Here is a 55668-nt window from a genome sequence, read left to right as displayed (position 1 = left end):
ATATTTTGCGTCACAAGGATCACCTGTCCGGGCCAGTCGCGCTCCAGTCGCGCCAGCGCGTCATGTGCAGCGTTGGGCTGGGCGGCCATCGCATTGGCTCGGCGCATGTTGTAAAAATGATGGACCTTTTCGGGGTTTCGGAAAAATCCTTCAGGGGTTGCCACCTCTTCGAGGTCATATTGCGACCAGACCCCGTCCTTGTCGCGAAACGTACCAAGGCCGCTTTCGGCCGAGATGCCGGCCCCCGTGAGGATGACGATCTTCTTCATGCGTGGCTCCTTGCGCCTCGACAGACCTCGCTGCCGGGCTCCCCCAGAAAGGCGCTGCGCGCGCGGGGCGTCAAGGGCTTCTACGTCGCGGTCACTCCTTATCGGTTGACGCGTCGCGACCGCGCGTTCAGGCAAGGCCCATGACCAGAAAACGAACGCCCCGCATTCTCTTCGTCTGCCTTGGAAACATTTGCCGATCCCCCACGGCCGAAGGTGTGGCGCGGGTGCAGGCGGAGAAGGCCGGCATCGATGTCGTCGTTGACGGAGCGGGGACGGGGGCCTGGCATATCGGCGAGCCGCCCGACCGGCGAATGCAAGCCGCCGCGCGCGCGGCCGGGTATGATCTCTCTGCGCTTCGGGCGCGTCGGAGCGTTCCGGCGGATTTCGAACGGTTCGACCTGATCATCGCCATGGACGAAGAGAATCGCCGGGAACTCGAACAGATCCGACCCGCTGGAAACGATACACCGGTGCGCCTGTTGCTCCCTTATGGAAGTTCCGGGCGCCGCGATGTGCCGGACCCCTATTACGAGGGGGGCTTTGACGCCGTACTCCGGATGATCGAGGAGGCCACGGAGGCCCTGCTTGACGAGGTGGCGGGGGGACTGGCGACGTGATCGCAGGGTCGGCACAACGGCATGAGGGCGGCACGCATGTGATGCGGCCACCCGGTCCCGTTTCGCCCCGTGTCAGGCGCGGCCAGCGGTCAGATTACTGACAGATGTTGCCGGCGCTCTTGCCGAACGCCTTGTATTTTTTCCAGAAAACTTCATGAGATTCGCGATCGGACTGCCGCATCTCTTGAGCCCGGTGCGGGTCCTTGAAAAGTTTTGCCGCCATGCGCTGCTCGCTGCGGGTCAACATCTGGTCGGCAACGCGTTGGATGCAGCCGCAAAGCGGCTTGGAAGCCGCGCGACGGTTGGATTTCATACAGGCGCGTTCAATGGTCGAACCGGCATCCGCCGGCACTGTGCTCGCAATGCTCATCGGGAGCGCGAGGGCCAGGACCAGGGCGGTATTGGTCAGGAATTTCATCAGCTCTGCCTCAGTTGAATGCGCCGAACCATCTTGGCGCGGTTCCGGCGCGAATGGAACAGTCTTGCCAGAAATGGAGACATTTTTCAACTATCCTGACACCGCTCGTGCGGGGCGACCGATCTTGTTCTGGCGATGTCACGCCAGCGATGGTTCGGTCGGCGCGGTTATTCCCGGCCACGAGTTCCAATCCGAGTGTGATCGAGGCCGCCCGGTCGCGTTCAGATCAGGAGAGCTTGCCGGCGACGATATAGGAAATGGGGATCGCGGCGGCGAAACCCATGGTGGCGGCAATGACGATAGGCGTCTGCGTGTCAAAGCCTGCGACCAGCGCGGCGACGATCAGGATCCCGGCGACAGAGGCGCCGATAACCACAAACAGAAGAAGAGCGAGGCGGAACATTTGGGTCTCCGGTTTACCTGAAAGCTCCGGAAGCTGTATTTTGAATGCGCCTTATGGTCCTTGACTTGAATCAAGCCGCTTGCCCAATGGGGAGGCGCCACCGGTTCGGCGGCGCCAGCCTGTCTCAGTAGGAGAATCCCTTGCCCTGCTCGATGGCGGAGCGCAGGGCGAATTCCGGCCAGGAGCTGCGCCCGCCCCGGCGCCGGATCTCTGTCAACTGCGCGCTTGCCTCGGGGAGCAAACCCATCTCGACGAATGCCTGACCCATATAGGAGCGCACCAGGAGGTTGTCTGGATTGATCTGCAGGGCGGCTTGGTAGTAGGTCATGCCGGCTTCCACGTCGCCGCTCTTGCGGGCGATGAAGCCGCGATAGGTGTAAACCCGATCGTCCTGCTGGTCGGACATGGCGTCAAGCGCGGCGAGGGCGTGACGATACTGGCCGGCATAGGCGAATTCGCGCACCGCGTCGTAGCGGTCATCATCATCGAGCCGGGAATCCTTGGGGGCGACGCATTTTCCGCTCTTGTCGTCGAAAACCATACCGCCCTTGCAGGTTTTTGTGGTGTCCGTTGGGGTGGGTGGGGACGAGCTGTCCGAGCCTGCGGCCAGTGCCGAGAGCGGCAGGGCGAAGGCAAGGGCCGAAGCGGCAAGAATAAGTCGCATGGATATCTCCTGTTCAAACGCGTGACAGGAGTATGGCCGCTTTACAGGGGATTCGTCTTTCACCCGTCTTCACGGAATCGTGAGGACAGGGCGGCGGGCCGCCCTGTCCCGTGTCGGTGAGGCTGGATCAGCCGACGACGTTGTAGCCACGCTGGCGCATGCAGTTGCGAACAATGGTCTCTTTGTTGGACTGCTGTTGCAGGGCGCCTGCGGCAACACCTGCGGCGGCGCCAACGAGGGCGGCATCGCGAACATTGGTGCCCTTGTTGTTGAAGACGGCGGTACTGCCGCCGACAACAGCGGCGCCGGTGGCAGCGGTCGCGGCGGTGTTGCTGTCGAATGCGCCTTGCTGCGAGGCGAGGGCCTGGCACTGGGCGAGATCGTTGGAATAGTTCGGGCCAACGGCGCCGTCGATGACCGGCTGGTAATTGGCACCGGTGGTCGCGCAGGCGGCGGTGACGCCGGCGAGGGCGATGGCAGAAATTGTCTTGGCGAGGCGCATTGCAGGCCCTTTCGTGAACAGGAAATCTTTTTTCGGCAGGCCATTCGGGAGCGGCCCTGCGACATTTGTAGCGCAGAACCTTCCGCTGGAACAACAACTTCCCGGGCAAGGCGGACAGATTGGCCGTAAGCCGCCGCGATTTGGTTCCGGCGGAGACCCGACGGGCGAAACTGTCCAACCTTGGGCCGAAACATGACGAAGCAGATCGGGTCGCCGCGCCGTCACGCGGCGAACTCGGCGCGGATCTCCTTGCAGATGTCACCCTTCGGAAAGCCGGGAACCGCTTCCTAGACCGGGTTGAGAAACTGCTCGACTCCGTTCGTGGCACTGTCTGTGGTGTTTGCACGGCACCGCATGCCGGCCCGGATGGATCTTCTGCGGTACTCCCGCATGTCGACTGGTGGGCACGGACGTAAAAGCGTTCATGTTGCGCGTCTTCGACCCTTCGTCGTGAGGGATCTGGCGCGCGACAGTGCAAGGCGTATCGAGCGGGGGTGACGTCGGGGCGACAAATGCCCCGACGTTTAGTTGTCCATTTTCAACGCGTTGATAAAGGCCTGCTGCGGAATCTCGACCTTGCCGAACTGGCGCATCTTCTTCTTGCCGGCCTTCTGCTTTTCCAGCAGTTTCTTCTTCCGGGTTGCGTCCCCGCCATAACACTTTGCCGTCACGTCCTTGCGCATCGCCGAGAGCGTCTCGCGGGCGATGACCCGGCCGCCAATCGCAGCCTGGATCGGAATCTTGAACATGTGGCGCGGGATCAGCTCCTTGAGCTTCTCGCACATTGCCCGCCCGCGCATCTCCGCCCGATCGCGATGGACCATCATCGAGAGCGCGTCGACCGGCTCTTCGTTCACCAGCACGGACATCTTGACGAGATTGTCTGTCCGGTAGCCGGCAAGCGTGTAGTCGAAGCTGGCATAGCCCTTGGTGACCGACTTCAGGCGGTCGTGGAAGTCGAAGACCACCTCGTTGAGGGGCAGGTCGTAGACCACCATCGCACGGGTGCCAGCATAGGTCAGGTTTTCCTGGATCCCGCGACGGTCCTGGCAGAGTTTGAGCACGTCGCCGAGATACTCGTCCGGCACCATGATCGTTGCCTTGATGCGCGGCTCGTCGATGTGGTCGATGGTGGCGGGATCGGGCATGTCAGCGGGGTTGTGCAGCTCGATCTGGGAGCCGTCCCGCATGTGGATCTGGTAGATCACCGACGGTGCGGTGGTGATCAGATCGATGTCATATTCGCGCTCGATCCGGTCCCGGATCACTTCGAGGTGCAGCAGTCCGAGGAAGCCGCAGCGGAAGCCGAAGCCGAGCGCGGCGGAGGTTTCCATCTCGTAGGTGAAGGAGGCGTCGTTCAGCGCCAGTTTCTCGATCGCGGTGCGCAGGTCCTCGAATTCGGCATTGTCGACCGGGAAGAGGCCGCAGAACACCACTGGCTGGCTCGGTTTGAAGCCGGGCAGGGCGGTTTCGCAGGGTCGCTTCTGATGGGTGATCGTGTCGCCGACGCGTGTATCGCGGACCTGTTTGATCGAGGCGGTGAGGATGCCGATTTCGCCAGGGCCGAGCTCGGGGATGTCCTGCATCTTGGGGCGCAGCACGGCGAGCTTGTCGACGCCGTATTTGGCGCCGGTCTGCATCATCAGGATCTGGTCACCCTTGCGAATAACACCGTCCATGACCCGGATCATCACGACGACGCCGAGATAGGGGTCGTACCAGCTGTCCACCAGCATCGCCTTGAGCGGTGCGTCCCGGTCGCCGGTGGGAGCGGGCAGGCGGGTGACGATGGCTTCCAGCACGTCCGGGATGCCGACGCCGGTCTTCGCGGAGATCAGGCAAGCATCATGGGCGTCGATGCCAATGACATCCTCGATCTGGGTGGCGATGCGGTCCGGCTCGGAGGCGGGCAGGTCGATCTTGTTGAGGACCGTGACGATCTCGTGATCGGCCTCGATGGCGGTATAGACATTGGCCAGCGTCTGCGCCTCGACGCCTTGGGTGGCATCGACTACCAGGAGCGAGCCTTCGACCGCACGCATCGAGCGGGAGACCTCATAGGCGAAATCGACATGGCCCGGGGTGTCGATCAGGTTGAGGATATAGGTCTCCCCATCCTTGGCCGGATATTCGATCCGGACCGAGTTGGCCTTGATGGTGATGCCGCGTTCGCGCTCGATATCCATCGAGTCGAGGAGTTGCTCCTGCATGTCCCTCTCGGCCACCGTGCCGGTCAGCTGGATGAGCCGGTCGGCAAGGGTCGATTTGCCGTGGTCGATATGGGCGACGATGGAGAAGTTGCGGATGTGATCAAGATCGGTCATGGCGCGGATATGAGGGGGATTCCCTCAAGCGTCAATGGGGCTCAGGCATCGTTGGCGCCCAGAATGCGGCCATTGGCGCTCGGGAGGCCGGAAAGGCCCCGATCGTGTCCCCTTCAGTCGCCCGCGCGCAGGAAAGTCAGCTCAATGACAGGGCGCCACTGCGGTTCACCGACGGCGCGCAGGGTTTGGTGCAGCGAAAAGCTCCGCGGCAAGTCGAACGAGAAGGTGATCTCGGAGTCAAAGAGCCGATCATCGACGGAGATCGGTCGATCGGTCGCCAGAAAGGCCTCGTCCGGGCCGATCTCGCCCCGAAACTGTACGATCTGTTCTGTTGCCTCCGACCAGATCCCTGCCCGGATTGTCTGGTCCGGTCCCTGTTCGAATCGCATCGATACACGGGACGCGCCGCCAGCGATGGCGCATTTGCCGGTCACGTCCGAGCGATCTCCGGCGGGATTGGGCGTGATGCGCAGATTGCAACGCCCCGGCTCCGGATCGGCTTCGGTTCTGGCCGCGATCACCCCGTCGCCGACCCAGTTTCCGGAGAGGGAAAACAGATCATCGGTCTCGCCAAGGGCCGCCTCCGCGGACATGCAGAGAAGGACCGCCATCAGGCGCTGGAGAAGGGGGAATCGTCGCGACATCGCGCGACCCTATAGACCAGCGTGCGAGGTGGCACCACAGGAGGATCCTTGTGTTGGCAGCTTCCGCAGCGTTCCGGCCTTGTCGGGCCGGAGGCTTGTCGCGGCGACGCACCCGGCCGGCCTTCCCGAGAGATCTGGCCGATTGTGGAGGAAAAGTGCAGGCCCACAGGGAAGAACGAACTCGGGGCCCTTGGTCGCAAGAAGGAAGGGCCTGGCGAAGAGCGTGGTTGTGCGTCCTGTGGGCGAAAAAATAATGTTTTATAACAGTTAGTTGGATTGACTTCTGCTGTGGCAAAGTGATTTGCGGTGCCGCTACCTATTCGCTCCACACTTGAACTGCAGACTGCTTCTCGAAATGAGAGGACTCGGTCTGTGGACCGGTCCGGTCGGCCAGAAGGACCCCGAATTGACCCTCCAGGACACCAGTTTCATCAATCATGCAGGAGCGGCATTGCAACCGGTTCGCCGTCATGGATGGGCAGAAGGCTGTTGGATCGATTCCGTGACCGGTCAGATGTGGAGCGGTGAGACCACTGGCGCCGGCATGGACTGGTTCGCGGCTCTTGATTGGGTTTTTCTCCGGAACGCGGCACGCCTTCACGGTTTCTCCGACTGGCGGTTGCCAAATGCCCGCGAGATCGCGGCCTATGCCGACCATTTTCCCGGAGAGCCGGGCCGAGATCTTCCGCGTATTCGCACGGATTGCCGCGCCGGCAACGAGATGGTGCGATGCGCGGATCCAGAATTGCTCCGAAGCACCACCACTCACGTTCGTCCTTTCCGTCCCGATCCGACCCACTGGGACCTTCCCGGTTTGGTATCGGCGGAACAGCTTCGGAGCTCTGACGGGGGGGATGGCGACTCCTGTGCCTGCATCGCTGTCTCCTCCACCCTTTTCGACGTTTTCAGCCAGCTGCATCCGCAGGCGGAGCGTCTCTATGATCATGTCCCGATGGTGCGTGATCTGACCGGGTGACGGCGGGTGGCCCTGCGGTCGCTGGTGGGCAGAACACTGGAAACAAGCGTGGCGTCCGCATGCGGGCGCTGCGTTTGTTTGTCTATTTAAATATTTGATAAAAAACAAAAAAATAGACATCCTCACGGTATGTTAAACCTTCTGCCCGATCGTCCGGTTGTTCATGAAACGCCTGAAAGGACCATCAAGATGAACATGTCTATGTCTTCGGTCTCCATGACCGGAATGAGCGCCATGCAGAGCCGTGGCGCGCCACCTCCCCCTCCGCCGCCCTCGGATGAAACCGGCCAGACCGACACGCTGAGCCAGTTCGATCTCGACGAGGATGGCAGCCTCTCGACCTCCGAAATCTCGGAAAGCCCGCTCTCGGAGGATAACTGGTCCAGCGTCGACACTGACGGGAACGGGAGCCTGTCCGAAACGGAACTGACCGCGCATCGCGACTCCATGGCTGAGGCCAGCCAGATGGGCGGCAAGGGGGGACCTGGTGGTCGCGGTGGACCGCCGATGGGAGGCGGCATGATTTCCGAGGTTGACACCACGTCGCTCTTCGAAGGGTTGGTCTCCGACGCGGAGGACACCACGGAGACCGGCAGCCTCTCGGCGAGTTCCAGCGCCGAAGAGCTCTATTCCGAGATGCAATCGCTTCTCGGCGTTCTCGCGTGATAGGCCGGGACGAAAGGGGCCGTCTTGCACCACGGCCCTGTTCGACCCGACAGGAGGAAGGCGTCCCCCGGCGCCTTCCTTTCTGCGTTTCAGGGGAGGGGCACCCCGGTGGTTTCAGATGCTTTGATAGAGTTGATGCGCCGTGAAGGCGGATTCGTAAAAGGCGGCCTTGAGGGAGCGGGCCAGTGCGGAGGTCGGTTCGGTGAAGGGGACCGGGAGGGCGGATTCCGGCGCGCCGGTCAGGAACTCGGCCAGGGCTTGTCCAAAGATCGTTCCGGTGGTGATGCCGCGGCCGTTATAACAGGTGGGGGCGAAGAGGCCTTCGTCGAGACGGTGGATGCGGAATATGTGATCCGCGGTCAGCGCGATATCGCCATGCCAGGCGCTCTCGAAGCGAAATTCGCCGAGCTCTGGATACAAGCGTTTCAGCATATGTCTGCCCCAGCGATGTGACAGCCCTCGCGTGCCGCCGCGCACGGAGCCCATAGCGCCAATGATGAGACGGCCACTTGCGTCCCGTCGCAGCGCGGCCATGACGGGGGCCGTGGTCCACAGGCCCTGCCCTTCGGGCAGGATGTGTGCGGCCCTGTCGCCCAGCGGCTCGGTTGCGAGCTGGAAGAAACGAATTGGCACATACGCCTCGCGCAGGCCGGGCCAGAGCGTATCCGAATAGGCATTGGTGCAGAGCGCGACATGGCGGGCGGTCAGCGTGCCGTTCGGGGTCACGAGTTTCCAGCGCCCGTTCTCTCGCGCAAGATGCGCGACGCGGGCGCCAGTGGCGAGTCTTGCGCCAGCGGCCAGTGCGGCGCGGGCCAGCCCGCGCGTATAGCCCATCGGGTCGATCGTGCCGGCGCGGCGGTCGCGGAGCCCGCCATGGAAGGCGGATGTGCCCGTCAGCTCGGCGGTCTCTGCCGCCGAAAGCAGGTCGACCGGCGCGCCCAGCCTGTGCCAGGCCTCCGCGCGCGCCTCCAACTCCTTGAGACCGCGCGGGGAATGGGCGGCGTGGATCGTGCCGCTCCGTGTCGGCTCGCAACGAATCGCGTGTTTCTCGATCAGGGCGAATACGTCGTCCGGGGCGCGACCCATCCTTTCGACAAGGGCTGTGCCGGCTGTTTGCCCGAGACTGTCGCAGACCTCCTGAGGGGGCAGCCAGAGGCCGGCATTGACCAGCCCGACATTGCGTCCCGAGCCGCCAAACCCAATGCTCTCGGCCTCCAGAACATGGCAGTCCAGCCCCTTTTCGGCGCCGTGAAGCGCGGTGGAGAGCCCAGAGTACCCGCCCCCGACGATGGCCAGATCGCAGGTCGCGTCGCCGTCCATCGGGTTGGTCAGCGCGGGCTCCATGCTCGTTTCATCCCACAGGGAAACCGGTGGTCTTGTCATCTCGGCACTGCTCCTGTTCGTCCGGATCCCGGCGGCGGCCAGGGTCGGTCGCGGCAAAGCTTGCTGCAAGGGGGCAATGAGGTCAATTTGGTCGGGACAGGATGATCAGAATTGAGGCGGTAAGAAAATGGCCAGGGTGACGACGGGCGTGAAGGAGATGGTGGCGCGAGCGCGGGCGCGGATAGAGGAGGTCGAGACCGTGGATGCGATCGCCATGATCGATGACCCCGATGTGGTGGTCGTGGACCTGCGGGATGTGCGCGAGCGGCAGCGGTCGGGGTTCATACCGGGAAGCTTCCACTGCCCGCGCGGGATGCTGGAATTCTGGGTCGACCCGGACAGCCCTTATTTCAAGGAGGTCTTCGGGCAGGACAAGACGTTTCTCTTCCATTGCGCGTCCGGCTGGCGCTCGGCCCTCTCGGTGCTGACGTTGAAGGAGATGGGCTTCGAGGCGGCGCATCTGCGCGAAGGGTTCTCGACCTGGGAAGCGCAGGGCGGCCCTGTCGCGTTTTCGGACGAACGGGCCTGAGCCGGGGCCGGTCAGGCGCTGATCGAAGCGCAAGGGGGGAGCCGGGCGTCCCCTCGGCGACAGGTGCCTGCGGCACAAATCGCCTTTGGGGCCGGGCGCGCCTTCGGCGCGTGGTGCTTGCCTCGACGGGCAGGGCGACCTACATCGGGACGGGTTCCAGCGGAGGCGGCCGACATGACGGGCAAGCGAATTCTTCTGATCATTGGCGGCGGCATCGCCGCATTCAAATCGCTTGATCTCATCCGGCGGTTGCGCGAGCGCGGGCATTCGGTCACGCCCGTCCTGACGCCGGCTGCGGAACAATTCGTTACACCCCTGAGTGCTTCCGCGCTGGCCGCGCAGAAGGTCTATCGAGACCTGTTCGATCTGACGGATGAGGCGGAGATGGGGCATATCGAGCTCAGCCGCGCGGCGGACCTTGTCGTGGTCGCCCCGGCAACGGCCGACCTGATGGCAAAGATGGCCAATGGCCACGCCAATGATCTGGCCTCGACGCTGCTCATGGCAACCGACAAGAGCGTCCTGATCGCGCCGTCGATGAATGTGCGCATGTGGGAGCATCCGGCGACACGCCGCAATCTTGCGTGCCTGACAGGCGATGGCGTGTTGTCCGTCGGGCCAAACGAGGGGCCGATGGCTTGCGGAGAGTTCGGGTTCGGGCGGATGGCCGAGGTGCCGGAGATTGTCGCCGCCATCGAGGCGGCACTGTCGGACGGGCCGCTCAAAGGAAGGCATGTCGTGGTCACCTCCGGGCCGACCCATGAGCCGATCGACCCGGTGCGCTATATCGCCAACCGCTCCAGCGGGGGGCAGGGCACCGCGATTGCGCAGGCGTTGCTGTCGCTTGGTGCGCGGGTGACCTTCGTGACCGGCCCGGCCAGCGTCGCGTCGCCGCAAGGGTGCGAACTTCGGCCGGTCGAGACGGCGCGGGACATGCGGGACGCGGTCCGGGCGGCGCTGCCGGCGGATGCGGCGGTCTTTGCGGCGGCCGTTGCGGATTGGCATGTCACCAATGCCGCCGACCGCAAGATGAAGAAAGACGGTTCCGGGCATGTCCCGGCGTTGGAGTTTGCCGAGAACCCGGACATTCTGGCGGAGGTCTCCCGAATGGAGGCGGGTCGGCCCGGACTTGTGGTCGGTTTTGCCGCCGAGACCGACAATGTCATCGCACATGCGACGGCCAAGCGGGCGCGCAAGGGCTGTGACTGGATCCTGGCCAATGATGTTTCCGAGGGAACGGGGATCATGGGCGGCACCGAGAATGAGGTCACGCTGATCTCCGAGGCAGGGGCCGAACCCTGGCCGCGCCTCGGCAAGGGGGAGGTTGCGCAGCGGCTCGCGGAGCGAATCGCGGACGCGCTGTTGTCGCCGAAGTGACGCGGTCTCGCACGGCTATTTGAGCCCGGTCGAGCCGAAGCCGCCAGCGCCGCGCCCGGTCTCGGAAAGCTCCGAGACCTCGACACTTGGAAAGCGCCGGACATCGGCGATCACGGCTTGGGCAATGCGGTCGCCATGCTGGATCGCGAATGAGTCGTTTCCAAGAAAATAGAGGCCGATCATGACCACGCCGCGGTAATCCTCATCGACCGTGCCGGGGCTGTTGGGCAGGATGAAGCCGTGTTTCAGCGCCAGCCCGGAGCGGGGGCGGATCTGCATCTCAGTGCCCGGGGGCAGCTCGACATGGAAGCCGGTCGAAATCATCTTCAACTGGCCGTGGGAAAACTCGACAGGGCCATCGGGCAGATAGGCCCGCAGGTCCATCCCCGCCGCGCCGGGCGTGGCATAGGCGGGCAGGGGCAGGTCGTCATTGCCCGCGACTCGTTTGAACCGGATTTCCGTCATCGCTCTCTGCCTCTTTCGAACTGCTCTGGTTGCAAACTCTTGCGCGGGACATCGCGGGCATCAAGCCCTGAAAGAACGATGGGCAATCGGCGCCTGAGGGTTATTCGGTCCGCCAAGCGGGAGTCCCCGCCTCTGATGCCAGCCGTGCAAGCTCCTGCAGGGACAGGCTTTCCGGCCTGCCGGGGTCCGCGCAGAGGAAGGTGGATTTCTCCGGGCTTCCCTTGGCCGCCCAGTCGGGCTCCATCCATCGCAGCCAGAACTTGCCCGGCTCCCATCGGGGAAGCTCGCAGAGTTGGAACGCATCGGGGCCGAAGGGCCGCCGCATGTGCCACCATCGCAAGCCGATTGACTCGGGCAGGCGGAATTCCAGGGCCAGGCGCTGACAGCGGTCGATCTGTTCCATGGATATGTGGATGGGTCCGGATGTGACATGGCTCGCGTCCGGCGTTGGCGTCAGCCCCCTCTCGTCCAGCCTGTACGGGCAGATATCCGCAGCCTCCTGCTCGCCGCCAGCCTCTCTCAGGACGAATTTGGGCGTCCCACCGCCGGAGAGATGAGAGGGGACAAACCGGGCAAATCGCTCCGTGTTCCTTTGGCCCGCAGCCAGGGCAACGCCAATGATCACGGGATCGGCGAATAGCGCCCGGGCCTTTTCCGCCACCGCGCGGGCGAGATGGGCGCGCATGGTCTCGTCCTGCGCGAAGCTCTCGATCAAGGCTTTCGTTTGCAGCTCTTCCACCGTCAGGGCCTTGTCCGTGCCTGCGTGTTGCAGCGTCGGTTGGCGGCGCAGGAAGGCTGCGACGGGAGCAAGTGGAGACGCCCAGGAATGACGCGCAAGGAACCGGTCGTCGAGCGCGCGCAGATCTTCCGATATGCCGCCGGTGAATCCGGTCTGCCGCGCGGCCTCCTCGGGGTTCAGGGCGATCCAACGGCCAGCGGCCTCCGCGATCGCGGCAAATACGCCTGTCCGGCGAAACGCAATAGCTCGGTCGCGTCGGCCAGAACCGGCGCGGCCTGCACGCCGAGATTGCTGACAAACTGGCTGTGACCGCCATTCAGCACCTGGCCGAGATAGCTGTTGAAGGAGGCGGCAGCCCGAATTGGCATCGGCAGGAGTTCCGCGGACAGCCCCCAGCGGTTGGTCAGGAAGCGGCGGAGATCTGTCAGATCGTCCAGAAGATCGTAATCATACTCTTCGATACCGCCCTTCAGCGCGCTTTGGGTCACGAAAATCTGCATCGCAATTTGTCCTGATCAATTGGATGAGCGGTTTCTGCGCGCCGTTGCGGGCCGTTTTGGGGCACCGCGATCCGCGACCTGTCATTGCGACAAAAAAGAGACCGCCCGCCGCGGTGAGCGGCGGGCGGTTGGATCTTTTCAGAGCTGTCGCGCGCTTCAGTTGCCGGCGATCAGACCCATGCTTTCCAGCTTCAGCAGGACCTGCTGGGCGCAGTAATCGACATCGACTGTCTCGGTGTCGAGGCTCAGCTCAGGGTTCACCGGCACGTCATAGGGGTCGGAGATGCCGGTGAATTCCTTGATCTTGCCTTCGCGGGCCAGCTTGTAGAGACCCTTGCGGTCGCGGCGCTCGCATTCCTCGATGGAGGTGGCGACATGGATTTCGACGAAGGCGCCGAACTGCTCGATTTCCTCACGCACCGCGCGGCGCGTCGTGGCATAGGGTGCGATGGGCGCACAGATGGCGATGCCGCCATTCTTGGTGATCTCGGAGGCGACATAGCCAATTCGACGGATGTTGAGGTCGCGGTGCTCCTTGGAGAAGCCCAGCTCGCTCGACAGGTTCTTGCGCACGATATCGCCGTCCAGCAGCGTCGTCGGACGGCCGCCCATCTCCATCAGCTTGACCATCATCGCGTTGGCGATGGTCGACTTGCCGGAGCCGGAGAAACCGGTGAAGAAGACGGTGAAGCCCTGCTTGGACCGCGGCGGCTTGGTGCGGCGCAGTTCCTTGACGACATCCGGGAAGGAGAACCAGTCCGGGATCTCCAGCCCCTCGGCCAGGCGGCGGCGCAGCTCGGTGCCGGAGATGTTGAGGATGGTGACGTTGTCCTTGTCCTCGATCTCGTCGATCGGCTCGTATTGGGCGCGCTCCTGCACATAGACCATGTGTTTGAACGGCACCATTTCGATGCCCATTTCCTCCTCATGGGCGCGGAACATCTCCTGCGCGTCATAGGGGCCGTAGAAGTCTTCGCCAGCCGAGTTGGAGCCCGGGCCGGCATGGTCACGGCCGACGATGAAATGGGTCACACCGTGGTTCTTGCGGATCAGCCCGTGCCAGACGGCCTCGCGCGGGCCGGCCATGCGCATGGCCAGCGGCAGCAGGCTCATCGTGGTGGTCGCGGCCGGGTACTTGTCCAGAACGGCCTCGTAGCAGCGCACGCGGGTGAAGTGGTCCACATCGCCCGGCTTCGTCATGCCGACAACGGGGTGGATCAGCAGGTTGGCCTGGCATTCCTTGGCGGCGCGGAAGGTCAGCTCCTGGTGGGCGCGGTGCAGCGGGTTGCGCGTCTGGAAGGCGACGATCTTGCGCCAGCCGAGCTTGCGGAAATAGGCGCGCAGCTCGTTGGGCGTGTCGCGGCGGGCGCGGAAATCGTAGTGGACCGGCTGCTGGATGCCGGTGATCGGGCCGCCGAGATAGACCGGGCCAGCCACGTTATGCAGGTAGTTCACGGCCGGGTGGGCATCGTCATCGGCGCCAAAGACCTTCTCGGCTTCGCGCGACTTGTTCGGGGTCCAGCTATCGGTGACCGACATGATGGCGAGGATCACGCCTTCCTGGTCGCGCAGGGCGATGTCCTGGCCCGGTTCGATATTGCCGGCAAACGCTTCGGAGACGTCCAGCGTGATCGGCATCGGCCAGAGCGAGCCATCGGCGAGACGCATGTTCTCGACGACGCCGTCATAGTCCTCCTCGGAGAGGAAGCCCTTGAGCGGGTTGAAGCCGCCATTCATCAGCAGTTCGAGGTCGCAGATCTGGCGCGGGGTCAGATCCCAGGAGGCGAGATCCGCCGCCTCGACCTTCAGCTTGAGCGCGCTCTCGTGCGACACGTAGAGTTCGGGAATGGGAGCGTGGCTGTTCTGCATATGCTTGGTCCTGTGCTGGAAGGGGTTGAGACCGCTGGATGTGCCGGTCAGTTCCGCGTGCAGAGCGTCATACTCTGCGAATTTGCGTGAGAGGAAACGGTCGCGCAGGTGCAGCTGCTCGGCTGCTCCCCGCGCGGTGATGGAATAGGCGAAGCGCTGCCGTTTGTCGGGACCGTTGCGTTCGGTGACTTTCACGAGTCCGGCCTGCGTTGCCGCGCGCAGCTGTGCGTTCAACCGGCCCAGCGAGATGCCGAGCGCCTGAGCCGTGCTGCGCTGCGAGGCATCCGGCGCCAGGTCGAGCTGGCGCAGCATCCGGAAGAGCAGGTCCTCTTCCTCTGGCGTAGGGGCGTTTTCAAGCGCAGGCTGCATTGACGACTCAGTATGTGTTCACGCGTGAACACATTGCACATCCAACGCCGCCGGGAAAGAAAAAAAGCCCTCGGACTGATCCTGTGGAGCCGTTCCCGACGCGAGTGGGCGCATTTTGGACCGGGATGGGGCGCACCGGAGGTTGCGGCCAGTCAAATCATCAGAGGGCGAGGCGTTGTCGGGCACGGTCCGATCATATGCGTCGGACAGGCGCCGGTTGTCGCACCAAGGCCGGGAGGGATGGGCAAACCCGGTCGGTTTGCCCATACAGGGCCCAGAATCTTTACAAATCTGGACAAGTAGGCGGTGCCATTCACCGCCCTCGCCGCGAGGCCGTCCGATATCCCGAGGAGACGACACATGGGAACTCTCAAAGGCAAGAAAGCCTTCATCACCGGCGCCGAGCAGGGCATTGGCTATCACACGGCGAAAAGCCTGATCGAAGCCGGATGTGATATCTATATTCACTATTTCAGCGGGTCCGAAGGGCCGGAGAAACTGGTGGAACTGGCCAAATCCCTCGGGCAGCGGGCCGCTTTCGGCAAGGCGGACCTCACCAGCAAGGACGAAGCGACGCAATGTGTTGCCGATGGCGTCGAGTTCCTCGGCGGCATGGATGTGCTGGTCAACAATGTTGGCGGCATCATCGGCCGGAAATGGCTCGGCGAGATCGAGGAGGATTTCTGGCGGACCGTGATCGACGTCAACATGACGACCATGCTCCACGTCACCCAAGCCGCGCTGCCGCATCTGAAGGCGGCCGAGGACGGCGCGAGCATCGTCAACCTGGCCTCGCTTGCCGGGCGGTCGGGCGGACATTCCGGCTCGCTGGCCTATTCCATGACCAAGGGCGCGGTCCTGACATGGACCCGGTCGCTCGCCGCCGAACTGGGCGAATTCGGCATCCGGGCCAATGCGGTCGCTCCCGGCCTCATCCTCGGTACGCGGTTCCACAACCAGCACACCACGAAGGAATCCGCCGATGCGACGGTCAAGGGCATCCCGCTCGGCCGGGCCGGCACCTCGGAAGACGTTGCCCGCACCATCACCTTCCTCGCCTCCGAATATGACGGTTTCATCTCCGGCGCGACGATCGACGTGAATGGCGGCATCTATCGCATGTAAACAGGCCGGCAGGTGGCGTCTGAGGGCGCCCCTGCCTTGGAGGGCACATGATCAAGTCTGACGTGATTCACCCGCAACTTCTGGCCGCGCTGGCCAAGGCCGGGCACAAGACGCAGCTGCTGATTTCGGATGCGAATTACGCGTTCGTCACCAACGCGCCGCCGGGCGTCGAAATCGTCTACCTGAATTTCGTTCCGGGAATGATTCCGAGCGCCGATATCCTCGAAGGCGTCTGCAAGCTCATCAATGTCGAAAAAGCGACGATGATGGCCTGGCCGGAGGATTTCGACAACTCGGCGCATCGGGACTATGTCGGGATCCTGCCGGCGGAGACGCCGATGGAATTCGTCGAGCGCGGGGCGTTCTATGCGGCGGCAAAATCGCCCGACACGCTGTTGGTGATCGCCAGCGGCGAGATGCGGAGATTCGCCAATATCCTGCTGACGGTCGGGCCGGTTTTTCCCGCCACAGGCAGGGCCTGACGCAGCAACGCGTGATTTCAAAACGGCCCCCGAATCGCAGATCCGGGGGCCGCTTTCAGTTACTCCTGTTCGGCGAGGAAGCGTTCAGCCTCCAGGGCGGCCATGCAGCCCATGCCAGCAGATGTCACCGCCTGGCGATAGAGATGGTCGGTCAGGTCGCCCGCGGCGAAGACGCCGGGGATGGAGGTCGCGGTGGAATCAGGTTTGGTCACAACGTAGCCGCCCATATGGGTTTCGAGCTGGTCCTTCACCAGCTCCGACGCCGGTGCGTGGCCGATCGCGACAAAGACGCCGGCCGCGGGGATGGTGCGCGACTCGCCGGTCTTGACGTTCTTGACTCGGAGCCCTTCGACGCTGAGCGGGTTTTCGGAGCCGACGATCTCCTCCGGCGTCGTGTCCCAGGCGATCTCGACCTTGTCGTTCTTGAACAGGCGGTCCTGCAGGATCTTCTCGGAGCGCAGGGCGTCGCGGCGGTGCACCAGCGTCACCTTGGAGGCGAAATTGGTCAGGAACAGCGCTTCCTCGACAGCCGTATTGCCGCCGCCGATCACGATCACCTCCTTGCCGCGATAAAAGAACCCGTCGCAGGTCGCGCAGGCCGAGACGCCGAAGCCCTGGAACTTCTCTTCTCCCGGCATCCCGATCCACTTCGCCTGGGCGCCCGTCGCCAGGATCACGGCGTCGGCCGTATAGGTCGTGCCGCCATCGCCAATCGCCGTGAAGGGGCGCTTCGACAGGTCGATGGAGTTGATGTGATCGCCGATGATCTCGGTTCCGACAGCGCGGGCATGCGCTTCCATCTGCACCATCAGGTCGGGACCCTGCACCTCCGTGTGGCCCGGCCAGTTCTCGACCTCGGTGGTGATGGTCAGCTGTCCGCCAGGCTGGATGCCTTGCACGAGGATTGGTTCCAGCATGGCGCGGCTGGCATAGACGCCGGCCGTGTAGCCTGCCGGCCCGGAGCCGACGATGAGGACCTTGGTGTGGCGGGTGCCGGACATTGGAAACTCCCATACGAAAAAATGCGTGCCGTGGCGGCGTCCGGTCCGATATAGGCAGGCTTCGCCGCAACCGGAAGCCCCAGTCGTGCAACCTGAGGCGACAAGCTATGCAACTAGAACAAACCGGACAAATGTTGCGCGAAAGCGAAACAATGTTGCGTCCTTTGCTTCGGATCGCTAAAGTTTGCGAAATTCAGGAGGGCTGTATGCCGGGTTCCAAACTTGATCCGATCGACCGACATATCCTGGCAGAGCTCCAGGCCGACGGTCGCATGACCAATGTCGAGCTTGCCCGGCGGGTCGGCATTTCCGCGCCACCCTGCCTGCGGCGCGTGCGCACGCTGGAGGAAACGGGCTTCATTCGGGGCTATCACGCCGATGTCGACCCGCGCGAGCTGGGGTTCGAGGTGCAGGTCTTCGCCATGGTCGGCCTGTCGAGTCAGGCCGAGGCTGATCTTTCTGCTTTCGAAGGGAAATGCCGGGAATGGCCGCTCGTGCGTGAATGCCACATGCTCAACGGCGAAATCGATTTCATCCTGAAATGCGTTTCGCCGGACCTGTCGACTTTCCAGACCTTCCTGACAGAGCAGCTTACCGCGGCGGACAATGTCGCCAGCGTGAAGACTTCGCTTGTCATTCGCGGCGCCAAGAACGAGCCGGCTGTGCCCTTCGAGGTGCTGGAGGAACGCCTGGGCCGTACACCCTGAGCCGTAGGCGTGTGCCGGGGCGGCACAGCCGCCGAAAGTGCAACCGTTCTCTGCGGTTTCATGGATGCTAATCAGCCGCCATGCCTGCGTCAGCCGACGGGGACGAGCGGGCGCTGGCGCGGCGACCCTTGGCCTCGATTCCGTGCCCATCCGGATTTCGATCGAATGTAGGCTGGCGGCTCTCGTCAACAGGTCAGCTGTCAATGAAAGACCAGCTCCGGCCCCCGAAGCGTTGACGCTTTTTCCCGGACAAGGTTGATCCGGGGCGCGGCCGGACAGCCTTTCCCTTGATCTCAATCTCCGCTGATCGCTGCCCGCCCGGTCCACGCCGCGCAGCGGCGCCACCGCCGCTCGGGCCCCGCCCGGCGGCACGCTCCCCTCCCCAAGACGCAACGGTTGAAGATTTCCCGCCCGCCAGCGCTTGCCCCCCCGGCGACCCCGCTCTAAAGCGGAAGACAGACAAAGAGGCCTCTTCATGCGCATTCTCATCACAAATGACGACGGTATCAACGCGACCGGGCTGGATGTGCTCCTTGGCATAGCGCAGGAGGTGGCCGGCCCGGATGGGGAAGTCTGGACCGTGGCCCCTGCCTTCGAGCAATCCGGCGTCGGTCATTGCATCAGCTATACCCACCCGACGATGATCGCGAAGATGGGCGAGCGCCGCTTCGCAGCGGAGGGCAGCCCGGCCGATTGCGTCATGGCCGGGATCCATGACGTGATGAAGGACTGCCGGCCGGATCTCGTCCTGTCGGGCGTCAATCGCGGCAACAATTCCGGCGAGAACACGCTCTATTCCGGCACGATCGGCGGCGCCATGGAAGCCGCCCTGCAAGGCCTGCCCGCGATCGCTTTGTCGCAATTCTACGGGCCGGGCAATGTCGGCCGGAACGACGAATACGAGGCCGCGACGGTCCACGGAGCGGCCCTCGTGCGCGACCTGCTGGAGAAGGGAGACTGGTCCGACCGGGCCGGCTATCGCATCTTCTACTCGATCAATTTCCCGGCGCTCCCGGCCGCCGAGGTCAAGGGGCGCGCCGTCTGCGCCCAGGGCTTCCGTCCCGGCACGCGTTTTTCGGTCCAGCCGACCCGCGCCCCCAACGGTCGGCGCTTCCTCTGGGTCCAGGGCGGTCCCCAGGACATTGCCACCGGCCCCGGCACCGATGTGCAGGCCAATATCGACGGTTATATCTCGGTGACGCCAATGCGCGCCGACCTGACCGCGCATGACGCGCTCGACGCGCTGAGGGCCGCGATTGCATGAGCTGGACTCCCGAACAGAAGATGCGCCTGCTCTTCGCGCTCCGTTCCAAGGGCGTGACCGACAAGGCGGTGCTCACGGCGATGGAGAAGGTCGACCGGGGTCTCTTCGTGCAGGGGATCTTCGCCGACCGTGCCTACGAGGACACGCCGCTGCCGATCATCTGCGGCCAGACCATCTCCCAGCCCTCCGTTGTCGCGCTGATGACCCAGGCGCTGGATGTCGGTCCGCGCGACAAGGTGCTCGAACTGGGAACCGGCTCCGGCTACCAGGCCGCGATCCTTTCGCAGCTCGCCCGCCGGGTCTACACGGTTGATCGCTTTCGGCGTCTCGTCGCCCAGGCGCAGGACGTCTTCGACGAGCTTGGCCTGACCAATATCATCACCTTCACCGCCGATGGCAGCCATGGCCTGCCCGATCATGCCCCCTTCGACCGTATCATCGTGACCGCAGCCGCCGAAGACCCGCCGGGCCCACTCTTGGCGCAACTGAGGATCGGCGGTATCATGGTCCTGCCCGTGGGCCAGTCGGATGCGGTCCAGAGCCTGATCAAGGTCAGGCGAACCGAGACGGGGTTCGAATATGACGAACTGCTTCAGGTTCGTTTCGTACCGCTTCTGGAAGGGCTCGGGCGAGAGTAGAGAGTAGAGGCGGCGGGCGGGTGGCCCGTCGGAAATCCCGGGATGCTCCGAAAAGAGGGCCCCGCGAGCGAGGAATGAGAGCAGATGCGCCCTATCCTGACCTTTTGTGCGAGCCTTGGTCTTCTGGCTGCCTGTGACACGACAGGCCTTGATCTCGACATGCGCGATGTCGGCCGTGGTTTCGACACGACAGCCGCCGTGCAGTCCCAGACGGCCGCACGCCCCGAGCCAGACAGCCGCGGCGTGATTTCCTATCCGAATTACCAGGTCGCGATTGCCCGCCAGGGCGATACCGTGACCACCGTGGCCGAGCGGCTCGGCCTGCCGCCGGCGGAGATGGCGCGCTATAACGGTATCCCGCCCGCGGCGCAGCTCAACGCGGGCGAGGTGCTTGCCCTGCCCAGCCGCGTGCCCGAGGCAGCCGGCAGCGCGCTGACATCCCCTGGCTCCGTCGATATCGAGACGCTTGCAGGCGATGCCATCAACCGGGCTGGCGGGTCGGCCGCAGGCGCCAATGCGTTGTCCCAAACCGGGGCCGAACCGGTTCGCCACAAGGTCGAGGCCGGTGAAACCGCCTATTCCATCGCCCGCCTCTACGGTGTCTCGGCGCGCTCCATCGGCGAGTGGAACGGGCTTGGCCCGGATCTTGGCGTGCGCCAGGGGCAATATCTGATGATCCCGGTCGTGGTCGCGGCGCCCGCCGCGGTCGAGACCGCCACCAACACCACCGAGCCCGGCGTTGGCAGCCCGACCCCGACACCTCCCTCGGCCTCGACGCCGCTCCCCGAGGAGCGGACCGAGCCGGTCGCCGAAGTCCTTGCGGCGGCCGACGACCCCTCGACGATCTCCGGTCTGCCGGAATCGCCCGATCTCGGCAGCGAGGCGACCAGCGCCTCGGCAAGCAATGCGGCAATGGTCTACCCGGTGCAGGGCAGCATCATTCGTGACTTCAACAAGGGCCGCAATGACGGGATCGATATCCGCGCCTCCGCCGGCTCCACGGTCAAGGCCGCGGCCGCCGGCACGGTCGCCGCGATCACCGAAGATACGGAGGATGTCCCGATCATGGTGTTGCGCCATGCGGACGGGTTGATGACGATCTATGCCAATATCGACGGTCTGAAGGTCAGCAAGGGGCAGAGTGTCTCGCGCGGGCAGGCAATCGCCCAAGTGCGGTCCTCCTCTTCGCCTTACCTGCATTTCGAAGTCCGCGACGGCGTCGAGGCGGTGGATCCCGCGCCCTACCTGAAATAATCGCGGTGCAAGACGCCTCCCGTTCTGCGGGCGGCGCCGTGTGGCTCACGCAACGTATCCGACACAGGACGGGGGAACGGCTGGACGGGCAGGGCGCGCGCCCTATCCTGCCTCCCATCAGAGATTTTGGGGCGGAGAGAACCTATGCGAAATGAGCCGGAGATCGTGTTGATCCTTGGCAGCGGGCCGGGGGCCGTCGCCGCGCGGGACTGGGAGACGCATCCCTTTGACGCCATCGTGGCGATCAACAATGCCTGGGCGGTGCGGCCGGACTGGACCCATCACATTCATCCCAAGGACTTCCCCGCCGAGCGCGGGCCGGCCGACTATTCCGAGACCCAGGCGGAGGTCACCTTTCGCGACTACGTGCCGACGATGAACGCCCATGGTGGCGTGGTTCATATCGGCGGTACGATGGCCTTCACGGCCGGCTGCTGGGCCGTGGAGGCGCTGCGCCCGCGCGTGCTCGCCTTCCTGGGCTGCGACATGGTCTATCCCGCGACCGGGCCAACGCATTTCTATGGCACCGGCACGGCCGATCCGCTGCGGCCGGATCCGACGTTGCGCTCGCTGGAGGCCAAGGCGGCGCGGCTTGCTCTAGGGGCGGCCCGTCGCGGCGTGGCCTGTGTGAACCTGTCGGGCGGCGAGAGCCGGCTTGTCTATCCGCGCGCGGGGCTGACCGAGCTTGCGGGCCATGCGCCGGCGCGCGACTTGCCGGTGCAGGCGATTGCGCGTGCAGAACAGATGGAGCGGGATGCGGGCTATTTCGTCGAGGATGGGCGTTACTGGAAACAGCAGGACGGCTTTGACCTGGAGGTGATCGATGCGATCGACGCCGCGTGGTTGACGGCCTGGGAGGCGTTCAGAGGCTGACGCCTCTCCGCCCCGCGAGATCAATGAAGAACTGCCAGGCGACCCGTCCGGAGCGCGCGCCGCGCGTGGCCTGCCATTCAATGGCCTCGGCGCGCAGCGTGGTGTCGTCGATCTCGACCCCATACGCGTCGCAATAGCCGCGGATCATCGCGAGATAGTCGTCCTGCGTGCAGGGGTGGAAGCCGAGCCAGAGGCCAAAACGGTCCGAGAGCGAGACTTTTTCCTCGACCGCCTCGGAGGGGTTGATCGCCGAGCTGCGCTCATTCTCGATCATGTCGCGCGGCATCAGGTGGCGGCGGTTGGAGGTTGCGTAGAAGAGTACGTTTTCGGGGCGCCCCTCGATGCCGCCATCAAGCACGGCTTTCAGCGACTTGTAATGCTGGTCGTCGTGGCTGAAGGAAAGGTCGTCGCAGAAGAGCAGGAACCGCGTCTTCGGGGCCGTGCGCAGGAGCGTCAGCAGACGCTGGATTGTCGGCAGGTCTTCGCGTTGGAGCTCGACGATCTTGAGGTCCTCGCCGCGCGCCTGGATCTCGGCATGGACCGCCTTGACAAGGCTGGACTTGCCCATGCCGCGCGCGCCCCAGAGAAGCGCGTTGTTGGCCGGCAGCCCCTTGGCGAATTGCAGCGTGTTTTCCAGCAGGATGTCCCTTGCGCGCTCGATGCCGAGCAACAGCGAGAGATCGACCCGATTGACCTCGGCGACCGGGGCAAGCCGGTCCGGGGCGGTCTGCCAGACGAAGGCCTCGGCGTTGTCGAACTCCGGCGTGGCAGCGGGCGGCGGCGCCATGCGCTCCAGCGCGGCGGCGATGCGGTCCAGTTCCTCGGCCGTGAAATCCATCAGGCGCTGCCTTCTTTTGTGTCCCCGTCTTCCTCGTCATCCATCAGGCCCATCTCGCGCAGCTCTGCATTGCGCTTCTTCTCGACGCGGGTGACGAGGAAGATCGACACCTCGTAAAGCGCGTAGACCACGGTGAAGAGGATGACCTGGGTCACCACGTCAGGCGGTGTCACGAGGGCGGCGAGGGTGAGGATGCCGACAACGGCCCATTTGCGGACATTGCGCAGGCCCTCGGCCGACACCAGCCCGGCCTTGCCCATCAGCGTCAGCAGAACCGGAAGCTGGAAGCAGAGGCCGAAGGCGATGATGAATTTGAGCGAGAGGTCGAGGCTTTCGCGCACGGAGCCAAGGAAGACGGTGCGCAGCTCGGCATTCTCGACATCCGCCGGGATATTCTCGCCGGTCAGCATGGCGGTGAGCGCAGGGATCGCGTCGGAGAAGCCGATGAAGAAGTTCATCGCCAGCGGGGTGACGATGAAATGCGCGAAGGATGCACCCATCATGAAGAGTACCGGAGAGGCGATCAGGAACGGCAGGAAGGCGTTCTTTTCCGACTTGTAGAGGCCGGGCGCCACGAAGCGCCACATCTGGTAGCCGATATAGGGGAAGGAGATCGCCAGGCCGAAGATCATCGAGATCCGGATCAGGACAAAGAATTTCTCCTGCGGCGCGGTGAAGATCAGCTGCGGGTTCTCGCCGCGCGCACGCAGGATGTCTGCGATCGGCTCGACGAGGAAGTTCAGGATCGGCTCGGCCACCGTGAAACAGACGATCATGGCCACGACAAAGGCCAGCACCGAATGGATCAGACGGGTCCGCAACTCCGCGAGATGCTCGATCAACGGGGCGGAGCTGTCTTCGATTTCTTCTTCGATATCGTCTTCGGGGCGGTCGCTCATGCGGCTCTCGCTCATGCCTTGGAGGGGTCGGCGTCCGGAGCCGGGGAGGGCTCGGGCGCGGATTGGGTGTCGGCCTCGGCGCGGGCGGCGGCTTCGGCCTCCAGGCGCGCGGTGGCCTTTGCGGCCGTGCTTTCGCGGATCTTGCGGGCGGCCTCGGCGCGCTCCTCGCTCAACGGTTGGGTCTCGGGAGCGCTGGCTGTCGACTTCGGTTTCGACTCCGCGTCGTCATTCTCGCCAAACGGGTCGATCTCGTCGAAATCGACGGCATCCTTGAGCGCGTCCATACCCATTTCCTTCGGGTTGGTCGCTTTCTTGAGATCCTTGGCGATATCCTTGACCCCGGCCTCGTCGGCGGCGTCTTCCATGGCGCGCGTGAAGTCGCGGGCCATGGCGCGCAGCCGTGCCGTGAACTTGCCGAGCGTGCGGAACATCATCGGCAGTTCCTGCGGTCCGACAACGATCAGCGCCACGATGCCGATCAGCAGCAATTCGGTCCATCCGAGATCAAGCATCGCGGGTCAGCCTTGCCTTGGGTCCAGCCAGTGTCACCGTCGGGGCGACGACGATCAGACCTTGTCCTTCTCGGTCTCGATCTCTTCCTCCGGGGTAACGTCCCGGGCGGCTTCCACCTTTTCCTGTTCGATTTCCTGTTCGATCTCTTCCTTGCCCTCGCTCACGCCCTTCTTGAAGGCGGTGATGCCCTTGCCGACTTCGCCCATCAGCGAGGAGACCTTGCCCCGGCCAAAGAGTACGATCACGACGACGGCGATGAGCAGCAGGCCCATGGGGCCGATATTGTTCAGCATTGTTTGTCTCCCTGACTGCGGGCGCGCGGGTGGGCCCGGCTGCCTGAACCTGTGGCTTCCGGAATTACTTATGGGTTTCGGAGGAGAGATCAAACCCCCAAAGAACGATATGCGGCGAATTTTTCTTGCGGGAAGTGCGTTGGATTTGAAATGGAGTTGCGTAGTACTGGGTATTTTCCCTGTCCGGGGGCGAAGAATCGGCGTCTTGCAGCGAATCCGATTGCTGCGTTGGGCCTTCCACCGGTTTCGCGCACAGCGCAAAGGCCGGCGATGTGGTGGGGCGCCGCATGCTTACGGGGCCGGGGGAACGCCTTCGCGGCGTTCTCCGGAGCAGGCCATTTGGGCCGCGGCACGCCTGCTCCCTGTTCTGAATGCGGAGGCCGGGAGGGCGGCTAGGCGTCTGGTGGATCGTCCAGTTCGGGCGCATCCTGTGCGAAGCTGTCCGCCGGTGTGGAGAGCGTCTCCGCGAGCGTCGACCAGATCGTGACGAAGAGGCCGGCAACAACGGGACCCAGGATCAGGCCAACGGCGCCGAACATGCCAAGCCCGCCGAAGGTGCTGACCAGGATCAGGATATCATGCATCTGGGTGTCGCGGCCGACGAGGATCGGGCGGAGGATATTGTCGATCGTGGTGACGACCAGACCAGCCCAGAGCGCAAGCCCGATGGCGGGACCGGTCTCGCCGATGGCGGCGAGGTAGATGACGCCGACGGTCAGAACGAGGCTGGGACCGATCCCGGGGATGATCGACACGATTCCCATCACGACGCCCCAGAAGGTGGCGCCTTCGATGCCTGCAACATAGAATCCGACCCCGCCGAGCACGCCCTGGACGATGCCGATCACGAGCGTCCCCTTGATCGTGGCGCGGCTGACGGAGATCGCGCGGTCGGCAATCTTGCGCTGCGTTGTCGGCGCGAGGCCGGTGAAACGCAGGATCTGCTTCATCACCGGTGTGTCCATCTGCAGGAAGAAGAAGAGAGCGTAGAGGAAGATGAACGTATCGAGGAAGAACCGGGCCGTTCCGCGCGTCACCTGCGAAAGCGTCGTGACCGTATAGCGGGCGATCGCGGTGACGATATCGGCGATCTTGTTGGCGATCTCGGGGCCCATACCGTCGAGATGTTCCTGGTAGGGGACCCAATCCGGGATCCGGGCATCCAGGGAGTTCTCCGTGACCCGGTTTACCATCGAAACGATGGAGCGGGAGAGCGCGAAGGCTTGTTCGGCGGCCGCGCTCGCGATCAGCGTGACCGGAAAGATGACCAATACAAGGATCATCGCCATGGTGATGGCGCTGGAAAGGTTACGCCGCCCGCCGAGGCCGTCGCGGATTCGGCGGAAGAGGGGGCGGGTGAGTTCAGCCACGATTGCCGCCATGATGAGCGCGATCAGGAACGACTTGATCATGCCGAAGAACAACAGCGTGATCAGCGCGGTCACGAGGACGAGGGCGCTCCAGCGCAGCGTGTCGGGACTGAAAAGGGGCGGCCTGATTTGGGAAGCTGGCATGGCGTCTCCGGGTTTTGCAACTCATGCCTATCGTATCTTGTCCCCGGGCTGAATGGACATGCTGCGCCGCGCCGGTCCGGTTTCGCGGATCCTGCGGACTGGACAGTGTTGGGGCTCTCCTATACCGCGGCATCGACGCCGAAGGTTGGCTGGGTGTCCAGCCTGCCGGGTGCCGTGGACAGCCTGGAGGAAAGAGAGCCTTGAGACGCGCCTTCATCACCGGAACCGCCGGGTTTATCGGCTTTCATCTTGCCGAGTTGCTGTTGCAGGAAGGCTGGACGGTCGCCGGCTATGATGGCATGACCGATTACTACGATGTCCGGCTCAAGCAGGATCGCAACACGCTTCTGGCCCAGCACCCGGCGTTCACGATGACGGAAGCCCGGCTCGAGGACATGGAGGCGTTGTCGAAGGCGGTCGAGGCGTTCGAGCCGGACGTGATCGTCCATCTCGCCGGTCAGGCCGGCGTGCGCTACAGCCTTGAAAACCCGCGCTCCTATATCGACGCCAATATCGTCGGCACGTTCAATGTCATGGAATGCGCCCGCGCGGCCGGTGTCGAACACCTGCTGATGGCCTCGACCTCCTCGGTCTATGGCGCCAATACCGAAATGCCCTATTCGGAGCTTCACAAGGCGGACAGCCAACTTACGATCTATGCGGCCACCAAAAAGGCCAATGAGGCGATGGGGCATTCCTGGGCCCATATCCACGATCTGCCGGTGACGATGTTCCGCTTCTTTACCGTTTATGGCCCCTGGGGGCGTCCCGACATGGCGCCGATCAAGTTCGCCCGCGGGATCGTCGAGGGGCAGCCGATCGATATCTACAACAATGGCGAGATGTATCGGGACTTTACCTATGTGACGGATCTCGTGCGTGGGATTTTCGGCCTGATCGATGCGGTTCCGGGCGGCGAGGAGACGCGGGTCGCGCAGGACAGCCTCTCGCCTGCCGCGCCCTTCCGGATCGTCAATATCGGGAATTCGGACAAGGTGCGGCTGCTCGACTTCATCGATGCGATCGAGGCGGAACTCGGACGCGAGGCTATCCGGAACTACATGCCGATGCAGATCGGCGATGTGAAGGCGACCTGGGCCGATGCGACGCTGCTCAAGAACCTCACCGGTTACCGACCGCAGACGCCCTTCCGCGAGGGCGTGGCCCGCTTCGTGCGCTGGTATCGCGAGTATTACGACGTCTCACCCTAGACCGGGCGAGCGCGTTTTGATCCGGCTCGAATGCGCCGACCTGTTTCGGACCTGGCCGGGATAGCGCCAGACCACGCTCGCGCCGGCGCCGCCCCGGGCAGGCGCTGACACGGCTTGCAGTGCAACCGGAGCAAACGGCACCATATTCCGCGCTATGGAAAACCCGGTCGAACCCGGCGGTCTACTCGATCAAACCGCGCAGGTAACGGCCATAGGCCGTCTTGCGGAACAGCTCGGCGCGCTTGAGCAGGCTTTCATCGTCGATCCAGCCTTGCTCATGGGCAATCTCTTCCGGACAGCCGACCTGCTGGCCCTGGCGTTCGGAGAGCGTGCGGACGAAGTTGCCTGCGTCGAGCAGGGAGGCATGGGTGCCGGTGTCGAGCCAGGCGAAGCCCCGGCCCATCTGCTGCACGCCAAGCGAGCCCTCGGCGAGATACATCTCCAGCAGCGTCGTGATCTCCAACTCGCCGCGCGGGGAGGGTTTGACCTCGCGGGCGCGTTCGGGCGCGGTGCCATCGAGGAAATAGAGGCCGGTCACGGCATAGTTGGACGGCGGCACCTCCGGCTTCTCGATGATCGTGTTGACCTTGCCGTCCGCGCCGAAACCGACAACGCCGTAGCGTTCGGGGTCGGCCACCTTGTATCCGAAGACCGTGCCGCCTTCGGTCTTGGCATCGGCCGCGCGCAGAAGGCCGGGCAGGCCGTGACCGAAGAAGATGTTGTCGCCAAGAACCATGGTCGAGGGCGCGCCGTCGAGGAAAACCTCGGCCAGCAGATAGGCCTGCGCCAGCCCGTCCGGCGATGGCTGGGTGACATAGGTCAGCTCCAGCCCCCATTGGCTGCCATCGCCGAGCGTGCGTTGGAATTGCTCCTGATCCTGCGGCGTGGTGATCATGCAGATCTCGCGAATGCCGGTCAGCATCAGCGCCGAGAGCGGGTAATAGATCATCGGCTTGTCATAGATCGGCAGCAGCTGTTTGGAGACACCGATCGTGATCGGGTAGAGGCGCGTGCCCGAGCCGCCAGCGAGAATAATGCCCTTGCGCTGTGTCATGTCGTCAGTCCTTTGAAATGGGTGTCTCGTTTATCAGGGGCAATCTTGCCGCTGGTATGTTCCGAAGTAGAGCGAAATAGGCCGCGCCGATCGCGTCCCAGGTGTAGCGTGCCTGCGCAATCTGGCGCATCGCGGCGCCGATCTCGGCCAGACGATCCGTGCCGGTCGCTTCAAGCTGCTCGCGCAATTGGTCGGCGGAGGCGAAAAAGAGAGCACGGTTCTCCGTGGAATGGCGGTTGAAACTGCAGTCATACGCGAAGACCGGCACGCCAAAATGCATGATCTCGACCAGCGATGGGTTGGTGCCGCCGGCGGAATGACCGTGGATATAGGCGGAGGCTCCGGCCCGGAGGGTCTTGAGCTTTCCGATGTCATAGATCGGGTCGAGAATCCGGATGCCGGGCGCCGCCGCATAGCGGGCCTTGAGGTCGACTCCATAGGCCGAACGGTCCCAGTTGCCGACGCAGACCAGCGGGAAATCGGCGCTCTGGGAAAAGGCGTCGAGCATCATGTGGACATTGTTTTCCGGCTCGATGCGGCAGACGTTGAAGGCATAGCGCTCCGGCAGGTCGATCTCGCTCAGCGCCCGGGCTTCCGACTCCAGCGCATGATCGCCGCCATAGGCGATCACGGCGCAATCGGCGCCATAGGTCTCGGCGACGTATTCTGCGATGGCGCCATTATCGGCGATGACCTCATGCGACATCCGCACGGCCAGCGCCTCGCTGGTCCTGAGGATATGGCGTTGCAGCCATCCCCACTTGTCGCGCTTCCATTCGATCCCATCGATATTGGTGATGATCCGCGCCTTCGAGATCAGCCGGATCAGGGGCAGGAGGATCGTCCCGGAAACTCCGAGCACCAGAATCACGTCGCAGCCGCGCCAGACGGCCGAGAGCATCGACCACATGTCGTAGGGAATGCTCTGCGCGCCATTGGCGTTGAGCGGGATATAGCGCAGCTCGGCATCGAGAAAGCGCTCCGCCCGGTCCTCATAGGCTTTCGCGCTGCAATAGACCGCGAGCGCCTCGGGAGCATCTGTCCGGCGGTGATAGCGGACGAGATTTTCCACCAGCGTTTCGAAGCCGCCATAGCGGGCCGGCAGGCCGACCGTGCCGACGACGGCAACGCGAAGTCTCTTCTCTTCGCTCACGCCGCCACGTCCTTGTATCCAAGCATTTGCATTGTCGTCGCGAAGGCCTCTTCCAGACAGGGTTCCAGCGGAAAGGCCGGTCTGGGCGCCACTGTCGAGAGTTTCTGCCCGGCATAGGTCAGGAAGGTCTCGTCCGCGGGAAGGTCACAGAACGCCGCGATCCGGCCCATCCAGCCGCTCGGATCCTCGCAAAGCGCTTCATAGGGGATATGCAGGATCGTTTCCGGCGCTTCCTGGGTGTGCCGCACGCCTTCGCGCATGGTGACGATCCATTCGACCACGGCGCGCTGTGTCTGGGCCTGCCAGTCGCGCATCTCCCCGGCATGCGGGGCGAGGTCGGGATGTTCCGGCACGAGCTGGTCGACGAGGAGCTGCCACTTGCGACCGTCGGCGCCCCACCAGTCATGGATCTCGTCGCCCGATTGAACGCCAAGCCGGTCTGACCAACCCTCGATGGAACCGCAGGTGTCCCAGCCGTTTCGGGAAATGAAAAGGAATTTCGCATCCGGGAAGATCTCGCGCACGAAAGGAAGGCGGAAGACCAGTTCGGGATACTTGTCGACAACGCGGCTTGTGCCGGTCGCGCGCAGATAGGCGCCGTGGATCCGGTGCATCGCCCGGACGACATCGGGCGTTGCGTCTCCAGCGTCGAGCCGGTAGCGGCCCGGACCGCGATCGTAGCTGCCGATCAGGTCCTCGCCGCCGCCGAGGGCGGCGTGCCACATCGCCTTGGGCTCGTTGAGAAAACCGACCTTTCCATGCATCGACAGCAGGAGGCCGAGGATGGTCGTCCCGCTCCGCCCGGCACCGAGGATGAAGATAGGCGCCTCTGCGCGTTTGAGCTGCGGCAGGCGGCGTTCCATCGCGAAGAGGCTGAAGACCAGCGGGTTGATCCACTGTCCCTTCGTCGTCAGCGGACGACCTTCGAAGAGCCCATAGCTGAGCAGCCGGGACCAGAGCCGTGTCGGGCGGGTCCTGATGTAGTGACTGTCGATCTGGGCTACCATGTTATCCGAAAAACGTCTGTCTATCTGTTGTTTGTAGCAAGCTGGTCAGGAAAAGAAGCGGCTCCGTATCGTCCCGATCAGGTTCTTGCTGCGCCGAAGGTTCAATAGCAGCGCGGCGAAAGATTTGAAAACAAAGATGGTCATCTGGCCGGCCTGGACCAGAGGCGACAGGCGGCGCCCGCTCGTGGCGTAGTTCCATTCGGCCATGTCCGCCCGCGCGACCTTTTCGCAGAGCGCAATCTCGCTTCCGCTCAACCCGCCCGACTGCCAGGCGTCGATCCGGCCGGGGTCGATGCCGCGCTCGTCAGGGCGGTCCTTGCCGGTCGAGGAGCCGATCTGCCCGATTTCGAGCATGGTCGGCTCATAGGCCAGCCCGGCATGATCGCAGATCTTTCGCACCGTTGTCTCGGGCGATTGGGCGAGATCCTCGAAACGGATCGCGAGAAAGCGCGGATGGGATTGCAGGCGTCGGGCCCGGCGGCTCGCCGAGACCCACATTCTGGACATGGTGTAGGGATGGTAGTTCACCCAGGCCCGAAAGGCCCAGAAGGCGGGCATGTTGGACGCCCCCAGCTTGCGGCGGCGCCACTTGTTCTTCTGCGACAGCAGGACGGATCGCGGATCGCGCAGGAGGCAGAGCATTCGGGCCTCGGGGAAGGCGTCGAGGATCTCTTCGGCCTGGAAGAGATAGCGCGGCGTCTGCTCGCAGGGGCGGATGGCGCCTGCGCGTTCGGCCTCTGCCTGCAGGAAGGCGCCATAGACAGAAACCGGATCGCGGGCTTGGGACCTGTCGAGGATCGCCCGGGCATCCGCGCCGTACCGTCCCGGCACGACCGGAGCAAAGAGCACGTCGCGCTCCGAGGTCAGCAACCTCTCGAGCATCGCGAGCAACCTGTCCTCGGACCAGTCACCGGGATCCCGGATGCTACCGGTCTCCACCATCTGCTCGAAGAAATGCAGCTCCTGGAAGCAATGCACTTCGGAGTGACGGTCGAACATCCGACCAGTCATGGTGGTTCCCGAACGGCTGTTACCGACGACGAAGATCACGTGCTGCTCGGGCATGTCAGATCCTGGCCGGCGCACCCGCGCCAGCGTGACGGCGGATGATTTCGAGGCTGTGCGCCGAGGGATGGATCGTCTCGGGCGGTGCGCTGGAGGTCAATGCGCCCCGGATCCCTCGCGCGACCGGACGCAACGCGGCGCGCAGCTTCGGTGCTGCGAGCGTCTTCTGGGACAGGAGGCGGTGCAGCCTGTTGAAACCGCGTGTCGTGCCAGGATGCCGGGCCCTGGTTGTCTGGTTGCTGGCAGCGAAACGCGCCGGATCGAGCGGCAGGGGCGCCAGCCCGCAATGGGCACAGACACGGTCGAGCACGGATTGCGGTTCGGATTTCAGCTCGGCAAAGCCGATCTCCAGCAGGCGGGGTCCAAACGCGGCGCGCAGGGGCGGCAGGTACTTGCCAAGGTCGCACTGGTCCAGCGTCCGGAACGCGACCGGCGTGTCCGGCGCGACGCCAAGGTCACCCTGTTGCGCAATCCAGTCATCGAAGGAGAGCCCGTTGGCGAGCAGGCCGCGCTGCCGAAAGAACCGGTACGCGGAGATCAACCGGTCGACGGGATCGCGCAGCAGCACAACCACGCGGGCCTCCGGCAAAAGCGTCGCGACCTGTCGAAAGGTTTCGCAATACATGTAATCCGGGGTCGCTTCGAGCCAGACGGGTTTCCCGGCATCGGCGAAGAGCGCGGCATAGGCGTCCAGATTGTCACCGGAAAACCCTTCCGGTCGCGACAGGGGGTAATCCGCGTCGAGAAAGAAGCGGGTCTCCTTCAGCGTCGAGGCGCAGATATCGGGATGGTGGGCGAGCCAGTCGAAAAGAGATGTCGTCCCGGCCTTTGGTTCGCCCGCGACGATCAGAACGCGCTGCCCTGCGAGCCGTGTCATGACGCCTTGTCCTGCTGCTGCAGGACCCATTTCCAAGTGTCGCGCAGCCCGTCCTTGAAGGCGACCGCCGGTTGCCAGCCGAAAGCGTCTCGGGCGGCGCTCGTGTCGAGTACGATCCGGGGGATGTCTATGGCGCGGCCGGGCCGGATGACGGGTTCGACCGGGCGCCCCGAGACCGTGGCGATACCGTCGATAATCTCGCGCAGGGAATGCCCTTCCCCGGCGCCGGCATTGAACGTGCCGGTGATGTCCTGTTCGGCGCTGGTGACGCAGAGGCGCGCAAGGTCGTGAACGTGGATGAAATCTCGCACGACACTGCCATCGCCCCAGAGATTCAGTGTCTCTCCATGCGCGAGCTGATGCATGTAGGTGCCGATCACGCCCTGTACGCCGCCATGCCCCTGCCGCGGGCCATAGGGGTTGGACGGGCGCAGCACGACCGCGCGCAGCCCGTGCAGGTCGATTTCCATCCGGATGTAGTTCTCGACCGCGGCCTTGACGATGCCATAGGAGGAGATCGGCGCGATCGGGTGGGTTTCCGGAACCGGGTTGCGCCCGGGGATGCCATAGACCGTGCCACCCGAGGAGAGATAGAGCAGCCGTGTGACCGCCTGCGCGCGCATCAGCTCCAGCATCCGGACCGAGCCGATCAGATTGTCCCGGATATCGGCGATCGGGTCCATGTTGGCGGTCCCGGGCACGGTTGTGCTGACCATGTGGAAGACCATGTCGATCCCGGCGAGCGCCTCGATGAGGCTGGCGCTGTCGGAGAGCTCGCCCGCGACGAACTCGACCCCTGCGGGCGTTGGCCGAAACCGCTCCCGCGAACGGTCGAAGACCCGGACGTCATGGCCCGTGGCGAGCAACCGGTCCACGACGTGGGAGCCGATGAAACCGCTCCCCCCCAGAATTAGGATCTTCACGAGATTACCTGTCCGTATATTTTCCGGAGACGTTCATAGATTGCGGCATCAGAGAAAGAAAGATGCGTGTACCTGCATGCGGCCGCCCCCATCCGGGCGATCTCGGCATCGGGCATGTCGCGAACCTCGCGCATCAGTGCCGCCAGCGCCTCCGCATCGCCGGCCTCGTAGGTCCAGCCATGCGGACCTGCCTCGATCAGTTCGGGAATGCCGCCGCGTCTGGTGCCGATCACCGGATTCGAGGCGGCGAATGCCTGGAGGATCACGTATGGGAAATTCTCGTGCCAGATCGAGGGCACGACAACCGCGCGCGCGCCATGCTGCCACTGTGCAAGGTCCGCGCCCCAGGCCGGTCCGACGACGCGCAGGTTGTCCAGCTGTCGCGCCCGCATTTCGAGCTTCTCCAGATCCGGCCCGTCGCCCACGACAACGACCGGAATCTCCGGGACCCGTTCGGCCGCATCGACCAGGGTATCGACCCCTTTCTCGTCGATCAGGCGACCGAAATAGAGCATGTAATCGCCGACATTGGCATCGACATGGTATTTGTCGGCGTCGAACGGGTTCTGAAGGTAGTCGATCCGGACACTGTCCTCGCCCCAGAAGTCGAGGGTCTTGTCCGCCATGAAGCGGCTGGCGAAGAGGAACATGGAGACATTCCGGCGCCAGAGGTTCTTCCACTCGTGGAAATAGGCTTCTGTCATGCTTGCCGCGCTGACGGTGAGCGATCCGTGGCAGCAGCGATTGGCGAGCGCCTTGTAGAAGCGCCCGCCCTTGCAATCCTCGCAGATATGTCCGTGGTGGAAGAGTTTGTAATTGGGACAGATATGTTTGTAATCGTTGCAACTCAGAACGACCGGAACGCCCGCTTCGCGCGCCGCATCGAGGATCGACGGCGTCAGGCGGATATAGATCGCGAAGGCGTGGATGACATCCGGCTTGAAGCGCTCGATCATGCGCGCGAAGGCGGCCTTCGCCTCCCGGTTGTAGATCATCTTCGGCAGTTGCAGCGTGCGCGACAGCAATGTGCCGGACTTGTATTCCGCGGCTGAGGGGAAATGCTCGGCATGGGACACATCGTCAAGCCCGGGCTCGGCGGCCGAAAAGCGGAGCACCTCGTGCCCGTTGGCCTCCAGCACGCGAGCAACCTCGTGGAAGAAGACCTCGGCGCCGCCCTGGACGATGTAATTGTTATGGGCGAGCAGAATGCGCATAGAGAAACTCCACGAGAGGCAAGCCAGAGGCGGTGTGCAAACGGGCGGCCCGCATGAGTGCACAGCTCAGCGGATCCATGGGATCACCAAAAACCCGAGCTTACGCCGGACCATGAAGACAGAGAAGAGATTCATTGCGATTACGGCGCCCGCCGCCGCGATGGCCGCGCCGATCGCGCCGAGGGTCGGGATCAGCACCACCGATGCGACAAGGACGATTGCGGCGGCGAGCAGGGCGCCGTTGCGGACTGCGCGCTCGTTGCCGGTCATCATCAACAGGACGCCCACGGAGCCGGTGGCGGCGTTGAAGGCCTGCCCGACCGCGAGGATGGCAAGGATCGTGGTGCCGTCTGTGAACTCGGGGCCGAACAGGGCAAGGACAACATCGCCCGCGAAGATGAGCACCAGCAGCAGCGGTGACGCGGCGAGCGCTGTCAGCAGGGCAAAGCGTCGGGCCAGCTGGCGAATACGCGCGGTTTCGTCCATCTGGTAGAGGGCCGCAAATCTTGGCGCCAGCACGTTATTGACCGCGACAAGGAAGAAGGCGACGAGGTTGGCCACCCGGGTCGAGACACCCAGCAGGCCGGTTTCACTGGCGCTGCCCCAGATGCCGAGCAGCAGGATCGGAGCCCAGGGCAGGAGACCGGTGGTGATGATCGCCATGGCCCAGAGCGGGCGCGCGGAGGACCAGAGCTCGGGGGCGACTGCTGTGTCGGCGGGGGTGTCGTTCCGCAGGTGGCGCCACATCAGCCAACCGCACAGCGCGGCCGCGCCGGTTGCCCCGACATAGGTCAGGCTGGCGCCGTCAGGTCCGAAAGCCTGTGCGAGCGGCCAGACAAGCAGGATACCGAAAAGCGGCCAGAGCACGCCGGAGACGAGCATGGCCTGCGGGATCCGGCTCAGGCCCTTGAGGCTCTCGGAGAGCAGCATCATCAGGGAGAACGTGACGATGCCAAGGCTCATGAGTTGCATCGGCCTCGTCAATTCGGGCGTATCGAAAAGCCGTTCCGACAGCGGCGCGGCCAGTCCGAGCAGGGCGGCAGCCAGCACAAGGCTGGCCAGCGTGGCGCTGCGCATGCCGATCCGGAACACACCGTTGACCCGCGCCCAGTCCGGGATGGCGGCGGAGGCGGCGATGAGACGAAGCATCGCGTTGTCGAGCCCGAGCCGCGAAATGGCGGAGAGGATGACCACCATTGCCAGCGCAGTGAAGAAGAGGCCGGTCCCCTCGGCGCCGAAAACCCGGCCGATGGCGACGTTGAAACCAAAGGCCAGAACAGCGCCCGCGCCGCGAAGGGCGAAGGCCATGCCGGCGCTCGTGATCAGGTCACGGGAATCGCTGTCGAGGCTTTTGCGCAGAAATCGCAAGGGTCAGGGTCTTCCCGCATCTGTTGCTGCCAGGGGATGACGGGAGGGCAAGCGATGGCACATTGCCATTCGCTGCGCGAGGCCCTGTCCGCTCCACAAGAGGTCAGGATTTGTAGTATTTGTTGTAATCGGCATAGCCGTAGCCGTAGCCCTTGCCATATCCGTAACGTTTCATCCCCCTCGGATCGACCTGCGACAGGATTACACCGGACACCCGGTTGCCGGTCATCTCGATCTGGCGAATTGCCTCGAGGACCTGCGACTTGGGCGTATGGTTCCAACGCACGACAAGTTGGATCGCATCCATGTGACGGGCGATGATCCGCGCGTCCGGAACAGCGAGGACAGGCGCGGAATCGATCAGGATCACGTCGTATTCCTCGCGCGCCTGCTGGATCAGCTTCGTGAAGGCATCGGAGGAGAAGAGGTCAGCGGGGTTGGCCTTGGTCTCCTGTCCGCGCAGCACATAGGCGCCAAGCTTCTCGTTATAGGCCGCGACCTCCTGGAGAGATTGCTTGCCTTCGAGCACGGTCATGATGCCGGTGCCGGATTCGTTGACGAAATACTCGTTGAAAACGTTGCGGCGGATGTCGCATTCGATAAGCAGCACTCGCTTGCCGAGACCGGAATAGTTCTGCGCCAGCAGCAGCGAGACGGTCGTCTTGCCCTCGCTGGGCACGGCGGAGGTGGTCAGGATTACCTTGGGAGGGTCGCCCTCTCGCGACATGACGATGGAGGTCCGCAGGTTTCGGACCGCCTCTGCCATGGCCGAGGTCGGCCGCTTGGCGACATACTCGATCACCTGGACACGGCGGCGCGAGGCGCGTTTCGGGATCTGGCCCAGCACCGGCCGTCCGGTCGCTGCCTCAAGCTCGTCTCCCGAGCGCAGCCCGCTCTGGGAGGCTTCGCGCAGCAACAGGTAGGCGGAGGCAACAAAGGCGCCGAGCAGGAGCGACGCCGCGAGAATGCGCAGTCGGCGCGGCGAGACCGGGCGCAGGGGATCCAGCGCGGCGGACATGATACGGGCTTCCGCGCGGACAAGGCCCAGCTGAACCGTTGCCTCCTGCATGCCGGTCAGGAAGGTCTGGTAGAGATCGGCCGTGACCTCCAGTTCGCGCTGCATCTGTTCGAGCCGTTGCAGATCGGCATTCTGGCTCTCGAGCTGGAGCTCGAGGCTTTCGAGCGATCGGGACAGGGCGCTGATTTCATCATTGGCGCGATTGACCTTGTTCTGCTCCGTCAGGATCAGCGTCTCCAGCCGTCGCATCAGCACAACCTTGGCATCGGGATCGCCGCTCAGATCCTCTTCAAGCGGCTGGGCGATCCTGTCGATCGTGAAATCGGTGAAGGTCTCGCGAATCTGCGCCTTGCTGCTGCTATCCCGTGCCGCCTCCATAGAGGCGACGCGCTGCTGCCCCTGTTCGAGGTCGCCCTTGCGTTCGGTGAGCCGTTCGCGGAACTTTTTCGTCTGCAGGTTCAGAACGTCGAGGGAGTCACGGTTGACCAGATCGGTTTCCGATTGCAGTTCGGTGATCTGGCGTTCTTTCTGGCGAACCTCCTCTTCCAGTTCGCGCGCACGGTCCGACAGCCAGCTGATCGCCTGCTGGGCGTCCGTGGCATTATCGTCAAGTTGCTGTTCGATATAGACATTGGCGAGAGTATTGGCGATTTCGGCAGCGCGGATGGGTGTGTTGGCGGTGGCCGAGATCTTGAACAGGTAGGTGTCAAACTCGTTCATGACGGTCAGCGTCTTGCGCAGTTCATTGACCGTTTCCCGGAACTGGTACGCCTCGACCTCCTCGGGCGTTTTCGGCGTCCCGTCCGTATTGCCGCGAAGTTGCGAGAGCGTTGCCCGGACGGCTTTCGAAAACTCGGATTTCTCCTGCAACGCGGTGTTGAAAAACGGGTCTTCAATCAGGTTGAGCCGGGTTGCAACCTTCTCGGCCAGCTCCCGCGACTTGATGTTCTCGATCTCGGTATTGAGCGTTGCGCTGTCGGTCGAGGAGCCGGAGAGGAGATTGTCGAAATTGATCGGCGAAACCTCGTCGGAAATGACCTCGACAATGGCTGCTGTCCTGAACCGTTCCTCGGCAAGCACGAAGGCGTAGTAGCCCCCCAAAAAGCCGAACACCAGGATTCCAAGCAGGATCAGCCACTTGCCGTACCAGAGCGTCCGAAACAGGGAGAGCACATCGAGTTCGTAGTTGCCGGAAGGACCGCCTGACGTCCCTCTCGCATCGTCTGAATTGGTGCGCATGTGGTTCATGGGGTGTGGTCCTGAAACGCCCTGTGGCCGCAAATGAATGATCTTTATGCGCAGGTCGGTAATCTTTCAACAGATGGATTGAACTGGGTTGGCCCGCATGCATGGCCGGTGGTGCCCTGGAATCGCGCGCGGCGCGTCTGCCCGGAGGTTGCGAAACGGGTCGGTCGATGTCATGAGAAAACGGCATCCGGCAACATTGCGCGCGTGCATTCCGGATGACGATCGGAGGCCTCTTGGCAGAGATCCGGCCGCAGGTCAGAGGGGTCAGAACGTGACCTTCACACCCGGAAGCGACAATGTCTTGATCAGGTCGCGCACCTCCTGGCGGGCGGCGATATTGGACAGGTTCAGGCGGTCCGTTCCGATGTCGCGCAAGTCCAACAGCGTGAGGCCGCGCGGGAAAAGCTCGCGGAAGATGACCCGCTCGCTGAAGCCGGGCGCAACCCGGAAGCCGATCCGGCGCGACAGCTTGCCGAGCGCCTCGCCGACCTTGCGCTTGTTGTGCATCTGCTGTGACCCGAGCCGGTTGCGGGTGACGATCCAGTCGATCGGTTTCAACCCCGCCTGCGCGCGGGTCTGGCGGGCCGACCAGACCATCTCGGAATAGACCGAGGGGCCGAGAATGGCGCCGTCTTCCGGTCGGGTCCGGGCGAGCAGGTCGAAATCGACGAAACTGTCATTGAGCGGCGTGATCAGCGTGTCGGCCATCGCATGGGCGAGCTGGCTCAGCCGGGTATGCGAGCCGGGACAATCGATCAGGACGAAATCGGATTTGGCCTCGAGTTCCTGAACCGCGAGGGAAAGGCGGTGATCGTTGATATTGGTGCCTTCAGGCACGTCCTCGGGCGCGATCTCGGGCAAGTTGATATAGTCTGGCACCGCAAGGGAATGGCCGTCCTTGGCGCAGAAGGCGCGGCGGTTCTCGATATAGCGGCCAAGGCTCTGCTGGCGCAGGTCGAGATCGAGCGTGCCGACCCGGTGGCCCATCCGCGCCAGCGCGGTTGCCACATGCATCGAGGTCGTGGACTTGCCCGACCCGCCCTTCTCGTTGCCGACGACAATGATATGCGCCACGCGGTGTCTCCTGCTCTGCTCTCCGGCCGTCTGCCTCTCGTGCCACGGGACATGCGCGTCTCCGTGACGGATCGAGGACCGGCCGGGAGGTTTCGCTCTAATGGGCGTCAGGGCGGAGGAAAAGGGGAAAACCGCTCAGAACGCCAACCGGACAAGCAGCTCCAGAAGCCCGAGCATGAGGAAGACCGGGACGGAGAGCGCGCAGGCAAGCCAGAGCGCGCTGCGAAAGGTTGGGCGGGGCGGGGCGGTGTCGATGCCGAGCACCGGGGGCGCGGCCTGTTTCAGGAACGGTTTCATAGGTTCATTAACCATGCCTTAGGTTTGCAGGGAATTAATGCGGTCATGATGAGCGACTGGATCGTGACGGACCGCCCGCGTCTCCCCGAGGGGGCGCTGGCGCCCATGCAGCAACACCCGACCTATGGCGCGGCCTGCGGGCTGATTGGTTCGGTTGCGCGCTGGTATGAACTGACCGGACCCGACGGCAGCGTGCTGGGGGCCGCGCAGGTTCTGGAACGGCCCGTGCCGCTTCTGGGGCGGGCGGCACTGTTGTCCCGTGGGCCGGTCTGGGGGCCGGTCATGCCGGTACATCGGCGCCGCGAGGCTCTGCTGCGCCTGCTGGATCTTCTGCGCGCACGCCACCGCATTGTCGCCGTCACGCCCGAGTCCTGCGACGGGGAAGACCCGATGGCAGGCAGTGGCTGGCTGGAAGCGATGACGCCTTGCCATTTCGCTACGCTGGATCTTGACGCCAGCGCAGCGGAGATGCGCGCCCGCCAGCATGGCAAATGGCGTAATCGTCTGGTGCGTGCGGAGGCTGCGGGGCTAGAGATCCGGCATATGCCGATGCCGCTTGATCCGAGGCATTGGCTGCTCGAACGGGAGGAAGCGCAGGCCCGCGCGCGGCGCTACCGTCGCCTGCCGAAGGAATTCACCCTTGCCTGGATCGCTCAGGGCGGCCGCAAGGCGGCGCGACTTTTCACGGCGGAGAAAGCCGGCGAGACCGTCGCTGCAATGCTCTTCCTGCGTCACGGCGCATGCGCGAGCTACCATATCGGTTGGTCGGGGGCGGAGGGGCGCGCCACGGGCGCGCATACTCTTCTCCTGTGGGAAGCGCAGCGCTGGCTGGCCCGGCAGGGCTGCAAGCAACTCGACCTGGACCTGATCGACACGCGGACAACGCCGGGTCTTGCGCGGTTCAAGCTCGGCAGCGGCGCACGGGTCGTCACCCTGGGCGCGACCCGCCTCTCGGCGCCAGGATCGGCGCTCTTCGCGTCGCGCGCGAGAAAAGTGGCGCGCGGCGTCGGGTTCCAAACCGCCTGAGGTCGGGAATGCTTCTTCGGTCGTGGTGGCGACGGTAGCATATGGGCCGTCCAGCGATGGGGACTTGGGTGTGCCAGGTTGCCGCGCCAAAGGCTGTCTCAGGAGGGTGTTTGTCCTTCGGGTCTGGAGATGTTTGGCGGCCATCTTTTAGTCTTCGGCCTCAGGATCGCTTGCAAGAGTCGAGCAGATGCAATTTGTCGCCTTGAGTGAAAACCATGGACTCGGGCAGATGGGTTTTCGTTGAGGACAGGGGCAAAACTGAAGCAAATGCTCGACGTCGCCTGCGGCGGGAACTGTTTTCTGCGATGGACACCAGTCGAACCGGAGGAGACATGCCAAGCAGACGTGCAATTCACAGGGCCGCCCTTTTGTCGGTGCTTGCTTTTCCGGCCAGTGCCGAGACGGTTCTGACCATTGCGACGGTTGCCAACCCGGACATGGAGCGGTTGTAGCGGCTGTCACCGGAGTTCACCGAGCAGAACCCGGACATCGCACTCGAATTCGTTGTTCTGGACGAGAACAACCTGCGCCAGCGCGTCGTGACCGATATTGCCACCGGCGGCGGCCGCTTCGACGTCGTTGCCATCGGCACTTACGAGGCGCCGATTTGGGCCGAACGCGGCTGGCTCGCGGCGCTGGACGGGTTGCCGGAGAGCTATGCGGTGGATGACCTGCTAGCGCCGATCCGCGCCGCGCTGAGCCGTGACGGCCAGCTTTATGCCGCGCCGTTCTACGGCGACTCCTCCTTCACGATCTACCGCACCGATCTCTTCGCCGAGGCCGGGCTGGAAATGCCCGCCGCGCCGAATTGGGATCTCATCCGAATGGCTGCCGCGAGGATCGACGCGCTCGACCCGGAGGTGCATGGTATCTGTCTGCGGGGCAAGCCGGGCTGGGGCGAGAATATCGCTCTGATCTCGGCCATGGCGGGCTCTTATGGGGCGCGCCGGTTCGACATGGACTGGCAACCGCAATTCGAGAGCGAAGCCTGGGCCAGCGCGGCGAATGACTACGTCAAGCTGTTGCGGGATTTCGGCCCCGAGACCGCGGCAGAAAACGGTTATCTCGAGACTTTGGAGCTGTTCCAGCAAGGGCGTTGCGGGATCTGGATCGAAGCCACCGTGCCCGCCTCGGCCGTCAGCGCGCCCGACGACTCCACCGTCGCGGGCAAGGTCGGCTTCGCGCAGGCGCCCGATCGCGGGCTGGGGCGGCGGAGCAACTGGCTTTGGGCCTGGGCGCTGGCAATCCCGGAGGGCGCGCCGAGCCAAGACGCCGCGCTCCGCTTCGGCGACTTGGCAACCTCACCGGCTTACACGGCGCGGGTCGCCACCGAGTCTGGTTGGGCAAAAGTCCCGCCGGGCACGCGCAAGTCGCTCTACGAGACGCCGGACTATCTCGCCGCCGCGCCCTTCGCCAAGGCCGTGCTGACCGCCATCGAGACCGCCGAGCCCGAGCGCCCGTCTGTCGAGGACTGCCCTATACCGGGATCCAATTTGTCGCCATCCCGGAGTTCCCCGGCATTGCGACGGCGGTGGGAACGCAATTCGCCAGGGCGCTCGCCGGCGAAATCTCGACGCAGCAGGCGCTGCGCAATGCGCAATGGGTCTCCGAGAAGGTGATCGAACGCGCTCGTTTCATGAATGCGGAGTGAGCTCCGCACCCCGCAAGGGCAGGATTTTCGGACAAGACACATGACCGACCAGACAGACCTTTCCGAGACCATTGCCCGGAAGGATGATGAGCAACTTCCGGTTCCCGAGCACCGCCTGCACGGGCCGGGCCATTTCCTCGGGCTCTATGCCGCCGAACATGTCGCGGCGACGGAGTTCGTGATCGGCGCCGCCTTCATGGCGCTCGGCGCGACGATCCATGACATCCTGATCGGCCTGCTCATCGGCAACACGCTGGCCGTTCTCAGCTTCTGGCTGATCACCGCGCCGATTGCCGTCAAGACGCGGCTCAGCCTCTACACTTATCTCGAACAGAATATCGGCGAGACCTTCTCTCGCCTCTACAACGGTGCAAACGTGTTGATATTCGTGGTGATTTCGGCGGCGATGATCACCGTCTCCGCGACCGCACTGCGCGCGCTTTTCGGCATCCCGCCCCAGATCATGCCCTATCCGACCAGCCCCGCCTTCATTCTGATCGCCGCCTCCGCCAGCGTGATTGCGGTGCTCGTTGCCTATTGCGGATTCAACGTTCTCAGTGAATTTGCCCCGATCTGCGCGCCTTGGCTCATGGTCATGTTCACCGCTGGCGGTATGGTGCTGGTCCCGGCGTTGAACGAGTCGCTCACCGGCTACACCACGCTGTCGGGCTTCGTGATCGTCATCGTCGCCGACTGGACCACCGCCAACTCCAATCTCTACCGCGCGGGTCTCGCGGCTCAGGCCGTCTTTCCCAACACCCATCGCGGCAAGGTCACGCTGATGGTTGGCGCCGTGGTCGTGGTCGGAAGCTGCTTTCCGATCATCTACCGTTCCTTCTTGCCGCTGGTGACCTGTGCAGGGCTGTTGCTGGTCCCGATTGGCGGCATTGTCTTTGCCGAGCAACAACTCTTCCCGCGCATCGGGATGAAGACCTATTGGTACAAGCTCAGCGGCCCTCGTCAGAACGTTCCGGCGCTGGTCACCTGGGGGATCTCGCTGATCTTCGGGTTCGGGCTTAACATCGTCAATCTCTTCCCCTTCTACTATCTCTTCGTGCCGACCTGGGTCGTCTCCATCCTCTGCGACACCATGCTGGCGAAGCGAGCCGGGGCGGGCGGAAGCTGGCCGGAGGCCGAAACCCGGCTTGCGGAATTCGGTACGGCGGTCGCGGTGCATCACACGGGTCTCGCGGCGCGGGAAGTGCTGGAGCCGATCCACGATACCAGGCCCCTGTCGAAACTCATCAAGGTGGTGTGGATCGTGATCGGTCTGATGGTGCCGGCCGTGCTTGCATGGCGCGTGCTCTTCAACAGCCCTGATCTCTATGCCTATTTCGTGAAACGCGAGCTGTTCTACGAACTGACCATCTGGTGCACCGTGATCTATTTCACCTTCGCCTGGTGGGGGGGCAGCGTTCCAAATCCGTGCGCAACGCGGCGGGTCTTGCCGAAATGCCTGCCGAATAGGGCGGTGTTGCCTGTTCGCGCTGCGGCATCATGAACACACAATCGCGTGCATCGGATCGCGAATCATTGGTGATTCACAAAAACGGCGGTAGGAGCGGAAGTTCCGTTATTCCGTTGAGTCCGTGACCGAGAAAGGGACCCACCATGTTGAGCCGACGTCATTTCGTCATCTCGGCCGCCGCATTGTTTTCGCAGCCGATTGCCTCGCCCGTCTTCGCCGCTACCGACCAGTGGGCGGCTTGGGACGCGCAGGTTACCCCCGCGAATTTCGATCCCTCGACGTCCAACCCCTGGGGTCTTCATCCGCGCTTCTTGCCGCGCCGGGTTGAAGCGCATCCCGGTCTGAACGCGGGCGATATCCATGTCGACGCGGTCGCCCGCTATTTGTACCACGTACAGGATGACGGCTCGGCGACCCGCTATGGCGTCGCAATCGGGCGCGGGGGGCTCTATGAGCCGGGCACCTACACGGTCAAGCGCAAGGCGAAATGGCCGTCCTGGACGCCAACCGCGGCGATGGTCGAGCGTCAGCCGGATATCTACGCGAAATTTGCCGACGGCGAGCCCGGCGGCCCGAGCAACCCGCTCGGTTCGCGCGCGCTGTATCTCTATGTCGGCAATCGCGACACATATCTGCGCATCCACGGCACGCCGCTCTCGCGGTCCATCGGAAGCCGCGCCAGCTCGGGCTGCGTGCGTATGGTCATGGCGCATATCATCGGTCTCTATGACCAGGTTTCCACCGGCACGACGGCAACGCTGCATCCCGGTGAGACTTTCGTGACCGCCGCGAGCTGATAACGCGCCCTGGTTGGCGTGTTGCGAGGGGCTGGCAGCAGCCCTTCGAGGCGCGACGCCGGACAGCACGAATTAACGGATACAATCCCGCACTGCCAGCACTGGACCGCACCAGCGGTCTGGAGTTTGCGGGTGTCCGCGCTCAAAACTCTGGAATTTCTCGCGGGTTTGACCGGGAGCAGGCAGGAACCAGATGTCGAGCTGTCAGCCCGCTGTCCGGTGCTGGCACAGTAGCCCCACCTGACCGTTTCGACCGCTTCTATGGCCGGCCTCCTGCGCTGGACCGATCCTCCGGCCGGGGCTCACCCTGAGCCGGCCGAAAGATCCTAGAGGCTTTGACTTAACTCTGCGGCGCTGCCGCGTCCTGAGACACGGTGCAGATCGGCCGGCCGTCACGGCTGCGCAGGGGCAGGAAGGTCGTCTCGACAGGACCGGTCCACTGATACCAGTAGCAGCCATCCTCCGGCGCGACCCTCACCCGGTTCAGGTCCTGGCTCGGTGCCGCAAGAGCAACCACGTTCTCCGGCAGGTCCACGAAGCCCGGAAGCGGCCCACCACCGTCCTCGACAGGCATTTCGGTACAGGCGCCGAGGATCGACAGCATGGCAGCCGCAAGGGCCAGGGGACGGGTGTTCATTCAGCTTTCTCCGCAATCACATTACCAACCGGGGCAAGGCAGGGGCGCACCGGCATTTGGGACAATTGGTATGGGGTGAAAACCGGAAGGCCAAGAGAAGAACCGCCGCGTCTTCATGTTCGATTGGAATGTGAGGCGCGTCTGCCGCATCGAAACGACAGAAAACGGGGAGCTCCCGAAATCGCGGGAGCACCCCTTGTGGAAGCGGATGCGCTCACATCGTCAGGCCACTCACATCCTGACGAGCTTCCGAGTCCAGTATATATCGAATTGAATACTATTTTGCATTGCGATGAATCAATTTTCGCCACGCGTCTGACGGAACGGCCGGGCTTTGCTGTCGCATTGTCGATCGCGCCGCGAGCGTCCAAGACGATATCCGAAGGGAACCCGGAGCCGTGTCGCCATACCAGTCGCAGATCGCCCGGAGAGGGCAGACCGCCGGCATAGCCCTCGCCGGGGCGGGGGTCTTTCACTGGCTGGGCCTGCCGCTGCCATTTCTGCTTGGGCCGATGTTCGCCTGTCTGCTCTGCGCGCTCGGCGGTGCGCGCCTTGAGGGGATGGGGGTGATCGGTACGGTGTTCCGGACGATTCTCGGCGTGGCGGCCGGGGCCTCGATCAGCCCGGACGTGGTCTCACGCGCTCCCGAGATGGCGCTTTCTCTCGCCATGATCCCGCTTTTTATCCTGGTGATCGGGGTGACCAGCTATCCATTGCTGAGGCGCGTTTTCCGCTTCGACCGCGTCACGAGCTACTATGCGGCCATGCCTGGCGGCCTGCAGGATATCGTGGTCTATGGCGAGGAGGCGGGGGCCAATCTCCGGGTGCTGTCGCTGGTCCATGCGACGCGGATCCTGTTGCTGGTCAGCCTCGCGCCGGTCCTGCTGAGCCTGATCTGGAACGTCGACCTCACGACCCGGCCAGGCCGTCCGGCGGCGGAAATACCACCCGTCGAGATCGCGCTGATGGTGCTGGCGGGGCTCGGAGGCTGGCGTATCGCGCTGAGGTTGAAGATCTTCGGCGCCTCGATTATCGGCCCGATGATCTTTGCCGCTGTGTTGAGCCTCGCGGGGCTCATCCACAACCGCCCGCCGGCCGAGATGATCTGGGCGTGCCAGTTTTTCATCGGCATCGCGGTTGGGGCCAAATATACAGGCGTGACTCTGGCCGAACTGCGCTGGACCGTGCTGGCCGGCGTCGTCAATTCGCTGCTCCTGGGCGCGATCAGCCTTGCCTTCATTGAATTTGTCGCCCGTGCCGGCATCGCGCCCGGGCTCGAAGCGTTCCTCGCTTTCCTGCCGGGCGGGCAGGGCGAGATGGTTGTGCTCGCCATCATTGCGGGCGCGGACCTGACCTATATCGTGCTGCACCATATCTTCCGGGTCATCCTCGTCGTGACCTGCGCGCCGCTCGTGTTCCGCCTCTTCCCTGACGACGATCCGCCGCCCTCGTGACGCCTTGCGCCGCGCGGCACCCCATGTATTCCATGCGTCACGGCTGAGAAGGAGGCGCGGCGATGCAGGACGGGCAATCGACAGACGCGGAGAAGATGAACATCCTCTTCGTTATGTATGACCAGCTGCGCTTCGATTACCTCTCCTGCGCCGGGCACCCACATCTGGAGACGCCGAATTTCGACCGGGTCGCGGCGCGCGGGGGCCGCTTCACCAATACTTACGTGCAATCGCCGATCTGCGGTGCGTCGCGGATGTCGATCTATACCGGGCGCTATGTCGCCTCCCACGGCGCGGCCTGGAACAATTACCCGCTGCGCGTTGGCGAGCAGACGCTGGGCGACCATCTGCGGCAAGCGGGGATGGGCTGCTGGCTGATCGGCAAGACGCATATGCAAGCCGATCACGACGGGTTGGAGCGGCTCGGGATCGACCCTGCGAGCAAGATCGGGCGACGGCAGGCTGAGTGCGGATTCGATGTCTGGATCCGCGATGACGGGCTCTGGGGCGAGGGGCCGGACGGTTTCTACGATCCGAAAACATCGCCCTATAACGAATACCTGAAATCGAAAGGCTACCCGGCCGACAACCCCTGGGCACGTTTCGCCAATGCCGGGCTGCACGCGGATGGCGAGGTTGCCTCTGGCTGGATGTTCGACAATGCCGACAAGCCGGCCAATATCCGCGAAGAGGACAGCGAGACACCCTGGCTGACCCGCGAGGCGATGGCCTTTATCGACCAGGCCGAGGGGCCGTGGTGCGCCCATGTCAGCTATATCAAGCCGCATTGGCCCTATATCGTGCCCGCGCCTTATCACGACATGTATGGCCCCGAGCATGTCCTCCCGGCAACGCGCCATGCCTGCGAGCGGGAGGACCCGCATCCGCTGCTCGACGCCTGGATGGGGTCGAGCGTGGCCGAGGCGTTCCAGCGTGAGGAGGTTCGCCGCAAGGTGATCCCGGCCTATATGGGGCTTGTGAAGCAGTGCGACGACCAGCTCGGCGTGTTGCTCGATCACCTGGACGCGACGGGAAAGGCGGAGACCACGATGATCGTGCTGACCTCGGATCACGGCGACTATCTCGGCGATCACTGGCTGGGCGAGAAGGACATGTTCCACGATCCCTCGGTGAAGATCCCGCTGATCATCTATGACCCGCGCCCGGAGGCGGACGCGACCCGTGGGACAACCTGCGATGCGCTGGTCGAGTCCATCGACCTGGCCGCGAGTTTCATCGAAACGGCCGGGGGGGACGTGCCTGAGCATGTCGTCGAAGGCCGCTCGCTGCTGCCCTGGCTGCATGGGGAGCAGCCCGATTGGCGCGAGTTTGTCGTGAGTGAATATTACTATGCCTCGTCCGGGCATTGCGTCACGCTTGGCGTCTCGCCGACGGATGCGCGTCTGTTCATGGTGTTCGACGGGCGCTACAAGCTGATCCATGCCGAGGGCGGCTTTCGCCCGATGCTCTATGATCTTGAGACCGACCCGGAAGAATTCCACGATCTCGGCGCGAGCGCGTCCCATGCAGAGATCCGCGACCGGCTCTATGAACAGCTCGCAGGCTGGGGCCGGCGGATGTCGCAAAGGGTGACGCGATCGGATGCACAGATCGAGGCGGGGCGTGACGCCTCCGGACGCAAGGGCATCCTGCCATTCCTGTTCGACGGCTCGGAAGTGCCGGAAGAACTGACCGTAAAATATCGCGGCCCGGCAGGGCGGAACTATCTCGACGGGGAGGGGCAGGGTACATGATGCTTGTCCTGCTGATCGCGGCCGGCCTCTGGGGATTGGGCCATTTCATGGGCGCCACGAAGCGTGCGCGTTGGGGGATGATCGGTGCGCTCTACACCGTCGTGTTGCTGGAGCAGAGCCTTCTACCCGGCGGCCATCCGCTGCGCGAGGCGACGGGCGGCTCGCCTGCGCCCTGGCTCCTTCTCGGCGGCTTCGCCGTGTTGGCACTGATCTACGCGCGGGGCCTGTCCTGGCTCAAGGCGCGCGCGCAGCCGGCCGAGCCGGTCGAACCCGCAATTCCGGCGAAGGTTGGTGCTTTCGAGGCGGGCGAGCTGGAGCGCTATGCCCGTCATATCGTGCTGCGCGAGCTGGGCGGACCGGGACAGAAGCGTCTGAAAGAGGCGAAAGTGCTCGTGGTGGGTGCTGGTGGCCTCGGCTCCCCCGCGCTGCTGTACCTTGCGGCGGCCGGGGTCGGGACCATCGGCGTGATCGACGGTGACGAGGTGGACAATTCGAACCTTCAACGCCAGATTGCCCATCGCGAGGAGGATATCGGCGAGCCCAAGGTTTTCTCCGCTGTTCGCGCGATGTCAGCCCGCAATCCCTTCATAACGTTGAAGCCCTATCACCGGGAGCTGACAGAAGAGATCGCGGCGGAGCTCTTTTCCGACTATGATCTCGTCCTCGATGGTACGGACAATTTCGACACCCGCTATCTCGTCAACCGGATTGCCGTTGCGACGGGAATCCCGTTGGTTTCCGGCGCGCTGAGCCAATGGGAAGGGCAGCTTTCGGTCTTCGATCCGGCCCATGACGCGCCGTGCTATCAATGCATCTTCCCTGCGGCGCCAGCGCCCGAGCTTGCGCCCTCCTGCGCTGCGGCCGGCGTGCTCGGGCCGCTGCCGGGGGTGGTTGGCACGATGATGGCGGTGGAAGCGGTCAAGCTGCTGTCCGGGGCCGGCGAACCGCTCCGGGGGCGGATGTTCATCTATGACGCGCTCTATGGCGAGACGCGGCAGATTGCCTTGAAACCGCGTGCGGATTGTCCGGTCTGTGGCGGCTGAAACGAGCTTTTGTGCGAGTCTGTGGCTGTGCTCCATGGCGCGGATTCAAACAGGAGGCGGTGACACGGCGGCCACCGTTTTGACTGCAGGTCGCTCTCGCCGGTTGCCCCCTGCGAGAGCTCTCAGCGTCAGAAACGTCAGTGTCGGCCCGGACCGCCCGTGGCGCCAACATCCCAGAACACGCCGGCCATCACGCGAAGCGCATCGCGGCAGAGCGGTTTCAGGACATGTTCATTCGGCGCATGCTGGGAGCATCCGCGATAGGAATGCGGAATCCAGATCGTCGGCAGCTCGAGGATGTCGGTGAAGCTGTCATTGGGCAGCGAGCCCGCGAGGTTCGGCAGGACGTGAAGCCCGCCCGCCGTCGCCCGGATGGACGCTCCGACGAACTGCGCCCAGGGGTGTTCCGGGTCCAGCCGCGTCGCGGTGAAAAGGCCCCGGTCATGTGGCTTGATCTGCACATTTGCGAACCCCTCGGCGTCGAGATGCTGACGCAGCGCCGGGAGGATCGCCTCCGGGTCCGTGCCCACCACGTAGCGCAACTGGCAGGTCGCGCGCGCCCAGCCAGAGATCGCGTTCACCGGGGCCTCGGGCACACCGGAGACCATGGCGAGGATCGCGAAGCTGTTCCAGCCAAAGACGCGTTCGGCTGGCGTGAGATCCGCTTCCCCCCAGTTGGGCGCGACCTCGGGGCCCTCGCCACCGGTCACGGGCAGGTCACGCAAGGCGGCGCGGATGCTGTCGGTCAGGCTGTCGGGCCGCCAGGCGGGCACCTTGATCTGGCCGCGTGCATCGGTGATCGAGGCCAGCGCATGGGCGAGGATGATCGCCGGATCGGCCAGCAGCCCGCCCCAATTGCCCGAATGATGCGCGCCGTCATGCGTTTCCACCAGAAGATCGAAGGTGGTTCCGCCGCGCGACCCCATGAACATGGTCGGCACATCGGGTTGCAGCCGCGGCCCGTCCGAAGCGATCAAAACATCCGCCGTCAGCCGGTTCTTGTGGCTGCGGAAGATTTCCGCGAGGCCAACCGAGCCGACCTCTTCGCTCATCTCCAGCACGATCCGGGTGTTGAAACCGAGATGTCCCCGCGTCGCCAGGACGGCCTCCAGCGCGGCGATATTGATCAGGTGCCGCCCCTTGTTGTCGGCCGTACCGCGCCCGTAGAGGCGCTCGCCTTCCTCGACGATGCGCCAAGGCTCCAGCCCCTCGCGCCACATGCCTTCCTGCCCCAGAACCGTGTCGCCATGGCCATAGGTCAGCACCGTCGGAAGGTCGTCGCCCTCGACCCGTTCCCCGATCAGCAGCGCGCCGCCGCTCGGGTCCGGATTGTCGATGATCTCGCAGGCGAAGCCCATGGCCGAGAGCCGGGGCAGCATGGCCTCTTGCAGGTATCGCAGGCTTTCGGCCCGCGCCTCCGGCGTCTGGCTCTGGATCTCGCTGCGATAGGAGACGAGCGCGGAGAGGTCAGACTGGAAGGTTCCGGCGTCGAAATACTCTGTTACGCGGGAAATGGCGGCGTCGCGGCTCATGCGTCTTCCTCGAGAACGGCGTCACCCCAAGGCGACATGATTTCAGTGCATCCCGAATTGGAACCACCCTCGCGCAGCACGCCGGCGGGGCAGGCAAAGGCATAGGGCAGGACGGTGCGCCGGGTGGAGCTGGTGGGCAGCAAGGCGGACAGGGCGTCGAGGGTGGCGGGGTCGAGCGTCTCGTCGGCAATGATCCGGTCTCCGCCAGACATGTCAATGCGCGGCCGGTGGAAGGCCCGTTCGATCCCCATGCCGTCATCGACGATCGCGGAGGCGAGCTGGGTGACCGCCGAGACGATCTTGCGCCCGCCCGAGGCACCAATGGCGAAACGCCGGTCGCCGGCGGTCCCGAGGATCGGGCAGACATTCATCAGGCAGGCCTTGTCCGGCCCAAGCGAATTGGGGCGACCCTGCTCGGGGTCGAACCACATGATGCCATTGTTCATCAGCAGTCCGGTGGAGGGCGAGACGACACGGCTGCCGAAGATCGACAGCAGCGTCTGTGTGTGGGCGACCATGTTGCCCGCGCGGTCGACGACCGAGAAATGCGTGGTGCAACCGGGCGCCTGCGGCACCTCGCCATCGTCGCCCATGCTGCCGAGCCGTTCGTCATAGGCTTGCTGCAAGGCGGTGGCATAGGCGGGATAGGCCGTGACAGGCGCGGAGAGGTCCGCCGTGGACAGAAGCTCCATCGTGCGGGCAAAGGTCGGGCCGGCGGTCAGGCCGGGCAGCACGTGGAACAGCGCGTCGCGATAGGGAACGGGCATCGCCGCGCCCACCCAGCACCGGTACCCCGCGAGGTCTTCGGCGGTCAGGCAGCCGCCCTTGTCCTGCACGTCGCAGGCGATGGACCGGGCCAGATCGCCTTCATGGAAGCTGCGCGCGCCGCCCTGCGCGATCTGCTCCAGCGTGTCGGCGAGGCGCCGTTGATCCAGCCGGTTGTCGGGGATGGCGGTCCAGCCGGAGCCTTTGGGCCAGGTTCTGTCATCGAGGAAGAGCGCCGCGGCATCCGGGTCGCGGGCGAGGTTGCGGGCGGTCGAGGCGATCATCAGCGCCGCGTACCAGTCGACCAGCATGCCCTCGCGGGCATGGGCGATGGCGGGTGCGAGAAGCTCCGACCACGGAATGCGGCCCCAGCGGGCATGGGCCTGTCCGATGCCGTCCACCGTGCCGGGCACGGCAATCGCGGTCGCGCCCTCGACATTGCGATCCTCCACGACCTTTTCCCACGGGAAGAGATCATCGGCCTTGCCCTCGCCGGAGAGCGGGTAATTGGCCGCGTCCAGCGCCTTCGGGGAGCGCATGCCGAAATTGATCGCCACGGCCTCGCCGGTCCCGGCGCGCCAGTGCACCGCCGCGCCGCCGCCGGCCGGACCGCTCATCCACGGCTCCAGCACACCGATGGCGAAAGAGGTCGCCACGGCGGCATCAACCGCGTCACCCCCCGGCGCACAGGACCTCGGCACCGGCTTCCGCCGCCTGCCGGTGCTGCGACGCGACAACGCCGCCGGCGGTCTGGATCACATGCTTGCAGACATGCTGGGTTCGGGACAATGCGCTCACGCCGTGTCTCCTTTGAACAAGGGGCTTTCGGGGTCTTCCAGATGGCATTCCACGCGGCCTGTCGGGCTGTGCAGCGGGCGCGGCCCGACAGTCTTGCAATGCGCGGTCGCCAAGGGGCAGCGCGGGTGAAAGGCGCAGCCAGAGGGCGGATCGATCGGGTTGGGATAGGCTGTGCCGAGCGCGGTTTCGGGCACACCCTGCGTCGGGTCCGGCGTCAGGACCGAGCCCAGCAGCGCGCGGGTATAGGGGTGGCGCGGGCGGTCGAACAGGTCCGCCACCGAGGCCTCCTCGACGATCCGGCCCAGATACATCACGGCGACCCGCGTCGCGAGATGCTCTATCACCGCGAGGTCATGGCTGATGAACAGGTAGGTCAGGCCGAATTCGCGCCGCAGCTCGCCCAGCAGGTTCAGGATCTGGCTCTGGACCGACACGTCGAGCGCCGTTGTCGGCTCATCCGCGATTAGCAGGTCCGGCTCGCACATCAGCGCTAGCGCGATCATCACCCGCTGCCGCAAGCCGCCGGAAAGCTGGTGCGGATATTGCCCCAGCCGGCTCTCGGCCGCCGTGATGCCGACCTTTTCCAGCAATTCCAGCGCCCGCTGGCGGGCCATCTCGGTCGAGACCGTCCGGTGCAGTTTCAAGGTCTCGATCAGCTGGTCGCCGATCATGTAGGCGGGGTTGAGCGAGGTCATTGGCTCCTGAAAGATCATCGCCACGCGGTTGCCGCGCAGATTGCGAAGGGTGCGGCGGTTCGCCTTCAGAAGATCGACCTCCTCGAAACGCATCGCATCGGCCCGTCGCTGGATGGATATTCCAAGCAGCCCGATCACCGCAAGCGCTGTCAGCGACTTGCCCGACCCGCTTTCGCCGACGATGGACAGGGTCTCGCCACGGTTGAGATCGAAGTCGATCCCGCGCACGGCATGCAGCATTCCGCTGCCGGTGGGGATGTCGAGCGTGAGGTTTTTCACGGAAAGGATCGTGTCTGTCATGGGTCAGTTCCGTCCTTCGGGAGCCGTCACGTCGCGCAGCCCGTCGCCCATCAGGTTGATCGCCAGCACCAGCACGAACAGCACGGCCCCCGGGAGCAGGACCAGCCAGGGCTCGAACAGCATCATGTTCTTGCCCTCGCTGACCATCAGCCCCCTGGAGGGGGTTGGCGGTTGCACGCCCAGCCCGAGAAAGCTCAGCGCGGCTTCCAGCAGGATCGCATGGGCCATTTCAAGCGTGATGACCACGATCAGGTTGTTGAAGATATTGGGCATGATCTCGGCCAGCAGGATGCGCGGCGTGGAGGCGCCGATCACCTGCGCCGCGGCGACGTAATCGCGGCGGCTGACTTGCAGCGTCGAGGCGCGCATGACGACCGCGAAACGGTCCCAGAGCAACAGGCCCAGCACGCAGATCACCACCGTCAGCGAGCCGCCGAGGATCGCGACGACGGCCAGCGCCACGAGCACGACCGGCATTGCCAGCCGCACATTGATGAGGAAGGTCACGACCGTGTCGACCCAGCCGCCGAAATAGCCCGCCGCGACCCCCATCGCCGTGCCGATAATGCCCGAGATCAGCGCGGCCACGGCGCCGATCATCAGCGATACCCGCGCGCCATAGACCAGCCGGGACAGGTAGCCCCGGCCAAGGTGGTCGGTGCCCAGCGGGTGGTCCCATGTGCCGCCCATGAAGACCGGCTGCACCATGCGGTTCATCAGGCTCTGCGCGTGGGGATCATGCGGTGCCAGCAGCGGCGCGAAAAGCGCGACGAGCACGAGGAGCCCGACCACGGAGAGGCCGAAGAGAAGGCCCTTGTGGACCATCGCGCGGGTCTTGAACATCTCGGCAGGCGAGGGGCCCTGCACTTCGCGGAACAGGGGATCTGTGCTGTCAGTCACGTCAGGTGCTCCGCATGCGGGGGGCCAGCCAGGCGTTGAGAACGTCGGCGAGGAAGGTGAAGACGATGTAGAACATCGAGAAAACAAGGATCAGCGCCTGCACGGTCGGCAGGTCGTTGCGGGCAATGCTCTCCCAGGCGAGGAAGCCCGCGCCGTGCAGGGCAAAGACGGATTCGACCACGATCGAGCCGCCTAGCATGAAGCCCATCTGGACAGCGGCGAGGCTGACCACGGGGATGATCGCGTTGCGCAGGGCGTGTTTGAACAGCACCCGGCCTTCGCCGGCGCCCTTGGCCCGCGCGGTGCGGATGAAGTCGGAATTCAGCACGTCCAACATGCCCGCACGGGTGAGGCGCATGATCGCGGGCATGGCGCAATAGCCCAGAACGATGGTCGGCATGATGAAATGGCGCCAGCTGTTTGCGCCGGAGGGTGGCAGCCAGCCGAGCTGAATCGCGAAGACCACGATCAGGATCAGCCCGAACCAGAAGGAGGGCATAGCCTGCCCGGCGACAGACAGGAACAGCGCGATACGGTCGATGATGGAATTCGGTCGGATCGCCGCCGCCACGCCCAGCGGCACGGCGGTCAGCAGCGCGAAGGCGATACCGCAGACCCCCAGCGTCATGGTCACCTTGAGGCGCTCGGCGATCAGCCCGGAGACCGGCAGCTTGAAATAGTAACTCTCGCCGAAATCGCCCCGAATGGCCGAGAACAGCCACTCGCCATATTGCACGAGCATGGGCCGGTCGAACCCGTAGAGGCGTCGGATCGCCTCGATATCCTCGCCGCTGGCGGTTTCGCCCGCCAGGGCTGCGGCCGGGTCACCGGACAGGAATAGCAGCGAGAAGCTGATGAAACTGACCGTGAAGGCCACCAGCAAGGCAAGGCCCAGTCTATTCAGGATGAATGGAAGCATGGTGCACCTCGGGCCGCGGGCCTGTTGCCCGTGCATCTGGGAAGGGGGGATCGTCTCGCAAAGCCAATGGAAGCGTGAGGGAGGCGTGCCCCCTCACGTTGTTCGGCTCACTTCCAGGTCATGTCCACGAAGCGCAACACTTCGTCCGGCGTCGGCGTGTAGTCGACGTCGCCGGTGAAGATATAGTTGGTGTTGTCGCTGAACATTGGTACCCAGTAGGCGTCTCCCGAGATCTTCTGGATCGCCTTGGTGTAGTACTCGATGCGCTGCGCGGGGTCGGTCGCGCTGTCCGCAACCTCCAGCCA

General features: G+C 64.2%; 54 protein-coding genes and 2 pseudogenes (2 of these 56 only partly in view). 20 read left to right on the top strand and 36 right to left on the bottom strand.

Annotated features, from left to right (window positions below; translation table 11 throughout):
• On the bottom strand, positions 1-269 hold the 5' portion of the coding sequence (locus R3X27_RS05360; RefSeq protein ID WP_317707797.1) for an NAD-dependent deacylase. The gene continues 427 nt to the left of window position 1, outside the view; the window shows 269 of its 696 coding nt (coding positions 1-269); it begins with the start codon at positions 267-269; its stop codon lies beyond the left edge, outside the window.
• Positions 270-409: 140 nt separating this feature from the next.
• On the opposite strand from R3X27_RS05360, the gene R3X27_RS05355 reads away from it, so the two are divergent.
• The gene (locus R3X27_RS05355; RefSeq protein ID WP_317707796.1) at positions 410-886 is read left to right on the top strand and encodes a low molecular weight protein-tyrosine-phosphatase; all 477 of its coding nucleotides are present in this window, start codon (positions 410-412) and stop codon (positions 884-886) included.
• Positions 887-980: 94 nt separating this feature from the next.
• Here R3X27_RS05355 and R3X27_RS05350 read toward each other — a convergent pair whose 3' ends face one another.
• The 6 genes from R3X27_RS05350 to R3X27_RS05325 all read right to left on the bottom strand — a co-directional run bounded on the left by R3X27_RS05350 (position 981) and on the right by R3X27_RS05325 (position 5841).
• Complete coding sequence (locus tag R3X27_RS05350) at positions 981-1394, bottom strand: hypothetical protein (protein ID WP_317707795.1); 414 nt, start codon at positions 1392-1394, stop codon at positions 981-983.
• A gap of 136 nt (positions 1395-1530) precedes the next feature.
• Positions 1531-1707: a CTP synthetase gene (locus R3X27_RS05345; RefSeq protein WP_317707794.1), complete on the bottom strand. Its 177-nt coding sequence runs from the start codon at positions 1705-1707 to the stop codon at positions 1531-1533.
• Positions 1708-1831: 124 nt separating this feature from the next.
• Positions 1832-2371 (bottom strand): tetratricopeptide repeat protein, encoded by a 540-nt coding sequence (locus R3X27_RS05340; protein WP_317707793.1) that lies wholly within the window; start codon positions 2369-2371, stop codon positions 1832-1834.
• A gap of 127 nt (positions 2372-2498) precedes the next feature.
• Positions 2499-2873 carry a glycine zipper family protein gene (locus R3X27_RS05335; RefSeq protein WP_317707792.1) on the bottom strand — a complete coding sequence of 125 codons (375 nt, stop codon included), beginning with the start codon at positions 2871-2873 and terminating at the stop codon, positions 2499-2501.
• Positions 2874-3397: 524 nt separating this feature from the next.
• Positions 3398-5197 (bottom strand): translation elongation factor 4, encoded by a 1800-nt coding sequence (gene lepA, locus R3X27_RS05330; protein WP_317707791.1) that lies wholly within the window; start codon positions 5195-5197, stop codon positions 3398-3400.
• A gap of 113 nt (positions 5198-5310) precedes the next feature.
• The gene (locus tag R3X27_RS05325) at positions 5311-5841 is read right to left on the bottom strand and encodes a hypothetical protein (protein WP_317707790.1); all 531 of its coding nucleotides are present in this window, start codon (positions 5839-5841) and stop codon (positions 5311-5313) included.
• 502 nt (positions 5842-6343) lie between these two features.
• Between R3X27_RS05325 and R3X27_RS05320 the strand changes: the two genes are divergently transcribed.
• Positions 6344-6817: a hypothetical protein gene (locus R3X27_RS05320; RefSeq protein ID WP_317707789.1), complete on the top strand. Its 474-nt coding sequence runs from the start codon at positions 6344-6346 to the stop codon at positions 6815-6817.
• A gap of 189 nt (positions 6818-7006) precedes the next feature.
• Complete coding sequence (locus R3X27_RS05315; protein ID WP_317707788.1) at positions 7007-7483, top strand: hypothetical protein; 477 nt, start codon at positions 7007-7009, stop codon at positions 7481-7483.
• A 114-nt stretch (positions 7484-7597) separates the two neighbouring features.
• On the opposite strand, the gene R3X27_RS05310 is transcribed toward R3X27_RS05315, so the two are convergent.
• Positions 7598-8866 carry an FAD-binding oxidoreductase gene (locus tag R3X27_RS05310; protein ID WP_317707787.1) on the bottom strand — a complete coding sequence of 423 codons (1269 nt, stop codon included), beginning with the start codon at positions 8864-8866 and terminating at the stop codon, positions 7598-7600.
• A gap of 127 nt (positions 8867-8993) precedes the next feature.
• Here R3X27_RS05310 and R3X27_RS05305 point away from each other — a divergent pair, with 127 nt between their 5' ends.
• Both R3X27_RS05305 and coaBC read left to right on the top strand, forming a co-directional pair.
• Positions 8994-9395, top strand: coding sequence for a rhodanese-like domain-containing protein (locus tag R3X27_RS05305; protein WP_317707786.1), 402 nt, complete (start codon positions 8994-8996; stop codon positions 9393-9395).
• A 174-nt stretch (positions 9396-9569) separates the two neighbouring features.
• Positions 9570-10772, top strand: a complete 1203-nt coding sequence (coaBC, locus tag R3X27_RS05300; RefSeq protein ID WP_317707785.1) for a bifunctional phosphopantothenoylcysteine decarboxylase/phosphopantothenate--cysteine ligase CoaBC — start codon at positions 9570-9572, stop codon at positions 10770-10772.
• Between the two features lie 15 nt (positions 10773-10787).
• Here coaBC and dut read toward each other — a convergent pair whose 3' ends face one another.
• The 4 genes from dut to R3X27_RS05280 all read right to left on the bottom strand — a co-directional run bounded on the left by dut (position 10788) and on the right by R3X27_RS05280 (position 14714).
• A complete protein-coding gene (dut, locus tag R3X27_RS05295) occupies positions 10788-11237 on the bottom strand; it encodes a dUTP diphosphatase (RefSeq protein ID WP_317707784.1) in 450 nt (149 codons plus the stop codon).
• A gap of 100 nt (positions 11238-11337) precedes the next feature.
• Entirely contained in the window at positions 11338-11976 is a 639-nt protein-coding gene (locus R3X27_RS05290; protein WP_317707783.1) for a hypothetical protein, read from the bottom strand.
• A gap of 176 nt (positions 11977-12152) precedes the next feature.
• On the bottom strand, positions 12153-12476 hold the full coding sequence (locus tag R3X27_RS05285; protein ID WP_317707782.1) for a hypothetical protein: 324 nt from the start codon (positions 12474-12476) through the stop codon (positions 12153-12155).
• 156 nt (positions 12477-12632) lie between these two features.
• The gene (locus tag R3X27_RS05280; protein ID WP_317707781.1) at positions 12633-14714 is read right to left on the bottom strand and encodes a bifunctional sulfate adenylyltransferase/adenylylsulfate kinase; all 2082 of its coding nucleotides are present in this window, start codon (positions 14712-14714) and stop codon (positions 12633-12635) included.
• 360 nt (positions 14715-15074) lie between these two features.
• Here R3X27_RS05280 and R3X27_RS05275 point away from each other — a divergent pair, with 360 nt between their 5' ends.
• Both R3X27_RS05275 and R3X27_RS05270 read left to right on the top strand, forming a co-directional pair.
• On the top strand, positions 15075-15839 hold the full coding sequence (locus R3X27_RS05275) for an SDR family NAD(P)-dependent oxidoreductase (protein WP_317707780.1): 765 nt from the start codon (positions 15075-15077) through the stop codon (positions 15837-15839).
• 47 nt (positions 15840-15886) lie between these two features.
• Entirely contained in the window at positions 15887-16321 is a 435-nt protein-coding gene (locus R3X27_RS05270; protein WP_317707779.1) for an RbsD/FucU family protein, read from the top strand.
• Positions 16322-16380: 59 nt separating this feature from the next.
• On the opposite strand, the gene trxB is transcribed toward R3X27_RS05270, so the two are convergent.
• The gene (gene trxB / locus R3X27_RS05265) at positions 16381-17322 is read right to left on the bottom strand and encodes a thioredoxin-disulfide reductase (RefSeq protein ID WP_317707778.1); all 942 of its coding nucleotides are present in this window, start codon (positions 17320-17322) and stop codon (positions 16381-16383) included.
• A gap of 206 nt (positions 17323-17528) precedes the next feature.
• On the opposite strand from trxB, the gene R3X27_RS05260 reads away from it, so the two are divergent.
• From R3X27_RS05260 to R3X27_RS05240, 5 genes are all read left to right on the top strand, one after another.
• Positions 17529-18029: an Lrp/AsnC family transcriptional regulator gene (locus R3X27_RS05260; protein ID WP_317707777.1), complete on the top strand. Its 501-nt coding sequence runs from the start codon at positions 17529-17531 to the stop codon at positions 18027-18029.
• 475 nt (positions 18030-18504) lie between these two features.
• Positions 18505-19293 carry a 5'/3'-nucleotidase SurE gene (gene surE, locus R3X27_RS05255; RefSeq protein WP_317707776.1) on the top strand — a complete coding sequence of 263 codons (789 nt, stop codon included), beginning with the start codon at positions 18505-18507 and terminating at the stop codon, positions 19291-19293.
• The gene (locus R3X27_RS05250; RefSeq protein WP_317707775.1) at positions 19290-19931 is read left to right on the top strand and encodes a protein-L-isoaspartate(D-aspartate) O-methyltransferase; all 642 of its coding nucleotides are present in this window, start codon (positions 19290-19292) and stop codon (positions 19929-19931) included. The genes surE and R3X27_RS05250 overlap by 4 nt, the downstream gene beginning before the upstream one ends.
• Positions 19932-20015: 84 nt before the next feature.
• Positions 20016-21185, top strand: coding sequence for a LysM peptidoglycan-binding domain-containing M23 family metallopeptidase (locus R3X27_RS05245; RefSeq protein ID WP_317707774.1), 1170 nt, complete (start codon positions 20016-20018; stop codon positions 21183-21185).
• A gap of 144 nt (positions 21186-21329) precedes the next feature.
• Positions 21330-22058 (top strand): hypothetical protein, encoded by a 729-nt coding sequence (locus R3X27_RS05240; RefSeq protein ID WP_317707773.1) that lies wholly within the window; start codon positions 21330-21332, stop codon positions 22056-22058.
• On the opposite strand, the gene R3X27_RS05235 is transcribed toward R3X27_RS05240, so the two are convergent.
• The 5 genes from R3X27_RS05235 to R3X27_RS05215 all read right to left on the bottom strand — a co-directional run bounded on the left by R3X27_RS05235 (position 22048) and on the right by R3X27_RS05215 (position 26115).
• Complete coding sequence (locus R3X27_RS05235) at positions 22048-22896, bottom strand: ATP-binding protein (protein ID WP_317707772.1); 849 nt, start codon at positions 22894-22896, stop codon at positions 22048-22050. The genes R3X27_RS05240 and R3X27_RS05235 overlap by 11 nt on opposite strands.
• On the bottom strand, positions 22896-23795 hold the full coding sequence (gene tatC / locus R3X27_RS05230; RefSeq protein ID WP_317707771.1) for a twin-arginine translocase subunit TatC: 900 nt from the start codon (positions 23793-23795) through the stop codon (positions 22896-22898). Before tatC ends, R3X27_RS05235 begins: the two co-directional genes overlap by 1 nt.
• 11 nt (positions 23796-23806) lie before the next feature.
• Positions 23807-24307, bottom strand: coding sequence for a Sec-independent protein translocase protein TatB (gene tatB / locus R3X27_RS05225; protein WP_317707770.1), 501 nt, complete (start codon positions 24305-24307; stop codon positions 23807-23809).
• A gap of 54 nt (positions 24308-24361) precedes the next feature.
• A complete protein-coding gene (locus R3X27_RS05220) occupies positions 24362-24601 on the bottom strand; it encodes a twin-arginine translocase TatA/TatE family subunit (RefSeq protein WP_317707769.1) in 240 nt (79 codons plus the stop codon).
• A gap of 392 nt (positions 24602-24993) precedes the next feature.
• Entirely contained in the window at positions 24994-26115 is a 1122-nt protein-coding gene (locus R3X27_RS05215) for an AI-2E family transporter (RefSeq protein WP_317707768.1), read from the bottom strand.
• 200 nt (positions 26116-26315) lie between these two features.
• On the opposite strand from R3X27_RS05215, the gene R3X27_RS05210 reads away from it, so the two are divergent.
• On the top strand, positions 26316-27326 hold the full coding sequence (locus R3X27_RS05210) for an NAD-dependent epimerase/dehydratase family protein (protein ID WP_317707767.1): 1011 nt from the start codon (positions 26316-26318) through the stop codon (positions 27324-27326).
• Between the two features lie 181 nt (positions 27327-27507).
• Here the strand turns inward: R3X27_RS05210 and rfbA are convergent, their stop codons facing one another.
• The 11 genes from rfbA to R3X27_RS05155 form a co-directional block, all read right to left on the bottom strand.
• The gene (rfbA, locus tag R3X27_RS05205; RefSeq protein WP_317707766.1) at positions 27508-28380 is read right to left on the bottom strand and encodes a glucose-1-phosphate thymidylyltransferase RfbA; all 873 of its coding nucleotides are present in this window, start codon (positions 28378-28380) and stop codon (positions 27508-27510) included.
• A 4-nt stretch (positions 28381-28384) separates the two neighbouring features.
• Complete coding sequence (locus R3X27_RS05200; protein WP_317707765.1) at positions 28385-29533, bottom strand: DUF1972 domain-containing protein; 1149 nt, start codon at positions 29531-29533, stop codon at positions 28385-28387.
• On the bottom strand, positions 29530-30540 hold the full coding sequence (locus tag R3X27_RS05195) for a sulfotransferase (protein WP_317707764.1): 1011 nt from the start codon (positions 30538-30540) through the stop codon (positions 29530-29532). The genes R3X27_RS05200 and R3X27_RS05195 overlap by 4 nt, the downstream gene beginning before the upstream one ends.
• Positions 30541-30585: 45 nt before the next feature.
• Positions 30586-31605 carry a sulfotransferase gene (locus tag R3X27_RS05190; RefSeq protein WP_317707763.1) on the bottom strand — a complete coding sequence of 340 codons (1020 nt, stop codon included), beginning with the start codon at positions 31603-31605 and terminating at the stop codon, positions 30586-30588.
• A 1-nt stretch (position 31606) separates the two neighbouring features.
• Positions 31607-32482, bottom strand: coding sequence for a sulfotransferase (locus R3X27_RS05185; RefSeq protein ID WP_317707762.1), 876 nt, complete (start codon positions 32480-32482; stop codon positions 31607-31609).
• Entirely contained in the window at positions 32479-33405 is a 927-nt protein-coding gene (locus R3X27_RS05180) for an NAD-dependent epimerase/dehydratase family protein (RefSeq protein WP_317707761.1), read from the bottom strand. The genes R3X27_RS05185 and R3X27_RS05180 overlap by 4 nt, the downstream gene beginning before the upstream one ends.
• Complete coding sequence (locus tag R3X27_RS05175) at positions 33402-34619, bottom strand: glycosyltransferase (protein WP_317707760.1); 1218 nt, start codon at positions 34617-34619, stop codon at positions 33402-33404. The genes R3X27_RS05180 and R3X27_RS05175 overlap by 4 nt, the downstream gene beginning before the upstream one ends.
• Before the next feature lie 66 nt (positions 34620-34685).
• Complete coding sequence (locus R3X27_RS05170) at positions 34686-35987, bottom strand: polysaccharide biosynthesis C-terminal domain-containing protein (protein WP_317707759.1); 1302 nt, start codon at positions 35985-35987, stop codon at positions 34686-34688.
• A gap of 103 nt (positions 35988-36090) precedes the next feature.
• Entirely contained in the window at positions 36091-38253 is a 2163-nt protein-coding gene (locus R3X27_RS05165; RefSeq protein WP_317707758.1) for a polysaccharide biosynthesis tyrosine autokinase, read from the bottom strand.
• A 264-nt stretch (positions 38254-38517) separates the two neighbouring features.
• Complete coding sequence (locus tag R3X27_RS05160; RefSeq protein ID WP_317707757.1) at positions 38518-39327, bottom strand: division plane positioning ATPase MipZ; 810 nt, start codon at positions 39325-39327, stop codon at positions 38518-38520.
• 135 nt (positions 39328-39462) lie between these two features.
• The gene (locus R3X27_RS05155) at positions 39463-39639 is read right to left on the bottom strand and encodes a hypothetical protein (RefSeq protein WP_317707756.1); all 177 of its coding nucleotides are present in this window, start codon (positions 39637-39639) and stop codon (positions 39463-39465) included.
• A gap of 30 nt (positions 39640-39669) precedes the next feature.
• Here R3X27_RS05155 and R3X27_RS05150 point away from each other — a divergent pair, with 30 nt between their 5' ends.
• The 4 genes and pseudogenes from R3X27_RS05150 (at position 39670) to R3X27_RS05135 (ending at position 44566) form a co-directional block, all read left to right on the top strand.
• The gene (locus R3X27_RS05150; RefSeq protein WP_317707755.1) at positions 39670-40650 is read left to right on the top strand and encodes a GNAT family N-acetyltransferase; all 981 of its coding nucleotides are present in this window, start codon (positions 39670-39672) and stop codon (positions 40648-40650) included.
• A 332-nt stretch (positions 40651-40982) separates the two neighbouring features.
• Positions 40983-42301 (top strand): annotated as a pseudogene (locus tag R3X27_RS05145) (ABC transporter substrate-binding protein).
• Between the two features lie 40 nt (positions 42302-42341).
• On the top strand, positions 42342-43802 hold the full coding sequence (locus tag R3X27_RS05140; RefSeq protein ID WP_317707754.1) for a hypothetical protein: 1461 nt from the start codon (positions 42342-42344) through the stop codon (positions 43800-43802).
• Between the two features lie 110 nt (positions 43803-43912).
• Complete coding sequence (locus R3X27_RS05135) at positions 43913-44566, top strand: L,D-transpeptidase (RefSeq protein ID WP_317707753.1); 654 nt, start codon at positions 43913-43915, stop codon at positions 44564-44566.
• 340 nt (positions 44567-44906) lie between these two features.
• On the opposite strand, the gene R3X27_RS05130 is transcribed toward R3X27_RS05135, so the two are convergent.
• On the bottom strand, positions 44907-45203 hold the full coding sequence (locus R3X27_RS05130) for a hypothetical protein (RefSeq protein ID WP_317707752.1): 297 nt from the start codon (positions 45201-45203) through the stop codon (positions 44907-44909).
• Positions 45204-45601: 398 nt separating this feature from the next.
• Between R3X27_RS05130 and R3X27_RS05125 the strand changes: the two genes are divergently transcribed.
• From R3X27_RS05125 to R3X27_RS05115, 3 genes are all read left to right on the top strand, one after another.
• Complete coding sequence (locus R3X27_RS05125; RefSeq protein WP_317707751.1) at positions 45602-46657, top strand: AbrB family transcriptional regulator; 1056 nt, start codon at positions 45602-45604, stop codon at positions 46655-46657.
• A 95-nt stretch (positions 46658-46752) separates the two neighbouring features.
• Entirely contained in the window at positions 46753-48411 is a 1659-nt protein-coding gene (locus R3X27_RS05120) for a sulfatase-like hydrolase/transferase (protein ID WP_317707831.1), read from the top strand.
• The gene (locus R3X27_RS05115) at positions 48408-49454 is read left to right on the top strand and encodes a HesA/MoeB/ThiF family protein (RefSeq protein ID WP_317707750.1); all 1047 of its coding nucleotides are present in this window, start codon (positions 48408-48410) and stop codon (positions 49452-49454) included. Before R3X27_RS05120 ends, R3X27_RS05115 begins: the two co-directional genes overlap by 4 nt.
• A 137-nt stretch (positions 49455-49591) precedes the next feature.
• On the opposite strand, the gene R3X27_RS05110 is transcribed toward R3X27_RS05115, so the two are convergent.
• The 6 genes and pseudogenes from R3X27_RS05110 to R3X27_RS05085 all read right to left on the bottom strand — a co-directional run.
• On the bottom strand, positions 49592-50986 hold the full coding sequence (locus R3X27_RS05110; RefSeq protein ID WP_317707749.1) for a M20 family metallopeptidase: 1395 nt from the start codon (positions 50984-50986) through the stop codon (positions 49592-49594).
• A pseudogene (locus tag R3X27_RS05105) lies at positions 50983-52549 on the bottom strand (gamma-glutamyltransferase). Before R3X27_RS05105 ends, R3X27_RS05110 begins: the two are co-directional and overlap by 4 nt.
• Entirely contained in the window at positions 52546-53544 is a 999-nt protein-coding gene (locus tag R3X27_RS05100) for an ABC transporter ATP-binding protein (RefSeq protein ID WP_317707748.1), read from the bottom strand. Before R3X27_RS05100 ends, R3X27_RS05105 begins: the two are co-directional and overlap by 4 nt.
• 3 nt (positions 53545-53547) lie before the next feature.
• Complete coding sequence (locus R3X27_RS05095) at positions 53548-54444, bottom strand: ABC transporter permease (RefSeq protein WP_317707747.1); 897 nt, start codon at positions 54442-54444, stop codon at positions 53548-53550.
• Position 54445: 1 nt separating this feature from the next.
• Positions 54446-55363 (bottom strand): ABC transporter permease, encoded by a 918-nt coding sequence (locus tag R3X27_RS05090; protein ID WP_317707746.1) that lies wholly within the window; start codon positions 55361-55363, stop codon positions 54446-54448.
• Between the two features lie 107 nt (positions 55364-55470).
• On the bottom strand, positions 55471-55668 hold the 3' portion of the coding sequence (locus tag R3X27_RS05085) for an ABC transporter substrate-binding protein (RefSeq protein ID WP_317707745.1). Its footprint extends 1323 nt past the window's final position; the window shows 198 of its 1521 coding nt (coding positions 1324-1521); the start codon falls outside the window, past its right edge; the stop codon is at positions 55471-55473.

Origin of the sequence: Tropicimonas sp. TH_r6, from assembly GCF_033101155.1 — a bacterium.
In the GTDB taxonomy this organism is placed as follows: domain Bacteria; phylum Pseudomonadota; class Alphaproteobacteria; order Rhodobacterales; family Rhodobacteraceae; genus Tropicimonas.
This window is presented reverse-complemented; position numbering and strand designations above follow the sequence as displayed.

What these genes read in the sequence shown, in the direction of transcription:
- dut (WP_317707784.1), bottom strand. Translation starts at nt 11,237, where the DNA reads ATGACGGAAATCCGGTTCAAACGAGTCGCGGGCAATGACGACCTGCCC.
- R3X27_RS05120 (WP_317707831.1), top strand. Translation starts at nt 46,753, where the DNA reads ATGAACATCCTCTTCGTTATGTATGACCAGCTGCGCTTCGATTACCTC.
- R3X27_RS05355 (WP_317707796.1), top strand. Translation starts at nt 410, where the DNA reads ATGACCAGAAAACGAACGCCCCGCATTCTCTTCGTCTGCCTTGGAAAC.
- R3X27_RS05325 (WP_317707790.1), bottom strand. Translation starts at nt 5,841, where the DNA reads ATGTCGCGACGATTCCCCCTTCTCCAGCGCCTGATGGCGGTCCTTCTC.
- R3X27_RS05100 (WP_317707748.1), bottom strand. Translation starts at nt 53,544, where the DNA reads ATGACAGACACGATCCTTTCCGTGAAAAACCTCACGCTCGACATCCCC.
- lepA (WP_317707791.1), bottom strand. Translation starts at nt 5,197, where the DNA reads ATGACCGATCTTGATCACATCCGCAACTTCTCCATCGTCGCCCATATC.
- R3X27_RS05175 (WP_317707760.1), bottom strand. Translation starts at nt 34,619, where the DNA reads ATGCGCATTCTGCTCGCCCATAACAATTACATCGTCCAGGGCGGCGCC.
- R3X27_RS05270 (WP_317707779.1), top strand. Translation starts at nt 15,887, where the DNA reads ATGATCAAGTCTGACGTGATTCACCCGCAACTTCTGGCCGCGCTGGCC.
- R3X27_RS05135 (WP_317707753.1), top strand. Translation starts at nt 43,913, where the DNA reads ATGTTGAGCCGACGTCATTTCGTCATCTCGGCCGCCGCATTGTTTTCG.
- R3X27_RS05220 (WP_317707769.1), bottom strand. Translation starts at nt 24,601, where the DNA reads ATGCTGAACAATATCGGCCCCATGGGCCTGCTGCTCATCGCCGTCGTC.
- R3X27_RS05140 (WP_317707754.1), top strand. Translation starts at nt 42,342, where the DNA reads ATGACCGACCAGACAGACCTTTCCGAGACCATTGCCCGGAAGGATGAT.
- R3X27_RS05335 (WP_317707792.1), bottom strand. Translation starts at nt 2,873, where the DNA reads ATGCGCCTCGCCAAGACAATTTCTGCCATCGCCCTCGCCGGCGTCACC.
- R3X27_RS05150 (WP_317707755.1), top strand. Translation starts at nt 39,670, where the DNA reads ATGATGAGCGACTGGATCGTGACGGACCGCCCGCGTCTCCCCGAGGGG.
- R3X27_RS05215 (WP_317707768.1), bottom strand. Translation starts at nt 26,115, where the DNA reads ATGCCAGCTTCCCAAATCAGGCCGCCCCTTTTCAGTCCCGACACGCTG.
- R3X27_RS05115 (WP_317707750.1), top strand. Translation starts at nt 48,408, where the DNA reads ATGATGCTTGTCCTGCTGATCGCGGCCGGCCTCTGGGGATTGGGCCAT.
- R3X27_RS05235 (WP_317707772.1), bottom strand. Translation starts at nt 22,896, where the DNA reads ATGGATTTCACGGCCGAGGAACTGGACCGCATCGCCGCCGCGCTGGAG.
- R3X27_RS05190 (WP_317707763.1), bottom strand. Translation starts at nt 31,605, where the DNA reads ATGCCCGAGCAGCACGTGATCTTCGTCGTCGGTAACAGCCGTTCGGGA.
- R3X27_RS05110 (WP_317707749.1), bottom strand. Translation starts at nt 50,986, where the DNA reads ATGAGCCGCGACGCCGCCATTTCCCGCGTAACAGAGTATTTCGACGCC.
- coaBC (WP_317707785.1), top strand. Translation starts at nt 9,570, where the DNA reads ATGACGGGCAAGCGAATTCTTCTGATCATTGGCGGCGGCATCGCCGCA.
- R3X27_RS05310 (WP_317707787.1), bottom strand. Translation starts at nt 8,866, where the DNA reads ATGACAAGACCACCGGTTTCCCTGTGGGATGAAACGAGCATGGAGCCC.
- R3X27_RS05260 (WP_317707777.1), top strand. Translation starts at nt 17,529, where the DNA reads ATGCCGGGTTCCAAACTTGATCCGATCGACCGACATATCCTGGCAGAG.
- R3X27_RS05305 (WP_317707786.1), top strand. Translation starts at nt 8,994, where the DNA reads ATGGCCAGGGTGACGACGGGCGTGAAGGAGATGGTGGCGCGAGCGCGG.
- R3X27_RS05245 (WP_317707774.1), top strand. Translation starts at nt 20,016, where the DNA reads ATGCGCCCTATCCTGACCTTTTGTGCGAGCCTTGGTCTTCTGGCTGCC.
- R3X27_RS05315 (WP_317707788.1), top strand. Translation starts at nt 7,007, where the DNA reads ATGAACATGTCTATGTCTTCGGTCTCCATGACCGGAATGAGCGCCATG.
- R3X27_RS05195 (WP_317707764.1), bottom strand. Translation starts at nt 30,540, where the DNA reads ATGGTAGCCCAGATCGACAGTCACTACATCAGGACCCGCCCGACACGG.
- tatB (WP_317707770.1), bottom strand. Translation starts at nt 24,307, where the DNA reads ATGCTTGATCTCGGATGGACCGAATTGCTGCTGATCGGCATCGTGGCG.
- R3X27_RS05165 (WP_317707758.1), bottom strand. Translation starts at nt 38,253, where the DNA reads ATGAACCACATGCGCACCAATTCAGACGATGCGAGAGGGACGTCAGGC.
- R3X27_RS05090 (WP_317707746.1), bottom strand. Translation starts at nt 55,363, where the DNA reads ATGCTTCCATTCATCCTGAATAGACTGGGCCTTGCCTTGCTGGTGGCC.
- R3X27_RS05250 (WP_317707775.1), top strand. Translation starts at nt 19,290, where the DNA reads ATGAGCTGGACTCCCGAACAGAAGATGCGCCTGCTCTTCGCGCTCCGT.
- tatC (WP_317707771.1), bottom strand. Translation starts at nt 23,795, where the DNA reads ATGAGCGACCGCCCCGAAGACGATATCGAAGAAGAAATCGAAGACAGC.
- R3X27_RS05280 (WP_317707781.1), bottom strand. Translation starts at nt 14,714, where the DNA reads ATGCAGCCTGCGCTTGAAAACGCCCCTACGCCAGAGGAAGAGGACCTG.
- R3X27_RS05285 (WP_317707782.1), bottom strand. Translation starts at nt 12,476, where the DNA reads ATGCAGATTTTCGTGACCCAAAGCGCGCTGAAGGGCGGTATCGAAGAG.
- R3X27_RS05275 (WP_317707780.1), top strand. Translation starts at nt 15,075, where the DNA reads ATGGGAACTCTCAAAGGCAAGAAAGCCTTCATCACCGGCGCCGAGCAG.
- R3X27_RS05185 (WP_317707762.1), bottom strand. Translation starts at nt 32,482, where the DNA reads ATGACACGGCTCGCAGGGCAGCGCGTTCTGATCGTCGCGGGCGAACCA.
- R3X27_RS05155 (WP_317707756.1), bottom strand. Translation starts at nt 39,639, where the DNA reads ATGGTTAATGAACCTATGAAACCGTTCCTGAAACAGGCCGCGCCCCCG.
- surE (WP_317707776.1), top strand. Translation starts at nt 18,505, where the DNA reads ATGCGCATTCTCATCACAAATGACGACGGTATCAACGCGACCGGGCTG.
- rfbA (WP_317707766.1), bottom strand. Translation starts at nt 28,380, where the DNA reads ATGACACAGCGCAAGGGCATTATTCTCGCTGGCGGCTCGGGCACGCGC.
- R3X27_RS05240 (WP_317707773.1), top strand. Translation starts at nt 21,330, where the DNA reads ATGCGAAATGAGCCGGAGATCGTGTTGATCCTTGGCAGCGGGCCGGGG.
- R3X27_RS05130 (WP_317707752.1), bottom strand. Translation starts at nt 45,203, where the DNA reads ATGAACACCCGTCCCCTGGCCCTTGCGGCTGCCATGCTGTCGATCCTC.
- trxB (WP_317707778.1), bottom strand. Translation starts at nt 17,322, where the DNA reads ATGTCCGGCACCCGCCACACCAAGGTCCTCATCGTCGGCTCCGGGCCG.
- R3X27_RS05345 (WP_317707794.1), bottom strand. Translation starts at nt 1,707, where the DNA reads ATGTTCCGCCTCGCTCTTCTTCTGTTTGTGGTTATCGGCGCCTCTGTC.
- R3X27_RS05340 (WP_317707793.1), bottom strand. Translation starts at nt 2,371, where the DNA reads ATGCGACTTATTCTTGCCGCTTCGGCCCTTGCCTTCGCCCTGCCGCTC.